Source organism: Paludibacterium sp., assembly GCF_019232825.1.
Lineage (GTDB): Bacteria > Pseudomonadota > Gammaproteobacteria > Burkholderiales > Chromobacteriaceae > Paludibacterium.
In genome coordinates, this window is sequence record NZ_JAFAND010000068.1 from 1 (window position 1) to 45249 (window position 45249).

Annotated in this window: 51 protein-coding genes and 2 tRNA genes; 13 read left to right on the forward strand and 40 right to left on the reverse strand. The window is 62.4% G+C overall.

All coding sequences use genetic code 11. The features are described from left to right. From JOZ06_RS08665 to JOZ06_RS08775, 23 genes are all read right to left on the reverse strand, one after another. Positions 1-287: hypothetical protein (locus JOZ06_RS08665; RefSeq protein ID WP_293231413.1), on the reverse strand; the 287-nt coding region annotated here is incomplete at its 3' end. Between the two features lie 5 nt (positions 288-292). Beyond that, positions 293-1147 carry a hypothetical protein gene (locus tag JOZ06_RS08670; protein ID WP_293231415.1) on the reverse strand — a complete coding sequence of 285 codons (855 nt, stop codon included), beginning with the start codon at positions 1145-1147 and terminating at the stop codon, positions 293-295. Positions 1148-1149: 2 nt separating this feature from the next. Further along, positions 1150-1620: a hypothetical protein gene (locus tag JOZ06_RS08675; RefSeq protein ID WP_293231418.1), complete on the reverse strand. Its 471-nt coding sequence runs from the start codon at positions 1618-1620 to the stop codon at positions 1150-1152. Continuing rightward, positions 1620-2123 (reverse strand): hypothetical protein, encoded by a 504-nt coding sequence (locus tag JOZ06_RS08680; RefSeq protein WP_293231421.1) that lies wholly within the window; start codon positions 2121-2123, stop codon positions 1620-1622. Before JOZ06_RS08680 ends, JOZ06_RS08675 begins: the two co-directional genes overlap by 1 nt. After that, positions 2124-3101 (reverse strand): hypothetical protein, encoded by a 978-nt coding sequence (locus tag JOZ06_RS08685; RefSeq protein ID WP_293231424.1) that lies wholly within the window; start codon positions 3099-3101, stop codon positions 2124-2126. A gap of 58 nt (positions 3102-3159) precedes the next feature. After that, a complete protein-coding gene (locus JOZ06_RS08690; protein ID WP_293231427.1) occupies positions 3160-3534 on the reverse strand; it encodes a hypothetical protein in 375 nt (124 codons plus the stop codon). Positions 3535-3547: 13 nt separating this feature from the next. Continuing rightward, a complete protein-coding gene (locus tag JOZ06_RS08695; RefSeq protein ID WP_293231430.1) occupies positions 3548-5989 on the reverse strand; it encodes a LamG-like jellyroll fold domain-containing protein in 2442 nt (813 codons plus the stop codon). Between the two features lie 43 nt (positions 5990-6032). Further along, positions 6033-6686, reverse strand: coding sequence for a hypothetical protein (locus JOZ06_RS08700; RefSeq protein ID WP_293231432.1), 654 nt, complete (start codon positions 6684-6686; stop codon positions 6033-6035). Then, positions 6687-7814 carry a baseplate J/gp47 family protein gene (locus JOZ06_RS08705; RefSeq protein ID WP_293231435.1) on the reverse strand — a complete coding sequence of 376 codons (1128 nt, stop codon included), beginning with the start codon at positions 7812-7814 and terminating at the stop codon, positions 6687-6689. It lies immediately after the preceding gene. Positions 7815-7817: 3 nt separating this feature from the next. After that, a complete protein-coding gene (locus tag JOZ06_RS08710) occupies positions 7818-8180 on the reverse strand; it encodes a hypothetical protein (protein WP_293231438.1) in 363 nt (120 codons plus the stop codon). Positions 8181-8182: 2 nt separating this feature from the next. After that, positions 8183-8827 (reverse strand): phage baseplate assembly protein V, encoded by a 645-nt coding sequence (locus JOZ06_RS08715; protein WP_293231441.1) that lies wholly within the window; start codon positions 8825-8827, stop codon positions 8183-8185. Then, positions 8824-9903, reverse strand: coding sequence for a hypothetical protein (locus JOZ06_RS08720; RefSeq protein ID WP_293231444.1), 1080 nt, complete (start codon positions 9901-9903; stop codon positions 8824-8826). Before JOZ06_RS08720 ends, JOZ06_RS08715 begins: the two co-directional genes overlap by 4 nt. After that, positions 9900-10871: a hypothetical protein gene (locus tag JOZ06_RS08725; protein WP_293231447.1), complete on the reverse strand. Its 972-nt coding sequence runs from the start codon at positions 10869-10871 to the stop codon at positions 9900-9902. The genes JOZ06_RS08720 and JOZ06_RS08725 overlap by 4 nt, the downstream gene beginning before the upstream one ends. Positions 10872-10874: 3 nt before the next feature. Then, a complete protein-coding gene (locus tag JOZ06_RS08730) occupies positions 10875-12383 on the reverse strand; it encodes a hypothetical protein (RefSeq protein WP_293231450.1) in 1509 nt (502 codons plus the stop codon). A 14-nt stretch (positions 12384-12397) separates the two neighbouring features. Next, positions 12398-12628, reverse strand: a complete 231-nt coding sequence (locus JOZ06_RS08735) for a hypothetical protein (RefSeq protein WP_293231453.1) — start codon at positions 12626-12628, stop codon at positions 12398-12400. Next, positions 12615-12770, reverse strand: a complete 156-nt coding sequence (locus tag JOZ06_RS08740) for a hypothetical protein (RefSeq protein ID WP_293231455.1) — start codon at positions 12768-12770, stop codon at positions 12615-12617. The genes JOZ06_RS08735 and JOZ06_RS08740 overlap by 14 nt, the downstream gene beginning before the upstream one ends. Before the next feature lie 35 nt (positions 12771-12805). Further along, positions 12806-13189, reverse strand: a complete 384-nt coding sequence (locus tag JOZ06_RS08745) for a hypothetical protein (RefSeq protein WP_293231458.1) — start codon at positions 13187-13189, stop codon at positions 12806-12808. A 126-nt stretch (positions 13190-13315) separates the two neighbouring features. Then, positions 13316-13741, reverse strand: coding sequence for a hypothetical protein (locus tag JOZ06_RS08750; RefSeq protein ID WP_293231461.1), 426 nt, complete (start codon positions 13739-13741; stop codon positions 13316-13318). A 57-nt stretch (positions 13742-13798) separates the two neighbouring features. After that, complete coding sequence (locus tag JOZ06_RS08755; RefSeq protein WP_293231464.1) at positions 13799-15358, reverse strand: hypothetical protein; 1560 nt, start codon at positions 15356-15358, stop codon at positions 13799-13801. Positions 15359-15407: 49 nt separating this feature from the next. Beyond that, positions 15408-15554: a hypothetical protein gene (locus JOZ06_RS08760; RefSeq protein WP_293231465.1), complete on the reverse strand. Its 147-nt coding sequence runs from the start codon at positions 15552-15554 to the stop codon at positions 15408-15410. An 8-nt stretch (positions 15555-15562) separates the two neighbouring features. Next, positions 15563-16384, reverse strand: coding sequence for a hypothetical protein (locus tag JOZ06_RS08765; RefSeq protein WP_293231467.1), 822 nt, complete (start codon positions 16382-16384; stop codon positions 15563-15565). Next, a complete protein-coding gene (locus JOZ06_RS08770) occupies positions 16272-16601 on the reverse strand; it encodes a hypothetical protein (RefSeq protein ID WP_293231469.1) in 330 nt (109 codons plus the stop codon). Before JOZ06_RS08770 ends, JOZ06_RS08765 begins: the two co-directional genes overlap by 113 nt. 218 nt (positions 16602-16819) lie before the next feature. Then, entirely contained in the window at positions 16820-17329 is a 510-nt protein-coding gene (locus JOZ06_RS08775) for a hypothetical protein (RefSeq protein WP_293231472.1), read from the reverse strand. A 162-nt stretch (positions 17330-17491) separates the two neighbouring features. Here JOZ06_RS08775 and JOZ06_RS08780 point away from each other — a divergent pair, with 162 nt between their 5' ends. The 3 genes from JOZ06_RS08780 (at position 17492) to JOZ06_RS08790 (ending at position 18951) form a co-directional block, all read left to right on the forward strand. After that, positions 17492-18196, forward strand: coding sequence for a helix-turn-helix transcriptional regulator (locus tag JOZ06_RS08780; protein WP_293231475.1), 705 nt, complete (start codon positions 17492-17494; stop codon positions 18194-18196). A 120-nt stretch (positions 18197-18316) separates the two neighbouring features. After that, positions 18317-18643 (forward strand): helix-turn-helix transcriptional regulator, encoded by a 327-nt coding sequence (locus tag JOZ06_RS08785; RefSeq protein WP_293231477.1) that lies wholly within the window; start codon positions 18317-18319, stop codon positions 18641-18643. Between the two features lie 92 nt (positions 18644-18735). Further along, positions 18736-18951, forward strand: a complete 216-nt coding sequence (locus JOZ06_RS08790) for a hypothetical protein (protein ID WP_293231479.1) — start codon at positions 18736-18738, stop codon at positions 18949-18951. Positions 18952-19035: 84 nt separating this feature from the next. Here the strand turns inward: JOZ06_RS08790 and JOZ06_RS08795 are convergent, their stop codons facing one another. From JOZ06_RS08795 to JOZ06_RS08860, 14 genes are all read right to left on the reverse strand, one after another. Beyond that, positions 19036-19401: a hypothetical protein gene (locus JOZ06_RS08795; RefSeq protein ID WP_293231481.1), complete on the reverse strand. Its 366-nt coding sequence runs from the start codon at positions 19399-19401 to the stop codon at positions 19036-19038. A 148-nt stretch (positions 19402-19549) separates the two neighbouring features. Continuing rightward, a complete protein-coding gene (locus JOZ06_RS08800) occupies positions 19550-20101 on the reverse strand; it encodes a hypothetical protein (RefSeq protein ID WP_293231483.1) in 552 nt (183 codons plus the stop codon). After that, positions 20088-20582 (reverse strand): hypothetical protein, encoded by a 495-nt coding sequence (locus JOZ06_RS08805; RefSeq protein WP_293231486.1) that lies wholly within the window; start codon positions 20580-20582, stop codon positions 20088-20090. Before JOZ06_RS08805 ends, JOZ06_RS08800 begins: the two co-directional genes overlap by 14 nt. A gap of 538 nt (positions 20583-21120) precedes the next feature. Continuing rightward, positions 21121-21402 carry a helix-turn-helix transcriptional regulator gene (locus tag JOZ06_RS08810; RefSeq protein WP_293231489.1) on the reverse strand — a complete coding sequence of 94 codons (282 nt, stop codon included), beginning with the start codon at positions 21400-21402 and terminating at the stop codon, positions 21121-21123. A 177-nt stretch (positions 21403-21579) separates the two neighbouring features. Further along, positions 21580-21656 (reverse strand) — tRNA-Pro (locus JOZ06_RS08815). Between the two features lie 23 nt (positions 21657-21679). Then, the gene (locus JOZ06_RS08820; RefSeq protein ID WP_293231492.1) at positions 21680-22039 is read right to left on the reverse strand and encodes a MerR family transcriptional regulator; all 360 of its coding nucleotides are present in this window, start codon (positions 22037-22039) and stop codon (positions 21680-21682) included. Beyond that, positions 22020-22322, reverse strand: coding sequence for an integration host factor subunit alpha (locus JOZ06_RS08825; protein ID WP_293231494.1), 303 nt, complete (start codon positions 22320-22322; stop codon positions 22020-22022). The genes JOZ06_RS08820 and JOZ06_RS08825 overlap by 20 nt, the downstream gene beginning before the upstream one ends. Before the next feature lie 66 nt (positions 22323-22388). Further along, positions 22389-24749, reverse strand: coding sequence for a phenylalanine--tRNA ligase subunit beta (gene pheT / locus JOZ06_RS08830; protein ID WP_293231496.1), 2361 nt, complete (start codon positions 24747-24749; stop codon positions 22389-22391). A gap of 18 nt (positions 24750-24767) precedes the next feature. After that, positions 24768-25751 (reverse strand): phenylalanine--tRNA ligase subunit alpha, encoded by a 984-nt coding sequence (gene pheS, locus JOZ06_RS08835; protein ID WP_293231499.1) that lies wholly within the window; start codon positions 25749-25751, stop codon positions 24768-24770. Positions 25752-25880: 129 nt separating this feature from the next. Then, positions 25881-26240 carry a 50S ribosomal protein L20 gene (gene rplT / locus JOZ06_RS08840; protein ID WP_133680318.1) on the reverse strand — a complete coding sequence of 120 codons (360 nt, stop codon included), beginning with the start codon at positions 26238-26240 and terminating at the stop codon, positions 25881-25883. 11 nt (positions 26241-26251) lie between these two features. Further along, positions 26252-26449, reverse strand: a complete 198-nt coding sequence (rpmI, locus tag JOZ06_RS08845) for a 50S ribosomal protein L35 (protein ID WP_215781997.1) — start codon at positions 26447-26449, stop codon at positions 26252-26254. Between the two features lie 156 nt (positions 26450-26605). Continuing rightward, on the reverse strand, positions 26606-27124 hold the full coding sequence (infC, locus tag JOZ06_RS08850) for a translation initiation factor IF-3 (RefSeq protein ID WP_293231545.1): 519 nt from the start codon (positions 27122-27124) through the stop codon (positions 26606-26608). A 42-nt stretch (positions 27125-27166) separates the two neighbouring features. Beyond that, on the reverse strand, positions 27167-29068 hold the full coding sequence (gene thrS / locus JOZ06_RS08855) for a threonine--tRNA ligase (RefSeq protein ID WP_293231512.1): 1902 nt from the start codon (positions 29066-29068) through the stop codon (positions 27167-27169). Positions 29069-29255: 187 nt separating this feature from the next. Beyond that, positions 29256-29332 (reverse strand) — tRNA-Val (locus JOZ06_RS08860). 126 nt (positions 29333-29458) lie between these two features. Between JOZ06_RS08860 and tgt the strand changes: the two genes are divergently transcribed. The 9 genes from tgt to JOZ06_RS08905 all read left to right on the forward strand — a co-directional run bounded on the left by tgt (position 29459) and on the right by JOZ06_RS08905 (position 40475). After that, on the forward strand, positions 29459-30574 hold the full coding sequence (tgt, locus tag JOZ06_RS08865; protein WP_293231514.1) for a tRNA guanosine(34) transglycosylase Tgt: 1116 nt from the start codon (positions 29459-29461) through the stop codon (positions 30572-30574). 110 nt (positions 30575-30684) lie between these two features. Further along, the gene (gene yajC, locus JOZ06_RS08870) at positions 30685-31011 is read left to right on the forward strand and encodes a preprotein translocase subunit YajC (protein ID WP_293231517.1); all 327 of its coding nucleotides are present in this window, start codon (positions 30685-30687) and stop codon (positions 31009-31011) included. 72 nt (positions 31012-31083) lie between these two features. Next, a complete protein-coding gene (gene secD, locus JOZ06_RS08875) occupies positions 31084-32901 on the forward strand; it encodes a protein translocase subunit SecD (protein ID WP_293231519.1) in 1818 nt (605 codons plus the stop codon). Positions 32902-32912: 11 nt separating this feature from the next. Then, positions 32913-33848, forward strand: coding sequence for a protein translocase subunit SecF (gene secF / locus JOZ06_RS08880; protein WP_293231522.1), 936 nt, complete (start codon positions 32913-32915; stop codon positions 33846-33848). 90 nt (positions 33849-33938) lie between these two features. Beyond that, positions 33939-34577 (forward strand): DedA family protein, encoded by a 639-nt coding sequence (locus tag JOZ06_RS08885; protein WP_293231524.1) that lies wholly within the window; start codon positions 33939-33941, stop codon positions 34575-34577. Between the two features lie 2 nt (positions 34578-34579). Next, positions 34580-36418: a DNA mismatch repair endonuclease MutL gene (gene mutL, locus JOZ06_RS08890; RefSeq protein WP_293231526.1), complete on the forward strand. Its 1839-nt coding sequence runs from the start codon at positions 34580-34582 to the stop codon at positions 36416-36418. Continuing rightward, positions 36419-37393 carry a tRNA (adenosine(37)-N6)-dimethylallyltransferase MiaA gene (miaA, locus tag JOZ06_RS08895; protein WP_293231528.1) on the forward strand — a complete coding sequence of 325 codons (975 nt, stop codon included), beginning with the start codon at positions 36419-36421 and terminating at the stop codon, positions 37391-37393. An 85-nt stretch (positions 37394-37478) separates the two neighbouring features. After that, the gene (locus JOZ06_RS08900) at positions 37479-37706 is read left to right on the forward strand and encodes a hypothetical protein (protein WP_293231531.1); all 228 of its coding nucleotides are present in this window, start codon (positions 37479-37481) and stop codon (positions 37704-37706) included. Between the two features lie 150 nt (positions 37707-37856). Beyond that, positions 37857-40475 carry a sulfotransferase gene (locus JOZ06_RS08905; RefSeq protein ID WP_293231533.1) on the forward strand — a complete coding sequence of 873 codons (2619 nt, stop codon included), beginning with the start codon at positions 37857-37859 and terminating at the stop codon, positions 40473-40475. On the opposite strand, the gene JOZ06_RS08910 is transcribed toward JOZ06_RS08905, so the two are convergent. The 3 genes from JOZ06_RS08910 to JOZ06_RS08920 form a co-directional block, all read right to left on the reverse strand. Then, positions 40453-40800, reverse strand: coding sequence for a RidA family protein (locus JOZ06_RS08910; RefSeq protein WP_293231534.1), 348 nt, complete (start codon positions 40798-40800; stop codon positions 40453-40455). The genes JOZ06_RS08905 and JOZ06_RS08910 overlap by 23 nt on opposite strands. A 45-nt stretch (positions 40801-40845) precedes the next feature. Further along, positions 40846-42018, reverse strand: a complete 1173-nt coding sequence (locus tag JOZ06_RS08915) for a PLP-dependent aspartate aminotransferase family protein (RefSeq protein ID WP_293231537.1) — start codon at positions 42016-42018, stop codon at positions 40846-40848. Between the two features lie 123 nt (positions 42019-42141). Continuing rightward, positions 42142-43332 (reverse strand): fatty acid desaturase, encoded by a 1191-nt coding sequence (locus tag JOZ06_RS08920; protein ID WP_293231540.1) that lies wholly within the window; start codon positions 43330-43332, stop codon positions 42142-42144. 193 nt (positions 43333-43525) lie between these two features. Here JOZ06_RS08920 and JOZ06_RS08925 point away from each other — a divergent pair, with 193 nt between their 5' ends. After that, positions 43526-45100 (forward strand): YdgA family protein, encoded by a 1575-nt coding sequence (locus tag JOZ06_RS08925; protein ID WP_293231542.1) that lies wholly within the window; start codon positions 43526-43528, stop codon positions 45098-45100. Positions 45101-45249: the final 149 nt, after the last annotated feature.

Sequence of the window (45249 nt, forward strand, 5' to 3'; positions counted from 1 at the left end):
GACAGCGCCGACAGCAGGTTGTTTTGATCGGTCAGTTGCGAGCCGTAGTTGTATGACGGACCGAGGGCTTTGGAAGTGAAGCCGGTGGTGATGGCGGATTGGCAGGCGGCGGATAGCACGGCGATTTGACCGGTTTGAGTCTGTGCGAGCGTCGGCGCCGGCGGCCAACTGCTCGTCACATCAACCCATTCTTGGTCGATAGCAAGGCTGTTCATCAGGGCGACTTGCGCCGGGTCGGTGTCGTCGAAGCCGTGGACAGCATCGTTTGCGTCTTTGAAATATTGCATGGTCATTATCGTAGCTCCATCCAGTATTGAATACAGCTACCCACATTACTGCTAACCATGTACGACGCACCGGGTGGCACAACCGCAAATGCCGAACCTGACGGACCATAGGATGCTTGATATGGGAACATGGAAACTGCTCCTCCGTTAACGTACAGATATGCGGCAGTGTTAAATCCGGTAGAGCCGGCCATAAGTGACACAACGATTGGTCTGCCGGTCGTGTTGTAGTAGGTGGTGCCTGCTGCTCTGCTCGCCGTCACGTTCTGCCACGTCTGACCCACCCCAAGACCGATCAGGTTTTCCCCTGCAAACCCACCAACGCCAGCACCAACAGCCGGTGCCGTCGCCCATGCCCCCGCCGTTGCCTCGGTGATCGTCGTATAACCTACGATCTTGAACGCCACGTTGGTCAACGCGACGGCGCTATACACCACACCGGCGCTGGTTGCGCTGCTGCTGATCGCCGTGGTGCTGACAAGCAGCGATTCATCCAAGTTGATTGACCCGTTGGTAATGTTGACCACCCCAAGCGATTCACTCGAACCATTCCACAGCGACAACCAAACCAGCGTGCTTGGAATACCGCTCGCACTGCCCAGCGTCGCGCCGTTCGGTACCGTCAACGACAGGTTTGCGGTATTGGTTACTTGGGTGGGCACACCGCCGCTTTGCGTCAAACTCCGGTACACCTTCGAATAGGGAGACAACACACCGGTGAGTGCATTGGCGGCCACGCTGGCGGTAAACGGCGCGATCGATCCGGCCGAGCCGGCGTTGGTGAACTGCATCGCATCGGCACCCGCAACCTGCAGCGCCCCCATGACGCCAGAGGCGTCGCTTCTGATTCCTGCGGACATAATTAGTTCCCCAATGCAATCCAGTTAACGTTGATCCCATTGGAAGCTCCGGAGGATGCGACGTATGAACTAATGGCCACCGAACTCTTTGAGGGTGCCGCAGCGCTTACGGTCGCATTACCTGCCTGATAATTTGCTGCCAATATCTGCAAACATGCATTAGGGAACGGCGCAGGAAACGTAACCGTCCCAGAACCACTGGAGGTGGTTACAGTACCGAACTGCAAAATGTAACCACCCGGCAACTGAATGGCGGTGCCGTTCGCGTTAGAGACAACGCCTGAGCCAGAACCGAGCGAGCCGAGGCCTAGCTGCCCAAGCGCATTGATCATGGCCACCTGGACAGACGGCGTGCCTGGCGCGCCCATGTAGAGGCTGGCCGAGCCGTTATTGGCACTGGTATCGAGCACCAGATTATTGGCGGCCGTGCCGCTGGCGCCGACCTGGACTTGAGAACCGAGGACTTTGGACATTATGCGACCCTCGCCATAGTAAAAAATGTATAGAGCGTACCAGCGGTGCCTGCATCGTGAGCCCGTACCACCGAACCTGCAGCGACGTAGCCGACCCACGATACTGATTGGCTGTTCCCTGGAGTTGTAGCGGCTAAATTCAAGATATTTGCAGCATTTATGTACATGATCGCCGCAGATAACTGATTAGCGTTCAGGGAAAGCCCAATGACAGAGCCGGAAGAAAAATTATCGCTATATGTGATTGCGTAGACTCCACTCGTATTGACCGTAAACGAGGCGCCGTTTACAGCCGAATCCGTATAGGTAATGTCACTCCCTTGATTGACAACCACATTGGAAAAACGACGAATCATGGTATTGGTCGAGCCATAGCCGTTAGCTGTATTCAGCTGCACCATGGATTGCGGCGTCGTTACGTTCGGTGTGCTACCCAGCGTCGTCTGTCCCGACACGCTCAATTGCGGCGTGGCCACGCCGCTACCGGTTATCGAAGTCGCCATTTAGTTCACCACCCATACGGAGCCTGACGGAACAGTTACCGTCACGCCATTGTTGATCGAGACCGGCCCGGCGCTTTGCGCGTTGCTATTGACCGGAATGCTGTAGTTGGTCGTCACGGTCTGGCCGTTCAACTCAAAAATCTGGTCGTTGCCGCCGCCGGTGGCGCCGCCGCCGATATTTCCCCAAGTCGTTGTGTTCGGATAAAAGCCTTCGAACTGATTGGTATCGGTGTTGAAACGTACCGACGGTCCTGCCGGAGAGGCCGTGCGCTGCGCGCTATTGCCGGCGGGAAGTTGCGCAGAGCCGGTGGGCGTATCACGGCTGATGGCGTTCGGCAGCGTGGCAAAGAAAGGCGCGCCAGGATCGGCCGCGATATTTCCCGCAACGATCTGCGTCTGGCCGTAAGCCACTGTCACCACGTAAATGCCGGCACAGCCGCTATCCGGCGGCGGCGTGGTTTGCATACCCGTCGTTGCAGCCGCACCCGCCTTGGTCTGCACCACCGCCACACCCTTGCGCGCGGTGTTTTGCGCTTGGCTGTTGTTGCCTTGGCCTGCAAACTGCTGCGCCGGGTTGGCGCTGTTGTAGTACGGCAGCAGGCTGGCGTTGGTGTCGTTGTCCTGATAGCCGATCTGAATCAGATAATTAATCGACTGACCGCTGGTGGCCGGTGCGGTCAACGTCAGCGTCGCGGGGTCCAACAACAACCCCTGCTTGACGATCTGATGCACGCTGTCGGCGCTGAGCGTGGAGAACGCGGTCGAGTCGACGTTCTGCAGGCTGTAAATCTCGCCCGGCGCCACGTTGACTTGCAACGAGGCCGGTGAGGACGGCGTCACGGCGAAGCCGTTGACCACCGTGTTGATGCCGAGCACGCCGGCGGCCAATTTGCCCAGCGCGATCATGATGTCCCGGCTGCCCTGCAGCAGGGTTGTTTCCGGCAGGATCTGGCCGGGATAGACGATTTGACGGTCCATGGAAACCTCAAATGAAAAAGCCGCCCGAAGGCGGCCAAATTGAATTGTCTTTAGTTACTCAGATGTTGGCGGGGTAAGCTGGCTCAACCGGTAACGTCTCCGGCACAGCCGCGGGTGGTTCCTGCTCAAGGATTGCGCGCAGTGCGCGGCGCCATGTCGCATAGGTCACGACGTCAGCAGCGGAGAAGGAGGTATGCCCCAGAGCAACAGCTTCGACAACACGGAGCATGGTGCAGTCCGAACGGGCGAGCGCCGCTTGGGCCCTCCCCTGATGGGCGGCCCATGCCTGAGCGGTAGTTGGCACGTGAAGCTGCAATGCATGCACTTGCTCCTCAGGTAATAGCACCATGCCATGGGGCCAACTCGGAAGCGTTTGCGCTACGCCGCCCATGTCATCATGCAAGACGCCGTTTTTATCTTTCCAGATCGCCATTGGTCTGCTCTCCTCACCGAAGCTCGTACCATTGCGAGAGACCATTACTGCCTGTGACATTGATCGAATACGAAACCCCAGGAGGGACAATCGCTGTTCCACTCGATGCAGTGTTAAGTGGTGTGCTATTGAAGTTTATCGTCGTGCCGCCCACCACGAAGTACGCGCCGCCGGAGCCGCCATTAATATAGGCAAGAACGGTAATAGGTTTTCCCGTGGTGTTGTAATACGTCATGCCCGCAACACGGATTGGAACAACGTTCTGCCAGGTCTGCCCATAGCCCAAGGCATTAATCAGCCCCGCGCCATTTTTCCCCGTTTGGTTGTATTGATAAGCCGTGGCACTGCTGATGTTCGATGCACCTGCCTGACACTCGCCGACATACAACCGGTTCACAGCGGTCATCGTCGGGTTGTTACCTGCCGACAAGCTCGGCCCAGTGATGCTGTACATCTTGCCTTCGGCGATGCTGTACCAGTCGCTTGAATAGCAGGACGTCGCTAACGACTTTGCATTGATTGGGGGTGTGTAGGTAGCACCGTTCGGATGATCGCAGTACGGTGCGAATTCAAACTCATCCACATGCCCAGCAAAGAAAGTGTTAGCCGTGTTGTAATTGATCGCCCCAATAATTAAACCAGTCGGCGCCGCACAGATTTTTGCCGAAGAAACGATCGCCTGATCCACCATTCCATTCACATACACAAAGTACTTTCCTGCAACAGCATCAAAGGTAATTTCAACAAAATATTGCGAGCCAACAGCGAGTGCCGTAGAGCCCGACGTACCACTGGCAATATCCCAGGTCGAGCCAGTGCTCGATAGATAAAGGAAGGTTTTTGCGTTCGACATCTCCAACGAAATACCGAACCCAGATACGTTCACTACGTTGAAAAACGTTTGTGTCCCAGATACAGATGTCGGATTGAACCATCCTCTAATTGACCAGCTCCCGTTTGGCACCCCGATAATAGAGGGGATCTTGGCATAGTCTGTCGAACCGTTCAGTTTTAGGGACGACGAGCCAAATTTGCTGACTGACGTATCTAGCTGTGCAGAGCCATAGAGGACCACAGGATTGCCAAAGTCATCCACAGTCGAAGTCGATCCGTTAGTCCCCTCGAAATGCAACAACGCCTGCGCACTCTGCTGATAGGTATACCCATACTGAGGCGGCGCCAACGTCGCCCCCAACGTCACGGCGCCATTGCCGGTTCGATTGGCATACAAAAACGACAAATTGTTCGCCGCCACCGCCGGGAAGACCTGGTCGGCGGTCAGATAGCACGGCAGGTCGGATTGCCCGCCTGCGTTGTAACCGGCGGCGAAAGTCATCGCCACCGGTACCGCACTGGCCAGCAGAGTCGGTTGCAAACCATTGCCGGTGCCAACGCAGGCGGCTTGGCCATTGCTCAGCGCGCCGGTCTGCACCGTCTGGCGCACCTGCGGCGAGGCGATCTGCGGCACCGCCACGCCGGTTGCCGGGTTCAGCAAGATCCAGCGCGACAGCGTCGCGTCCCACTGCAACGTGATCCAGTGCCCCGCCCCGGCGATATCTCCCGCGACCAGCGGCAGGCCATTGCCTTTGACGATGACGGCCGGGGTAATCACCGCGGGATTGGGGGTAAAGGTTGGTGTGGTGGTGGCATTAGCCGTGCTCGGCCGCACAGTGAAGGTCGGCGCCCCAGCCGCCAGGGTCGTGGCGGTCACTGCGGGGGTAAAACTCGCGGTCAGCGCGTCGGACGTACCACCAGCAACCGCCGCACTATAGGCATCTTGCTGGCTCTCGATCTGCCCTGCCTTCTGCAACAACGTCTCCGTCAGCAACGGCGCCCCGGCATACACCGAGATATTGCCCGCGGTGATCTGGCTCTGGCCGTAGTTCACCGTCACCACATAGGCGCCGACGAAGCCGGCGTCGGGCGCAGGGGTGGTTTGACTGCCGCTGGCGGCGGCGATGCCGGCCTTGGCTTGCACCAGCGCCACGGCCTTGCGCGCGGTGTTCTGCGGCAGGTTGTTGTTGCTTTGGCCGGACAGCGGCTGCTGCGGGTTGGCGATGTTGAAGTACGGCAGCACCGCGGCGTTGGCGTCTTGCTCCTGAAAGCCGATCTGGATCAGATAGTTGACCGACTGGCCATAGGCGCTTGGCGCGGACAGTGTCAGCGGCACGGCGTCGAGTGACAGCCCCTGCTTCATCACCGGGTGCAAGCTGTCGGCGGCCAGACTGCCGAAGGGGTTGTTGTCGAGGTTTTGCCAGCTGTAGATTTCGCCCGGCGCGGCCACGACTTGCAGCGACGCAGGGTTGCTCGGCGCGACGGCGAAGCCGTTGATCAGCGTGTTGCCGCCGAACAGCGCGGCGGACAGCTTGGCCAGGCCGAGCATGGCGTCCTTGCTCATCTGCAGCAAGGTGGTGTCGGGCAGGATCTGGCCCGGATAGATAAGTTGGCGGTCCATGTTGTTCCCACAAAAAAGGGCCCGCGGGCCCGTTGATTGACGGTTAGTTGGCGATGCTGACCCAGACCGTGGCGCCGATCGGCTTGACGGCCTCCACGGCGGCCAAGAGGTCGGCATCCGACACCGGCGGCGTCAGCTGTACCGAGCCGGCCACGGCGCTGCCGCTATTCATGCCGAACGACCAAGTGGCGACGCCAGGCCAGCCGGCCGGGCCGCTATAGGGCGGCCGGTAGGCGGTGACGAAAGCTTGGTACGGTAGCTTGATCGAGCCGACGCGGCCGGTCGCGCCGAGCGCGAAACTGACGCCGAGGCCGCCGACGTCGGCGGGCCGCGCCGGTTCCACCACCATCGGCGCGCGGCCGGTGAGGTCGAGCAGCACCTTGGCGACGGCGGCGTGGGTGGCGCGCTCGCGAAACAGGTTGACCTGCAGGCGGTTGCGGTAGCTGTCGTCGCTTTGGTTGGCATAGCGCGGCAGCGTGGCACCGAAAAAGTCGAGGCCGATCATGTCGAGCCAGCCGCCGCTGGCGCTGCGCAGCCGGGTTTGGTCGCGCGCGAAGGCATACAGGGTGTAACACCAGCTCAGCATCTGGGCGCAGCCGGTCAGCACCGCGTCGCGCACCGGGTTGCTGTCGCCGAACCAGCCTGGCGGCAACAGGCCGCGCAGGCGCTGCATCATGTCTTGTTGGTCGCCTGTCATTTAGTTCACCGTGATCGTGCCAGGCCGGATGACCTGTTTGGGGGTGGCCGCCAAGTCCGCCGTGGCGCCGTTGAGCGTCACGGCGCTGACGTTGGTCACCAGCGGGCTTGCGCCGTAAGCCAGCGCCGCCAGTTGGGTATACGGCAGCAATTGGCCCAGCTTCAGTCCGGCGATGGTGGTTTGCAGCGCGGCGGACACCTGCTGCACCACGTCGTTGTGATTGCCGCTCGGGTCGGTGGTCAGCGTCATGACGACGTTCGCGCTGACCACCTGCGGCGGAAACACCGCGAAACGGCTGGTGAACGGCCGCACCGCGTCGATGGCGCTCGCCGCCGCGGACAGGAACGACGATGGCGGATTGCCGCTGCCGTCGTCGACCACGGCATAGAAAAAGCCGTACAGCGTGTTGCCGTTGTAATCCTGGTTCTCGGTCAACGTGTAGGTCACGCCTTGCTGCATGCTGGCCAGCGCGTAGCCGATCGCCGATTTGGTGGCTTTCGACAGCGAGGACACCCATTGCACGAAGCGGGCGCGGAAGGCGGCGTCGGTTTCCGGGTCTTGACCATTGGCGAAGGCAGTGGCGTTGCTCACCGTATCGACGCCGGCGATGCTGCCGACGATGATGCCGACGGTGCCGGCCAGCGCATTGCCGGCGGCCCCGGCGGTCGAGGCCAGCACCGGCACGGTCAGCGAGGCGGTGCCGGCCGGCAGCAGGTAGCCGTTCAGCGTGGCGTTGAAGGCCGGATTATTGCTGTCGGCGATCACGTTGTACTGCTGCGAGCCGTCCATGGTGGCGACGATCGCCCCCAAGGGGATCAGCGCGGCGTTGCCGGGCGTGAAGCGGGCGAAGGTCACCTGGCCCGAGGCCTGCACCGCCGACAAGCGGGTAAAGCCGAAGTCGGCCATCCAGCTGTCCAGATCGGCGCCGGAACAGGTGGCGGCCCGGGTCGTCGCCAGCAGGTTGAGAATCAGCTGCTGCAGCCATTGCGCCACGCCGGCGTTGGCCTGCGTGATCGCCAGCATCAGCGAGCCGACAGTAAAGTCGACCAGCGCGGCCGCGCGGCCCTGGATGGCCGTGACCTGGTCGCTCACCAGGGTGGAGAAGTCTTTCAGGTTCAGCGTTGCCATGATTTAACTCACATCGAAGGAAAGCGTGGTGGGTTCGCCGCTGGGCGCGTCGGTGTATTGAATATCCACCGACAGCGTGTCGTTGTCGGCGCGCAGGGTGACGGCGGGCGGCGGGTCGGCCGCCACGCACGCCTCCAGGGCGAGCTGGCCGCGAATGCGCGCGGCGACCTGGGCCGGGTTGCTGACCGCGCCGACCTCGCTGCCCAAGCCAGCGCCATAATCCGGTTCGAACAAATAGTCGCCGGGATTGGTCAACAGCCGCCGCAGCAGGCGCTGCTTGCCGCGCTCGACGCCGCTGGCCAGCGCCAAGTCGCCGGTGGGCGACGTGGTCAGGTCGCCGCCCATGTAGTGATAAAGGTCGCTCATGATCAGTTCGGGCCGCTGGTATTGCTGCCCGCTCCGTTTTCGTGGTGGGTGTGGCTCGCGCCGCTCTTGCCGGCGGCGAGCACGTCGCCGTCGGCGCTGATCTTGCCGCTGGAGTGCATATCGCCGGACACCTGCATGGCGGCGCCCGAGCCGCCGGAGACGGCCATGCCGCCCTGGCCGACGATCTGCTGCGTCACCTGCAGGGTGTTGTCCATCTGCACCGGGCCGACGAAGTGATGCTGCGTGGCGCGATAGGTGGCGCCGGCAGCGGCGGTCAGCTCGACCGAGCCGTCGTTGTGAAACTTGAGCAGCGAGCCGGACTGGTGCAGCAGCCAAAATTCGCCCGAAGGCACCGACGGCGGCGGATTGCTGTCATTGAACAGCCGCGCCAGCACCACGCCGCCGTTCATGTCGCCGTTCTCGAAGCCGACGGCCACCTCGTCGCCGATCTGCGGCCCGGCGAGGATGCCCCAGCCCCGTCCGACCGCCGGCGCGGCGAGGCGAATCCAGCCGGTTTCGAACCCCTCCGGCTGGATCAGCACCTTGACGGCATGGTTGGCGGGGTCGTAGCTGGTCAGGGTGCCGAGGCGCTCGAAGCCGCCTTGCGTCGCCGCCTGCGCGGACAACGCCTGGATCAGTGCTCTCATGTCGTCTCCTTGTTGGCGGGGTCCTGGTTGCGCGCGCTCAACGTCATGACGTAGCCGTTGTCGACGCTGAGCGAGCGCTTGACGCTCTCGACGTAATACAGCTGATCGAAGCCGGAACCGGTGCCCTGCACGCGCACCATGCAGCCCGGTGCGAGCAGGTTGTCGCCGGGCAGGCTGCATTGCAGGCTGAGTTCGCGCACGGCGATTTGCTGGTACAGCTTGGTGGCCAACGCTTTGGCGCGCTGCGAATCGAGGTTGCTGCGCACCACCTGATACAGCTGGGCGCCGGCCGGCGCGCTTTGGGGGTAAACCGCCTCGACGGCCTTGCCGTTGAACCAGCTATGCACGTGCACCTGCACGCCGCGCGCCAGGGTCATGTCGCGCTCGAACACCAGCTCGTCGCCGACGTTGCCCTGCGGATAGGCGGCACTATCCGGCGGGTGATAGCGGATGACGTACTGATCGGCCGCATCGGGGTCCAGCGCCGGTTCGTAGTGCAGCGTCTCGCCGCGCACATACACGCGGAAGCCGTCGATGCCGGCGAAGTAGGTCAATAGCTCCCACTCGCTGCTGTCGCTGGCGAGATGGCTATGGTCGTGCTTGTAGATGCCGCCCACCTGGGTGGTGGTCGCCGTCACCACCGGCTGTAGCCCGCGCCGCTGAGCCAGCAGCGTCGCCACCTCGCTGGTGGTGTGGTTGGCGAATTTCTCGCTGGTCTTGTTATCGATGAACCGGGCGGTCAGGTCGCGCCCGGTGATTTCGATTTCGAAGCGCGCCGGTTGGTAGCGCCAATGATCGACCTGGCCAATCAGCATCGGCGTCCAGGAGAGCCCCGCCGTGCCGCCCACGCCAATATCGATCGACACGTCGATCTGCTGCTGCGCCGACCACCAGTCGGTCACGCCCATGGTCTTAGGCAAGCCGGAGAGCGGCAGCACGGCGCTGAAGCTGTCGGCGCTAAACCCGCCGTTGGCGTCGATGTCGAGCGAGGCAAACGGCACCGCCGTCCCGTTGAGACGCAAACGCCCGGCTACGGGCCGGGCGTCGGTGGTCTGTTGTGGGTTGTTGAGGATCATGCCTGCTCCCAGGGAATGCGGATCTGCTGGATGCCGATCACCAGCGGATCGCTCAGGCTGTTGGCCGCGGCGATTTGCGGCCACATCGACTGGTCGCCGTAAGCGTCGGCCGCCAGCCGCTGCAAGCTGGTGTTGCCGGTGGTGACGGTTTGCACGCCGTTGGCCACCGGCCCAGCCGCCAAGTTCTTCTGCAGCCGGCCCAGCACGCTTTGCAGCTGATGGACGGTCGGCTGGCGCGCCGCGTCGTTCAGTTGTGCAACCACGCGTTCCACCGCCGAGGCCACCGGGTTGCCGGGCAACAAGCCGCCCAAGGTGGCGTAACGGTCCAGCGGCTGAATTTCCGTCGCCAACTTGCCCAGGGCGTTCTGCGCCGACTCGACCTTCTGCAGCAATTGCTGCGCTTGATCGATCGCCCTGCCGGCCTGCGCCTTGATGTTGTCGACGGTTTGACGGATGTCGGTGACGATGCCGGTGACCGTCGGGTCGTTGAGCACCTGGCTCAAGCCGAGCGCCGAGCCGATATCGCCGTCGATCAAATCGTCCGGCGACGCGGCCGCGGGGGCATTGCTCGGCAATGGCGCCGGCCCCAGCACCAGCAAATCGATGCTGTAACCAAGCCGGTACGCGTGCTCGAACCGTGTGGTCAATCCGCCGATCAACACGGTCAGCGCATAGTGATCCAGGCTGAACAACAGCGGCTTGCCCGTGTCGCGCAACGCTTCCAGCTGCTTGGCGCGCGTCTGGGCCTCGGTGCCGACAAGCCAGCCTGACCAGGTCAGGTTGTCGTACTCGACGCCGAGCACGTCGACGATACGGCCGCCGCCCACCAGCTTGTGCACAGCGGTCTGTTGATGCGCGCCGACGGCAATGGCCTCGGGCACCTCCAACCCTTGAAACTCGAAGCTGCCCAACGTCAGCCGGGTCTGGTTGCTCGGACCGTCGGCGGGCAATAGGTCTAACAATCGCATGGATCAACCTCGCGCATAGATGTGGTTCGCCATGGATGAGCGCACGGTCATCGCGGTCGGGTCGGCCTGGCGGCCGCCGGTCGCCGGCCGGTTCGCCGCCTTGGTTTGGCCGGCGGTGACGGTGGCCACCAACACCGACTTGCCCTCGTGCGTCATGTACAGATTGGCCGGCGCGGCGGGGGTGAAACGCCCGCGTGGCGGCACCGGCGGCACCATCGCCGCGGCCGGCGGCGCTTTGCCCGCCATGGGCACGGCGCCCGTGGCGGCGCTCTTGGCCGGCGTGTCGCCGCCGAGATGGAACACGTCCTTGAGCTTTTTCCAGGCGCCGATGATCGTGTCGCCGATGCCGGACAGCGAATCGCGGAAGTACCACAGCGCGCCCACGATCACGGCGATGGCCAGCGCGATGCCTGCCACCACCGGGTTGGCCATCAACACCATGCCCGCCGCGGACAAGGCCTCGCCGAACACGCCGACCAGCTTGATGCCGAGGTTGAGCGCGCTGCCGATCGGGCCGCTGATCAAGCCGCCGATCACGCGGAACGCGTTGCCGGCCTGCCCAAGCGCGCCGATGCCGCGTTGAATGGCCGGGTCGATGCCGCTGTCGAGCAAGCCGCGCATCTGGGTGAAGGCCATGCCCAGGCTCTGGAACTTGGCCGGCAAGCCGCTGGCGGTAAAAATCTGCGACATGGCGCCAAAGGTTTGCGACAAGACCGACAACAGCGCCGGGTCCTTGCTGACCGCCACGGCCGCCTTGGTCATGCCATCGGCCAGCGGCCCCAGATTGGCCGGCAGCGGCTTGCCGGTCAGCTTCGGTATCTCCTGGATCAGTTTGTTGACTTGCACCAGGGTTGCAACCGGCCCTTCGAGCTTGTCCTCGCCGCCCTGGCTGTTTTTGCCCTTCTTACCCTGACCGCCCTTCCCTGCCTGGGCCAGATAGAAGTCGGAAAGCCGCTTGGCGGCGGCGAACGGATCGAAGCCGCCATTGGCCTTGCCGGCGGTAATCTGCTGGGTAGCGGCGAGCATGTCGGCGCCGCCACGATCGCCGCCGGCGGAGCGGCTGGCTTTGCCGCCTGCCGCGCGCTGCCGTGAACGCGCGCCGCTCCGCCCGGCCGTTGTCGAACCGGATTGGCCGCCAAACAGGCCATCGACGACCGGCTTGGCGGTTTTGTAAAGTTCGGCGGCTTGCTTGGCGGCGGCGACGAAATCGAAGCCGCCGCGCTCGCCGCCGCTATTCTGTTTGCCTGGGCGCGGCGCCGCGCGTCCCGCATCCGGCGTTTTGCCGCCGCCGGTTGCGCCCGCGGGCTGAAACAGCCCATACAGTTTCTTGCCGCTGGCGGCAATGTCGTTGACCAGGCGAATGGCCTGCTGGATCTTGACCAGCCGGGCCGCGAAGGAATCGGCAGACCGGTCGGCCTCCTTCACCTGTTGAATCACGGCGGCGAGCCCCGACTTCAGTCCGTCGTCGAGCGACAGGGCCACCGCCACCGAAAGCGTCGTTTTGTTTGTCATGACCGTTCGCCCCGTTATGCGCCGAACTCGGCCAGGGTCGCTTCGCGCAGTTCCTGCAGCAGATCGCCGGTGCTCGCGGTCAGAGACGGTTCATAGGTCGCGTCCGGCGCCTCGGCCAAAAACCCGCCGTAGCGCTGGTCCAGCAAATCGATGCCGCGCGACACCGCGTCTTCCAGATGCTGCGTCTGGCCGTCCATGACGGCGCTCAGTTGCGCGGCCAAGGTGCTGAAACTATCCGTTGGCATGTGTTTGCTCCTTGAATTTCATCGCACTCCAGTCCCATTCGTTGCCTTCGATCTCGCTGAAGACAATCGACATCGCCACGCGCTCATGCGCGGCCAGACGCTCGCACTCGAAGACCTGATCGAAAGGAACCCCGTTTTTCATCAGCCAGCAGCGGCCACGAAAATCGGGGTTCTGCGTCAGTTTTTTGCCGCGGCCACCTCGGCGTCGGCGCGCGCCGCCTCCAACCGTCCCAGCAGATGTTCGTTGACGGCGGCCATGCCCTCGTTGCCGAGCAGTTTCAGCATGTCCTCGATCTGGCTGATGCTGGCCGGGAAGCCGAAGAAGTCGTCGTCGATGTGCGCCACCATGGCGGCGGGCAGCGCGAAGCCGTTCATGTAGACCGCATTGGTCGACAGCTCGCTGCCGACGGCCATGACCAGGCGCGCCTGTTGCAGCGGATCGAGTTCCCGCAGCTGAATGACGCGGCCGCGGCTATCGGTGAGGGATTGGTATTGCGGCTGGCGCGCTTGGCGCACTTCGGTGTTGACGTCGGCTTGTTCGCGCAGGGTGATGGTGTTCATGTCGTGCTCCTCTCGTCGTGAGTCGTCGCGGATGCGCGGCGGCGGGGTGACGAATCCCCGCGCCCTGCCGGGCTGCCGCGCCTAAAAAAAACCGGCCCGGGATGGGCCGGCAACGTCAACGGACGGCTACACCAGCAGCCGGCGGCGGGCGGTGAAGGTCACCGATTGACGGATGGTCTTGTCGCCCTCCTTCTTGCCCGCGCCTTCCAACTTCAAAATCACGTTGGTGTAGCGGAAGGTCGACGTGCTGCCGTCGACTTCCTGGATGGTTTCGGTGATGGTGGCGGCCGGTTGGGAAACGCCGTTGTAGTAGTCGGTTTCGAACTGTGCCCACCATTTATCCAGCGTGGCGTCGGTGCGCTCGACCTCGAAAGTGCCGCTCCAGCCCTTGGGCACCAGCAGCTCGTCGGTTTGGCCGTTGAGCGGGGTGAGTTCGGTGCTGGTCGTTTTCGGCTTGGAATCGAAGGACATGATCTTGCTGATACGCATCGGACCGTTCGGGGTGTTGATGTCCAGCGAAACGTCCTTGCCGGTGTTGAATCCACCTAGCATTGCTTTCTCCTCGGAAAAGAAAATCGCCCCGCAAAGGCGGGGCGACGAGTTGGTTCATTAGCTGCGCGGGTTGTTGGCCACGGTGATGCTGACCGACTGGCCGCCTTCCAGATTGATCAGGAAGTAGCGCACCACGGATAGGTATTTGACCTGCACGTCGGCCTGCATATAGCCCAGCGCCACGCGGCTGTCCGGGTTGTTGCTCTTGTCGATCTGCACCGAGAAGGCCGGGCCGCCGTTCGGGTCGCCGATCATCCCCTGGTCGACCAGGTTCTGCAGGAAGCTTTCGATGGTCGACTTCACTTGACGGCGCAGATCGGCGGTCTGCAGCTGGCCGACCACCCAGCCGAACGACGCGGCCAGCGTCAGGCTCAAGTAGTTGGTCATGCGTGTGTAGTTGTCGCCGTTCTGCGCCGGGTTGCTCGCGCAGTTCAGGCCGGAACGATGGCCGAAATAGCTGCCGCCCGGGCACGGATTGGTAATGACGTCCAGCCGCGCGGTGTTGATGGCGCCGATTTCGCCATTGCTGTACGGCTGCATCGCCAGGCTGCGCTGGGTGCCGGTCACGTTCGACAGCGATTTGTTCAATACCGACAGATGCGGCGCCAAGCCGGCGATGCGCGCGGCCGAGAAGGTGGCCGGCGCCAGCATGCGGCTTTGGCCGTTGACGGTGTCGAACCAATACACCCAGTCGCCCACCAGCACCTTGAGGCCGTAGCCATCGACGCCGACGGTATTCAGCGAGGTCGACACGGTGGCGTACGACGCGCCGGCCGGCCCTTGGGTGACGACGTAAGCGCCCTCGCTCTGGCCGTAGGTCAGCATGGCCGGCCACTGGGTCGAATCGGTCAGATCCACCAAGTTGACCACCTGCGCATTGGCGCCGCGCAGCGCGTACATGCCCTTGCGCGCCAAAGCGGTGGCGCCGTCGACCCCAACCAGGGTTGCGTCGAGCACGCCGGACGCGCCGTCGCTGCCGCCGGCGAAGCTCGCCGTTTGCGCGGCCTGCGGCGCCGCGGTCGACGCGCCGATCGAGGCCACCACCAGTTGCGACGGTCCGCGCAGGCCGTTGACGCCGTTGTTGACGGCGTTGACCAAAGCGGTCCACAGCGCCGCGCCGCTGCCGGTGAGATTGTCGTAGACCTCCGGCTGTACGCCCGGCATCGCCACGGTCAGCTTGTAGCTGTTGACCGCGGTGCCGGCGGTCAAGCTGGCGGTCAGCGTATTGCCGAGCGCGCCGGTGTAGATCGCCGTCAGAGTGGCGCCCGTGGCCGGCGTGGCCGCCGCGTCTTTCAACGCCGCGCTGGCTGCCGTATCGGTGCCGTCCGTCACCCGCACCGCGCGGAGGTTCGACGCGCCAAGCTGGATCGATACGGCGATGGCCGTGGCCAAGTCGTACTTGCGTACCTGTTGCGCGCCCACCTTCAAGGCGGCGTCCGCCGGCGAGCCGATCAGCATCGGGCTATTGACCGCGCCCCACGAAGCCACGCCGACGATGCCGAGAATATCGGTCGGCACCCCGTTGATGTAGCGGGTTTTGGGCGGCACTTGCTGCACGTAAAGATCGGGCGCCGACAACGCGGCGGTGTTCAAACTGCCTGCCGGATAAATGGGCATGGCTTCCTCCAAAAAAATGCCGCCAGAACGTGGCGGCGGTCGGTTGGCATCAGTTCAGGACTTTGAGCACCTGGCCGGCGTTTTCGCCGGCCAGAATGGCGGCGACCCGCTCCGGATCGGCGATCCTGTCGCCGACCTGGTAGTCGGCGAAGGCCTGTTTGACGATAAGCACGAACGATGCTTGCTGGTTTTCCATGGGGATCCTCAGTCGTTGTGGGTAAACAAGGGTTGCCCGGTCAGGGCGTTGCCGCCGTTCAGTTGCGGGGCGATGACTTGCGTTGCCGCGGCCGAGACGGTCGTGGCGTAATCGATGTTGTAAGCCAGGTCCCGGCGGTACTGGTTGGCGACGGCGGGCGGCTCGGACTGGATGGTATAGGCGTACTGCAACATGCCGGCCGAACCGTCCGGAAAAGCGATGTTGTTGATGCCGGCGAACGCGGTGTCGAGCGCCTTGGCGACCTGATCGCGCAGCGCCGTGGTCGACGCCCACACCGAAAGCATGAAGCGCTTTTCCTGGCGGCGTAGCTCGCACTGCACGACGCCGGCGGCGCCGACCCGCACCAAGGGATTCGCCAGCGGCGGCAACGTGACGGTGGCGCCGCTACTGCTCGCCCCCGGAATCATCGCGGCCAAAGCGCTGGCGATACTCGTCAGCGTGTCCGCCGGCTGCACCGCATAGACGTAGTCGATGCCGGCAAGCTGAACCAACACGTTGTGCGGGCCGGTGCCGCCGCCGAAAGTCACGACGGAACCTTGCAAACTGGCGGTCAAGATGGGGGCCGCCGCCTGCAGCACACTCCAGGATTGCCCCAGGAAGCGGGTCGACGGGCGTTCGCGCGGCAACGACGATGCGGTGACGTGGACGATGCCGGCCGGCAGATCGTTGGTCAGGTCGGCGGATGCCGGCCAACCGCTATAGATTTTGATGGCGGCGCCGGTCAAGCTCGGCTGACCACTGCCGTTCGGGTACAGCACCGTACTGGCCTGCGTCACCAGAAACGAAAGCACATCCGATAAATCGGCCAAGGGAATCTCCTTTGCGAGGTTGCGCCGCGCCGGCCAGCAGCCTTGCCAACAGGGCGCGGTCCAGCACCAGGGCGGCGCCGTTGTCGGCGTAGCGCAGCGCGATGTCGTGCCGCGCCAGCGCCTCGACCACCGCCGAACGGCCGGAAGGCAAGCGCAGGCGCTGTCCAAGCCGCAACGGCAAGGCCTCCAGCCGGGGAACACCAAATTGGTAATGCATGAGGGCTCTCGCTTTGCCCCGTGGCAACGGCCAAGCGCTCGCCGGTGGAATGGGCATAAAAAAAGCCCCGCGAGACGCGGGGCAGACAGGGGAATAAAAAAACCCGGCCATGTGCCGGGTTCATCTGGACGCAAAAAACCAGCCGTTAGGCTGGTTGTTCACTCGCCACGGGGGCGGAATCAAATTGTGAGTCTATTATACATCATCTTCGGCGATTGTCAAGACATTTTCGTTGAAATACGACGTTTAGCACGATTCCACACAGAGAGGGTCGCACGTGCCACCTGTGCGTCGTAATCCTGAAACGGCAATCCGAGCTGACGGCAAATCACGCGTGGATGACTATCGTGATAGCGGCCGTCTTGGCCACGAAAGCCACGGTAATGCGCCAGCAGCAGCGCCTGCTCCCGAGCATTGCACCCATCGGTGATGCGCTGCCGCCCGCCGCCCAGCGATACCTTCATGGCCCCGTAAGTCATGGCCGCCTCGACCGCCAGCACCAAGCGTTCGTCCAACGGCGTCGCGCTCGCGCCACTGACGCGGCAAGCCGAACAAGGCTCCTCAGCTTCATAACACAATTCGCAGCGCTGGCTGCGAAAGCGCCCTTCGATGCCTTGCGCGCGGCCGCGCGACACGCCCTGGCGCTGCCAGCGCCCCCACATTTCCAAGGCTTCCACTGCTTCGATGCCCGCCATCCGAACCACCGTGAGATCCGCCAGATTCATCATGCCCCTTTCGATTTCGTGCAATACGTGGACGATGATGCAGTTAGGCACAGCCAAAAAAGGCAAACTATGGTTTAATGCATAACTGCACAGCAAGTTATAAACGTTACACATATCTTAGCTGTGGCTAAGTTTTTATGCAAATATTTTCTTATGGCTAATTTTATGCAGACGCTTTCCGAACGCATCTCGTGGCGGCTCGAACAGACCGGCAAGAAAAAAGCGGGGCTCGCCCGCTACGTCGGCATCGCCGCGCCATCCGTCACCAAATGGATCAACGGCGAAACCAAGCGGCTGGAAGGGTCGAATTTGCTCAAAGCGGCCGAGTACCTGGAGTGCGACCCCGCCTGGCTCTCCACCGGCGACGGCGATTGGCAGGTGAAGGCGCTGCTGCGGCCGATCCAGCTTTGGGAACAAGAAGAGGAGCTGCCGGAAGACCTGTACGTGTTCATCCCCTCGCTGGAGGTGAAATTGTCCGCGGGACCGGGCAACGCCGTTTGGCACCTGGACGAGGCCGGCCAACGCCAGGCCTACACACGCAAATGGGCGTCACGTGTCGGCATCGACCCCACTTGCGCCGCCACCATGGTGGTCAGCGGCAGCAGCATGGAGCCGCGCTATCAGGATGGCGACAGCATCGTGGTCGATTACTGCCAGCGCGACACCATCATCGACGGCAAGGTCTACGCGATCGCGCTCAATGCGGAAGTGTTCATCAAGCGGCTGTTCAAAGAGGTGGACGGCTCGATCCGCATCGTCAGCGACAATCCGGACAAAATTCGTTACCCGGATAAGATCGTCACGCCACAGTTTTTGGACCGCCTGCAGATCATCGGCCGCGTGGTCGCGCTCGCGGGTAGCGCCACCTAGCAAAACCAGTCAACCGTCATAACGTACAGGCAGCACGGGCACTCGGCAAAAACCATGGGAAAAGCCGAGTGTTTTCATCCCTGCCTGTGCGAAACGGGCTCACCGCCTCATCGTCACGCCATGAAGGGCTTCCAAAACCGTTTTCGCATCGAGAAAGCAAGACACAGGCTCTCCGCCAAAGACATCGCCACACACGTCGGTGTCTGCCAGCAGACCGTCTACGACTGGCTGGCCGCGCGGCAGCACCCGAGAATGCATCATCTCAGCGCCTTGGCCACCATGCTCAACGTCTCGGCCGACTACCTGCTCTACGGCACCCGCGACGCGCATCGCCAACAGCTGCTGCAGGATCTGTCCGCCACCCTTCCCCAGCTGTCGACCTATCAAATCACCATTCTGCTGCATGCAGCCTTGGAGTTTCGCCGTCAGGAATGGCAAAACCCATGAAAGCTAAGTAGAGCCAGCGATATCGAACGCGACCTGCTTCGGCCTACGCTTGGCGTCCTCCGGCAGGCGCCCCGGCCGCCGGATAGGCACTCATGCAGAAAGAAAAACAAACAATGAACGGCATTAGACAAACACATCCGCAGCCAGCCATTGGCCAAGAATTGGAAACGGTGCTCATGAATTTGAGCATCATGGAAAGGCGCATCGCCCACACGGTGGAAACCATGCGCTCCGACTTGATTGTTTTGCGGGAAAGAATCAGACGGGAAACGGACAACAAAAAACCCGGCGCGATCGCGACCGGGTAATGTGTTTTTGGGTATAACCCAGCCGTACAACAACATCAAAGACCCGCCCGAGGGCGGGTTCTGTTATTGAAGGGGAGGGTGAGATCACGCGCTACGCTGCGCGTCGGTCCCCGCCGGGCCCAACGTATCCTCTTGCCCGTTAATCGCCTTCGAAGCCACCGCAGCCTCTTGCAAAATGCGCTTTTTTTCAGAGTCGGCAAACCGGGTCAGGATTTGGCGGATCAGCGGCTGGTAGCCGATGCCGTTCAATACCGCTATGTTCTTCAAATCCTCAATAAGCGACTTCTGCAGACGGATCGAAATGGCCTGAAGGCACAACGCCTCATGCAACTCACGATCGTTGACTTGGCTAGACACGCGAACGTGCGCTTCATCGCGCCCCATGGCGCCCTCTTCCCATTGCTCATCGCGGTCGGTCACGCTGGGTTGTGTTGACATGATCTGCTCCAAGTTACTTTCTCGACAAAAAGGGCATTAACACACCGAGCAGTCTGCTCTGCGTGTTAACTTGGAATAAACGCACTTTTCGTCAGCGTTAGGCGCACAGGCAGCATGGCAAGTGGCACCATAGCCATCGAGCCTATCGGGCACACTCCATCTATGCACTAGCGGCCAGTGGGGACGGGGCATGTGTTGTTCGTATCTGTTCTATCAGATCTGACAACACATCGAAGGTGACTTCAGGGGTTGCTTTCGGAGGGAGGGCCTTTTGCGGGTTACGGTGAGCAATCCAGTCCCTATATTTTTTGATCTGCTTTGCCTGCATGATCAGTTGCTGGTCAACTTCCACTTTGAACAGGTCGAGAACTTCCTCTACACGCCACCTCTCGACCGCTTTCTCAAATTTGTTTGCGAGGCTAGCGGAATAATCGACCGGATAACCACCAGCAATCAATCCTGACGCCCCCTGAAGGTGCTCGATGACCCAGCGCTCAAAAGTGGCAAACAGCGCCAAAATCACCAGGTCTGAAGCCTGATTCGACGCATCCAGCACGGCGGTCTCAGCTTCGGTCGAGGTTGCACCAAAAAACTGGGTCCGACCGAGTAGATGTGTCTCCTGCCCCTTGGCTGCACGCACAGCGACTTTGAAGCAGTCGTTTGCCACGACAAAGGCATCGTATATTGGCTGGAGGGGGTTACCGAAGATCATAATCTGACACATCCCTCAGCAGATCACCAAACAGAGTTTCATCAACATGCTTCGCCCGCCTTGCCGGCGGTTCGAGCCAATACCACCCATCCCCATTTATCCCGGGGATCATGGGGCGCTCCGGCCCTCCATCAGTTGTTTTGCCATCAACGACAGTACGTTTTGAGATCGTTGGTCCCTTACCGATCTGGAACAAGAGTGCTTGTCGTGCAATACGTCCGACAAGGTCAACGCGCCCTTGCGCACCAATAACACTAGCGCCGGCCGGCACCAGATCGGCTATGTGGGCCCCATCTCGTGCGATATGAAGGCATGGCGCATCATAGCGGGGCAGCCCTTCTTCGTTGAGTTCAACCGTTCCCTGAGTAACGATGAGTCCAAGTGTCGTGCACCATTGCTGTACATCACGATACAGGGCCTCCACACGGTCGAGGTACGTGCAGACCATTGCAGATCGCTGTTCCACTTTTTGCTCCGTCATTACCTATCCTTTTCGCCAACACGGTCACCAAAACATGGTGAGTAGAGCATTACTTCAGGTTCAACACTGATATGCCGCGGTATGCGGAACCTGACTCCCCTTATTTTCGCCGATCAGCTCGCGAATGACACCCTGCTCATAGCTCGACTCCACTTCACATCACCGTCACCTGAACCGCGAAGAGATGATTGGTGATCGTTGCGATTGGTGATTGGTTTGGCATGGTAACCGTGCCAGGAATGCTAGCATCGCCAAGAACATGCCGTACAGCGAGCGCGGCAAGGGCCGTCAGTCAAGCAGCACCCTCCTCAGGAGTATGCATATGCCGCACCGATGATCGGCTGGCGCCGTGCGTTGGCTCAGCGGATGTACGCTATGGCGGTAGGTGTAAGCAGGAGATGCACAGAAATGCAGAGACTTGTTACAGACACAAACCCGCAGCAAGCCATGCCTTACAAGCAGATTTATTTCTTAAAATCGAAAGTGATACGCAAAGTTATACACTTTTCGAAATCCACCCCCGCTTGCTACGAGGTTATCATGCAGCCTCAAGTGCAAAATGCACTCGGCGACCCAGCGCGGTCGCGATATTGACCAGCGCATCCAGCGAGAACTGCGACACGCGCCCGCGCAGCAGATCGCTGATGCGTGGCTGAGTGACACCGCAACGCGTGGCGGCTTCCGCTTGCGTCCAGCCGTTTTCCTTCACGATCGCGACGATCTGCCGCATCAGCTCGGTGCGCACTTGCAGATTGGCAGCCTGCTCCGGCGTATCGGCCAGGGCATCCCATACGTTATCGAAAGATTGAACGTCGCTCATTTCCTGCCCTTCATCAATATGGAAACACCACCATTTTGCGCCGGTCCGTTGGACAGGCAACGCAAGCCCTTCACGTCGGCAAGGATGTAAGCGTTACCTGCCCAGGCGACAGACAACAAAAAACCCTGAGGGCGCTAGGCTCCATCAGGGTTCTGCGGGTAATGCTAGATGTATTGTTGGTCGGAGTGAAAGGATTCGAACCTTCGACCCCTTGCACCCCATGCAAGTGCGCTACCAGACTGCGCCACACTCCGACTCAAGAGGACGCATTATAGAGTCAGGACGCGGTTTTGCCAATCCCCGCGTCCAAAAAATCTAGGATGGATTGCAGCTCGGCGCGCACGCCTTGCGCGGTGATCGGCTCGCGCGCTTCGCCATCCTGGCCCAGGCGCTGGCGCGCCCCCTGGATGGTGAAGCCGTCGTCGTACAAGAGCTCGCGGATGCGCCGCACCAGCAGCACTTCGTGGTGCTGGTAGTAGCGGCGGTTGCCGCGGCGCTTGACCTGGCGCAGTTGGGAAAACTCCTGCTCCCAGTAGCGCAGCACATGGGTTTTGACGCCGGCCAATTCGCTGACCTCACCGATGGTGAAGTAGCGTTTGGCCGGAATCGGCGGTAGTTCAGCCTTGCTTGTCGGCATGGTGCTTCTCAACCATTCCCTTGAGTTTCTGGCTTGCATGGAACGTTACCACACGGCGGGCGGTGATAGGAATTTCCTCACCCGTCTTGGGGTTGCGTCCAGGACGCTGCGGCTTGTCGCGCAGCTGAAAATTACCGAAACCGGACAGTTTAACGCTGTCCCCGGACTCAAGCGCGGTGCGAATCTCTTCGAAAAACGCCTCGACCATGTCCTTAGCCTCTCGCTTGTTCAAGCCCACCTTATCGAACAGCAGGTCGGCCAGCTCGGCTTTGGTTAAAGTCATGACTACCCCTCATAAACAACAACGTGAAAATATTACATATCGCTTGATACGCTGCAAGCACCAAGATCAAAGTCGCAGTTGCGCGCCGTGCCGTTCACTGACCGCGATCAACAGCTGTCCCACCGCGTTTTCGATCTCTTCATCGGTCAAGGTCTTGGCCGGATCTTGCAGTTGGATGCCGAACGCCAGGCTCTTCTTGCCCGCTTCCACACCGGCGCCGCGATAAACGTCGAACAGCGCCACTTGCTGAACGATCGGCGACGAAGCATCGGCGAAGGTCTGCAGCAAGGCGCCGACCTCGACGCTATCGTCGACCAGCAGCGCCAAATCGCGGCGCACCGCCTGGAACTTGCTCACCGTGCGCGCGGTGATGCGCTCGGTGCGGGTCAATACGGCCAAGTCGATTTCCGCCAGCACCGGGGCGTTGGGCAGATCGTAGGCTTGCACCCACTGCGGGTGCAGTTCGCCGATCACGCCGACAGCCTGGCCGTCGACGACGATCTCGGCGCAGCGGCCCGGATGCAGCGCCGGGTGCGTCGCCTTGCGGAAGCTGGCTTGATGCGGATGCAGCAGCGCCTCGACGTCGCCCTTGAGGTCGAAGAAGTCGACGCGCTCGGTCTTGGCGCCCCACTGTTCCGGCTGGCGGGTACCCCAGGCCAACATGGCCAGCTTCTCCGGCTGCGCGACGTCATCGCCCTGCTTCTTGAACACACGGGCAATTTCGAACAGGCGCACGCGCGGCTGTTTGCGGTTAAGGTTACCGGCCAGGGTATTGATCAGGCCGCCGAACAGCGTCGAGCGCATCACGCTCATCTGCGCGGCGATCGGGTTGATCAGGCGCACCGGATCGGCGTTGCCGGCCAGGTCCCGCTCCCATGCTTCGTCGACGAAGGCGTAGGAGATGATTTCTTGATAGTCGCGCGCGGCGACGCGCAGGCGCAGGTCTTCGCGCGGGCGGCGCTCTTCCGGCAGCGGCAGCATGCGTTGGCCGGACCGCGGCACGTCGGCGCCGATGGCGTCGTAGCCATGCACGCGGGCGATTTCCTCGATCAGGTCTTCCTCGATCGCCAGGTCGAAGCGGAACGACGGCACGTCGACGGCAAAGCCGTCCGGCAGCGCGGTGAAATCGAGCCCCAGGCGGCGCAGGATGGTGGCGATGCCTTCGGCGTGCAGTTGGATGCCCAGCACGCGGTTGACGCGCTCGGTGCGCACGCGCACGCCGTGCGCGGCCGGCAGTTTGCCGGTAGTTTCCTTGACCGGGCCGGCACTGCCGCCGCAGATGTCCAGCACCAGGCGCGTGGCGCGCTCGATGGCGGCGTGCTGCAGCTGGTAGTCGACGCCGCGTTCATAGCGGTAGGACGAATCGGAGCCGAAGCCCAGCTTGCGCGCGCGGCCGGCGATGGCCTCGGGCGCGAAGAAGGCGCTTTCCAGGAAAATGTTTTGCGTGGCGGTATCGACGCTGCTCGGCTGGCCGCCCATGATGCCGGCGATCGCCAGCGCGCCGCTATCGTCGGCGATGACCATGAAATCGGCGTCGAGCGTCACGGTCTTGTCGTTCAGGCACAGCAGCTGCTCGCCCGCGCGCGCCTGGCGCACGTGGATGCCGCCCTGGATGGCGTCGGCATTGAAGGCGTGCATCGGCTGCCCCTGTTCGAGCAGGATGTAGTTGGTGATGTCGACCACGGCAGAGATCGCGCGCAAGCCGGCGCGCTCCAGGCGCTGCTTCATCCAATCCGGGGTCTTGGCGGCGGCGTTGATGCCGGTGATCTTGCGGCCGACGTAACGGCCACAGCCGTCTTGCGCGTCGATGCGCACCGCCACGGTTTCGTCGTGCGCCGGCTTGACCGGGGAGATGGCCACCGGCTTGAGCGCTTCGCCGGTCAGCGCGGCCACTTCGCGCGCAATACCGCGCATCGACAGGCAGTCGGCGCGGTTGGGGGTGATCTTCAGCGTGAACAGCGTGTCGTCCAGCGACAGATAGTCGCGGATGCTGGTTCCCACCGGGGCGTCCGCCGGCAGCACCAGCAGGCCGTCGACGTCGTCGGGCACGCCCAGCTCGCGGCCGGAGCACAGCATGCCGTTGGAGGCTTCGCCGCGCATCTTGGTCGGCTTGATCTTGAAGTCGCCCGGCAATTCGGCGCCCGGCAGCGCACACGGCACCTTGAGGCCGACGGCGACGTTGGGCGCGCCACAGACGATCTGGATCAGTTCGCCGGTGCCGGCATCGACCTTGGTCACGCGCAGGCGATCGGCGTTGGGGTGCGGGGCCACTTCCTTGACCTCGGCCACCACCACGCCGCTGAAGGCCGGCGCGGCCGGCACGGTGTCTTCCACCTCCAGCCCGGCCATGGTCAGCAAATAAGACAGTTGTTCGCTGGAGAGGGACGGATTGACCCAGCTACGCAGCCATTGTTCCGAAAATTGCATAGTGATTCTCCGCCGCGCTCAGTTGAATTGTTTGAGGAAGTTGAGATCGTTCTCGAAGAACAGCCGCAAATCGTTGACGCCGTAGCGCAGCATGGCGAAGCGGTCGATGCCGATGCCGAAGGCGAAGCCGGTGTATTTCTCCGGATCGATGCCGACGTTCTTCAGCACATTCGGATGCACCATGCCGCAGCCGCCTACTTCCAGCCAGCCGCGCTCGCCCAGCACGTCGACTTCGGCCGACGGTTCGGTAAACGGGAAGAACGACGGACGGAAGCGCACTTGCAGGTCGTCGCGTTCGAAGAAGCGGCGCAGGAAGTCGATCATCACCGCCTTCAAGTCGGCGAAGCTGACGCCCTCGTCCACCCACAGGCCTTCCATCTGGTGGAACATCGGCGAGTGCGTCGCGTCGGAGTCGACGCGGAATACCCGGCCCGGGGCCACGATCTTGATCGGCGGCTGGTTGTTCAGCATGTAGCGCACTTGGATCGGCGAGGTGTGCGTGCGCAGCACGTCGCCGCCCTCGACGTAGAAGGTGTCCTGCATCGCGCGCGCCGGGTGGTTCTCCGGAATGTTCAACGCTTGAAAATTGTGGAAATCGTTTTCGATTTCCGGGCCGTCGGCCACGGCAAAACCGATGCTGGCGAAGAGTTCGGTGATGCGTTGCAGGGTCAGGGTCACCGGGTGCAAGCCGCCGGTGGCGCCGCCGCGGCCCGGCAGGGTAACGTCGAGCGCGTCGGCCTGTAGCTGGCGCGCCAGCTTTTCGGCGTTGAGCGCGTCGCGGCGCTCGTTGTGGCGGGCTTCGAAAGTTTGCTTGGCGGCGTTGATGGTAGCGCCGGCCGCTTTGCGCTCTTCCGCCGGCAGTTGGCCCAGCTGCTTGAGGAGTTCGGTCAGCTCGCCGCTCTTGCCGAGAAAGCGCGCCTTGACCTGTTCCAGTTCGATCAGGTCGGCCGTGGCGGCAACCGCCGCCAGGCCGGATTCGAGAATATCGTTCACATTTTTCATGGATCTCACACCGTATGCGTAAGAAGGCTGGCCACACGCGCCATCACGCGGCGGGTCGGGTCAAACTTCTCGGCGGGCTGGGTAAAAAAAAGGGAGGCATCGTATGCCTCCCTTTTAACCGTCTGGGGCTTAAGCAGCGAGGCTTGCTTTAGCCTTTTCAACGATCTGGGCAAAAGCCGGCTTGTCGAACACGGCCAGGTCAGCCAGGACCTTACGGTCGATTTCGATCGAAGCCTTCTTCAGACCGTTCATGAACTTGCTGTAGCTCAGGCCCGACAGACGCGCAGCGGCGTTGATACGGGTGATCCACAGTTGGCGGAACTGACGCTTTTTCTGACGACGGTCGCGATAAGCGTACTGGCCGGCCTTCATCACCGCCTGTTTGGCGATGCGATAGACGTTCTTGCGACGGCCGCGATAGCCCTTGGCAAGGGCGAGAATCTTTTTGTGACGAGCGCGAGCGGTAACACCGCGTTTAACACGAGGCATGTTTCAACTCCTTAAGCGTAGGGCAGCATAGCGCGAACAGAAGCCATATTGGTGGCATCAACCATGGTCGTGCCGCGCAATTGGCGCTTGTTCTTGGTGGTTTTCTTAGTCAGGATGTGACGCTTGAAAGCCATGGAACGCTTTACACCGCCGCCGCCCAAAACGTTGAGACGCTTTTTGGCGCTCGACTTGGTCTTCATTTTCGGCATGGAAAAAAACTCCTGCGATATTGTATAAATCCGGCGCAGGGTGGCCCTCTCAGGCACTTGAAACCGCTACGCCACGCTTTTTTTATGCGGCACTTGCATGCCGCAAAATAACCCGGCGGAGAGACTCCGCCGCGTCAAACCGATGATTATACCCGATTATTTCTTTTTCGGGGAGATCATCATAACCATTTGCCGGCCTTCCAGGCGGGGGAACTGCTCGACCACCCCGACTTCGGCCAGATCGGCCTCGACGCGCTTCAACAACGCCAAACCGATATCCTGGTGCGCCATTTCGCGTCCACGGAACCGCAAGGTGATTTTTGCCTTGTCACCTTCGGTCAGAAAGCGGATCAGGTTACGCAGCTTGACCTGGTAGTCACCATCATCGGTCCCGGGGCGGAACTTGATTTCCTTAACCTGAATCTGCTTTTGCTTCTGCTTGGCTTCGTGACGTTTCTTCGACTGTTCGTACTTGAACTTGCCGTAGTCCATCAGCTTGCACACCGGCGGCTGCGCGGTCGGCGAGATTTCCACCAGATCGATGTCATTCTCTTCCGCCATCGCCATCGCCTCACGCAAACTCACGATGCCGATTGCTTCGCCCTCAATACCTACCAGGCGGATTTCACGGGCGGTAATTTCGCCGTTGATCCGCGCTTCACGTTCCTGAGCTATGTCCGCTCTCCTTCAAAAGTTTCATGACGCTTGCCGCGGCGCTTAATCCGCAGGCATCTCAGCCCGCAGGCGGGCAACGAAATCATCGACGGTCAACTGACCGAGATCCTCGCCCCGCGCGCGCACGGCAACCAAACCGCCAGCCTTCTCCTTGTCGCCGACAATCACCTGATACGGCAACTTTTGCAGGCTGTGCTCGCGGATTTTATAGCTGATCTTCTCGTTTCTCAAGTCGAGTTCTACGCGGAACCCTTGTTTCTTCAGCGTTTCCGCAACCTGCGACGCGTAGTCGCTTTGCGCTTCGGTGATATTCATGATCACGATCTGCACCGGCGCAAGCCACAGCGGGAAAGCGCCGGCGTGGTTTTCGATCAGGATGCCGAGGAAGCGCTCGAGCGAGCCCAGCGCCGCGCGGTGCAACATCACCGGACGCTTACGGCTATTGTCGTCAGCCACATATTCGGCGTCCAAGCGCTCCGGCAGCATGAAGTCGAGCTGCAGCGTGCCGCACTGCCACGAACGGCCGAGCGCGTCCTTGATGTGGTATTCGATCTTCGGGCCATAGAAGGCGCCCTCGCCCGGCAGCTCTTCCCACTCGACGCCGCAGGCGCGCAGCGCTTCGCGCATACCGTGCTCGGCACGGTCCCACACCTCTTCGGCGCCGATGCGCTTATCGGGACGCAGCGCCAGCTTGATCGCCACCTTGTCGAAGCCGAAGCGTTCGTACACTTCCATCACCAGGCGGTGGAAATCCTTGGCCTCCTGGTTGATTTGCTCTTCAGTGCAGAAGATATGGCCATCGTCCTGCACGAAGCCGCGCACGCGCATGATGCCGTGCAGCGCGCCCGACGGCTCGTTGCGGTGGCAGGAGCCGAATTCGGCGTAGCGCAGCGGCAGATCGCGGTACGAGCGCAAAGCGCTGTTGAAGATCTGGATGTGGCCCGGGCAATTCATCGGCTTGACCGCGTAGTCACGCTTTTCCGACTCGGTGACGAACATGTTCTCGCGGTAGTTGGCGGCATGGCCGGAACGCTCCCACAGGCTCACGTCCATCATCATCGGCGTGCGCACTTCGCGGTAGTTTTCCTTCAACAGCTTAGCCCGCATGTATTGCTCGACGTTCTGCCACAACTGCCAGCCCTTCGGGTGCCAGAACACCATGCCCGGCGCCTCGTCCTGCAAATGGAACAGGTCGAGCTGGGTGCCGAGTTTGCGGTGGTCGCGCTTTTCCGCCTCTTCCAGCATGAACAGGTAGGCGTCGAGGTCTTCCTTCTTGGCCCAGGCGGTGCCGTACACGCGCTGCAGCATCTCGTTCTTGCTGTCGCCGCGCCAGTAGGCGCCGGCCACCTTCATCAGCTTGAATACCTTGAGCTTACCGGTGGACGGCACGTGCGGGCCGCGGCACAGGTCGGTAAAGCCGCCCTCGCGGTACAGCGACACTTCCTCGCCCTGCGGAATCGAGGCGATGATCTCGGCCTTGTAGTGCTCGCCGATCGACTTGAAGTAGGCGACGGCCTCGTCGCGCGGCAGCGTGTAACGCTCTACCGGGATATCCTTCTTGGCCAGTTCGCCCATCTTCTTCTCGATGGTGACCAGGTCTTCCGGGGTAAACGGGCGCTTGTAGCTGAAGTCGTAGTAAAAGCCGTTTTCAATCGCCGGCCCGATGGTCACCTGCGCCTCGGGGAACAGTTCCTTGACCGCGTAGGCCAGCAAGTGGGCGGTCGAGTGACGGATGATCTCCAAGCCATCTGCGTCGCGGTCGGTGATGATCGCCAAGTCGGCGTCGCCCTCGATCAGATAGGAGGTATCGACCATACGACCATCGACGCGGCCGGCAAGCGCAGCGCGCGCGAGACCGGCGCCGATATCGGCGGCCACGTCACGAACCGTCACCGGTTGCGCAAATGAGCGAATGGAACCGTCAGGCAGGCGAATGTCAGGCATGATTAACTCCAGTAGTCGGGTTTTATTTGCCCCGGATGCCGCGGGTAAAAAAAAAGTGCGGCATTCGAGCCGCACTTCTTGTTTCGATCGGGAACAACCAGTGGCTCGACTAGTGCGAGAAACCGGTTGTGGTAGTTCGTGCCACCCACATCATCTTCATGATGAAACTTCCCTCGGAATTCTGTCTTGGTAGGCACGATTGGATTCGAACCAACGACCCCCACCATGTCAAGGTGGTGCTCTAACCAACTGAGCTACGTGCCTAACGCTGAGGTGGCAATAGTAACGACAGTTGACCCATCGTGCAAGCCTCTTGACGTGAATAAAACGCGAATTCGACCATCATCGGGTATACTGGCGGCCTATTTTTTGAATCACTGAAGTTCGCCAATGCTCAAGTTCACCGTTCACAAAACCTCCGGCGGCGCGCGCCGCGGCACGCTGGAACTCAATCACGGCACCGTCGAGACGCCCGTGTTCCAGCCGGTCGGCACCTATGGCTCGGTCAAGGCCATGAGTCCGCTGGAACTCAACGAGATCGGCGCCCAGATCATTCTCGGCAATACGTTCCATCTATGGCTGCGTCCCGGCCTGGAGGTGATCGAGCAATTCGGCGGACTGCACAGCTTCATCGGTTGGGACAAGCCGATCCTTACCGACTCGGGCGGCTTCCAGGTATTCAGCCTGGGCGACCTGCGCAAATTGACCGAGGAAGGCTGCACCTTCCAAAGCCCGGTCAACGGCGACCGCTGCTTCCTGTCGCCGGAAGTATCGATGAAGATTCAGCGCGTGCTCAACTCCGACATCGTCATGATCTTCGACGAGTGCACGCCCTTCCCGGCCGACTACGACACCGCCGCCGCATCGATGCGCATGAGCCTGCGCTGGGCCGAGCGCTCGCGCCGCGCCTTCGACGACCTGAAGAACCCCAACGCGCTCTTCGGCATCATCCAAGGCTCGATGTACAACGACTTGCGCGAGGAATCGCTGCGCGAACTGATGAACATCGGCTTCGACGGCATCGCCATCGGCGGCCTGTCGGTGGGCGAGCCCAAGGAAGAGATGGAGCGCATGCTCAAGGTGATGCAGCCGATGCTGCCCGCCGACAAGCCGCACTACCTGATGGGCGTGGGCACCCCGGAAGATCTGGTCTACGGCGTGGCGCACGGCGTCGACATGTTCGACTGCGTGATGCCGACGCGCAATGCGCGCAACGGCTGGCTGTTCACCCAGTGGGGCGACATCAAGATCAAGAACGCGAGCCACAAGCAAGACACCCGTCCGCTGGACGAGGCGTGCGAGTGCTATACCTGCCGCCATTTCAGCCGCGCCTACCTGCACCATCTGCACCGTGTGGGCGAAATTCTGGGCGCGCGGCTCAACACGATTCACAACCTGCATTACTACCAGCAGCTGATGCGCGAAATCCGCGCGTCGATCGAAGCCGACCGCTTCGAGGACTTCCGCGCCGAGTTCGCTGCCAAGCGCGCCCGCGGCACTAAATGAGGATAGGCCGGTCAAAGCGCGCTCGCCCCGTAGCATAACGGTTGGAAAAGCCGCGCGTGCTGGCTACAATGACCGGTTTGCGAATACACCCTTTACCAGGAGTTTCAACAATGTTTCTGATTTCTTCCGCGTTTGCTGCTGGCGGCGCGACTGGCGCCGAGTCGCCGATCATGCAGTTCCTGCCGATGATCGTCATCTTCGCGCTGTTCTATCTGCTCTTGATCCGCCCGCAGCAAAAGAAGGCCAAGGAAACCAAGCAAATGTTGGCCGCCCTGAGCAAGGGGGATGAAGTGATGACCCAAGGCGGTTTCGCCGGCCGCGTCACCAAGCTGTCCGACCAATACGCCACGCTGGAAATCGCCGAAGGCGTCGAAATTCAAGTCGCCCGCGCCGCCATCACCGGCAAGCTGGAAAAAGGCACGATCAAGTCCCTGTAAGCATCGAGAGGGACTACGGCCCCTGCCCGCCTCGCGGGCAGGGCCTGTTCACATTTCCGCCGAACCACGCACATGAATCGCTACCCACTCTGGAAGTACATCATCATCGCGGTGGCACTCGTCATTGCGACGATCTACACCCTGCCCAATTTCTATGGTGAAACGCCGGCCGTTCAAGTCTCCAGCTCGCGTGAATCGATCCCGGTCGACGCCGCGCTGATGGGCCGCGTCGAAGGCGCGCTGCGCGCCCAGGGCATCGCCCCGGACGGCATGCTGCTCGACAACAACAGCCTGAAGGTGCGTTTCCACGATCCGGACACCCAAATCAAGGCGCGCGACGCCATCGAGCACGAGCTGGGCGAAAGCTACATCATCGCGCTCAACCTGCTGCCGGCCTCGCCGGACTGGCTCGCGCGACTGAAGGCCTACCCGATGTTCCTCGGCCTCGACTTGCGCGGCGGCGTGCACTTCATGCTCGAAGTCGACATGAAGGCCGCGGTCGACAAGACCATGGAACGCTACGCCGGCGACATCCGCCGCGCGTTGAAGAAGAAGGACGTGCGCTACGGCGGCGTCAAGCACATCGGCAACACCATCGAGATCCAGCTACGCGACCAAGACACGCTGGCGGCCGCTTCCGATGTGGTGTCGCGCAACCTGACCTCGCTGACCCAAACCCGCGACAATACGAGCTTCAAGCTGATTCTGAGCCTGTCGCCGGATGAAATGACCCGCATCCAAAGCGACGCGGTCAAGCAAAACATCACCACGCTGCACAACCGTGTCAACGAGCTGGGCGTGGCCGAGCCGATCATCCAGCAATCCGGTCCGAACCGCATCGTGGTCGAGCTGCCGGGCGTGCAGGACACCGCCAAGGCCAAGGACATTCTCGGCCGTACCGACACGCTGGAAGTGCGCATGGTCGAGGACGACCAAGCCAAGGTCAGCGCCGCCATGGCAGGCAACGTGCCGGCCGGCTACGACCTGATGGACGAAACCTCCGCCAACGGCACCGACAAGATCCTGGTCAAGAAAGACGTCGAACTGACCGGCGACAACATCAACGACGCCCAACCGGGCTTCGACGAGAACGGCGCGCCGTCGGTCAACATCAATCTCGACTCGACCGGCGCCGAGATCTTCCGCCAAGTGACCGCCGAAAACGTCGGCAAGCGCATGGCGATGATCCTGGTGGAAAAGAACCGCTCCGAAGTGGTGACCGCGCCGGTGATCCGCACCGAAATCGGCGGCGGCCGCGTGCAGATCTCGGGCAGCATGAGCCCGGCTGAAGCGCGCGACGTGGCGCTGCTGCTGCGCGCGGGCTCGCTGGCCGCGCCGATGAACATCATCGAGGAACGCACCATCGGCCCGAGCCTGGGCAAGGAAAACATCGACAAGGGCTTCCACTCCACCATGTGGGGCTTTGCCGCCATCGCGGTGTTCATGCTGATCTACTACCGCGTGTTCGGTCTGATCTCGGCGATCTCGCTCGGGGTCAACCTGTTCATGCTGGTGGCGCTGCTGTCGATGATCCAGGCCACGCTGACCCTGCCGGGTATCGCCGCCATCGCGCTGGCGCTCGGCATGGCGATCGACTCCAACGTGCTGATCAACGAACGCGTGCGTGAAGAGCTGCGCAACGGCATGCCGCCGCATTCGGCGATCCAGGCAGGCTACGAGCACGCCTGGGCGACGATTCTCGACTCCAACATCACCACGCTGATCGCCGGCCTCGCGCTGTTGATCTTCGGCTCCGGCCCGATACGCGGCTTCGCCGTCGTGCACTGCCTCGGCATCATGACCTCGATGTTCTCGGCGGTGCTGGTGTCGCGCGGTCTCGTCAACCTGTGGTACGGCCGCCGTCGCCGCATCAACTCGCTTTCGGTGTAAGGGGCCCGGACATGGAAATTTTACATTTCAAAAAAGATATTCCGTTCATGAGCTACGGCCGGATCACCACCGCGATTTCGCTGGTGACCTTCATCCTGGCCGTGTTTTTCCTGATCACCCGCGGGCTGAACTACAGCGTCGAATTCACCGGCGGCACGGTGATGGAGGTGCAGTACCAGCAAGCCGCCGACCTCGCCGACGTGCGTACCCGCGTCGACGGGCTCAAGCTAGGCGAATCGACGATCCAGACGCTCGGCAGCTCGCGCGACGTGATGATCCGTCTGCCCAACCTGAAATCCAAGTCGTCGGCACAGCTGTCGAACGAAGTGCTGACCGCGCTGAAACAAAGCGGTCAGCCGGTCGAACTGCGCCGGGTCGATTTCGTCGGCCCGCAGGTGGGCGAGGAACTGGTCCAGCACGGTCTGACCGCGGTGGGCATCGTCTGCCTCGGCATCATGCTCTACCTGGCGCTGCGTTTCGAATGGCGCTTCGCCGTGTCGGCCATCATCGCCAACATGCACGACGTGGTGATCATTCTCGGCTGCTTCGCGCTGTTCCGTTGGGAGTTCTCGCTGACGGTGCTGGCCGGCGTGCTGGCGGTGCTGGGCTACTCGGTGAACGAGTCGGTGGTGGTGTTCGACCGGATCCGTGAAAACTTCCGCAAGGCCGGCATGCGCAACCACACGGTTGCCGAGATCATCGACAACGCCATTACCGCGACGATGAGCCGGACCATCATCACCCACGGTTCGACCGAAACCATGGTGCTGGCGATGCTGCTGTTCGGCGGCCCGGCGCTGCACGGCTTCGCCACCGCGCTGACCATCGGCATTCTGTTCGGTATCTACTCGTCGGTTCTGGTGGCGAGTCCGATCGTGCTGTGGCTGGGCGTATCGCGCGAAAACCTGGTCAAGCCGCCGAAGCAAAAACAGGAAGCGGTGGTCTAACCGCTTCCGCGATACTGGCCGGTGCCTCCGCACCGGCCAGTTTTTCTTTTACACTATCGATTCCTCGGTCCGAGTGGAGCTCTGCCCTTCATGCATTACGTCACCTTTCTGATCGACTTCATTCTGCACATCGACCAGCATTTGCCGCCGCTTGTCGCCGCCTACGGCCAGCTGATCTACCTGATCCTGTTCGCCATCATCTTCAGCGAAACCGGCCTGGTGGTCGCGCCGTTCCTGCCCGGCGACTCGCTGTTGTTCGTGGCCGGCACCTTGGCCGCCACCGGCAACATGAGCCTGGCCACGCTGATGGGCGCGCTGGCCGTGGCCGCCATTCTCGGCAACCAGGTCAATTACCTGATCGGCCGTTTCTTCGGCCATAAGCTGTTCGCCAACCCGAATTCGAAAATCTTCCGTCGCGCCTATCTGGACCGCACACACGCGTTCTATCAGAAGCACGGCGGCAAGACGCTGATCTTCGCCCGCTTCATGCCGATCATCCGCACCTTCGCGCCGTTCGTGGCCGGCATCGGCGAAATGCCGCTCATCCGCTTCACCGCGTTCAACGTCATCGGCAGCGCGCTGTGGGTCGGTCTGTTCTGCCTGGCGGGCTACCTGTTCGGTAACATCCCGATCATCCGCCACAACCTGGAACTGCTGGTGCTCGGCATCATCGTGGTGTCGTTTCTGCCGGCCGTTATCGCCGCTTGGCGTCATCGCAAGGGGGCGTGATCATGCGGCCGATCCGCAGGCTGCCCGATCATCTGGTCAACCAGATCGCCGCCGGCGAGGTGGTGGAGCGTCCGGCCTCGGCGCTGAAGGAGTTGCTGGAAAATAGCCTGGATGCCGGCGCCGACAAGATCGCCGTCGATCTGGCCCAAGGCGGCATCAAGCTGATCCGCGTCACCGACAACGGCGGCGGCATCGCCGCCGACGACCTGCCGCTGGCGCTCGACCGCCACGCCACCAGCAAGATCGCCTCGCTCGACGACTTGGAGCAGGTCGACACCCTGGGGTTTCGCGGCGAAGGATTGGCCAGTATCGCCTCCGTGTCGCGTCTGACGCTGATCAGCCGACCACGCGACGCCGCGCACGCACACCAGATTCTGGCCATCGACGGCCGTCTGCACCCGGTCGAGCCGGCGGCGCACGCCCCCGGCACCAGCGTCGAGGCGGTCGATCTGTATTTCAACACCCCGGCGCGGCGCAAGTTTCTCAAGTCCGACAATACCGAGTACGCCCACTGCGCCGCGGTATTCGAGCGCATCGCCCTGGCCCGTCCGGACGTGGAGTTCATCCTGCGTCACAACGGCAAGGTCGTCTGGCGCCTGCCGCAGCAAAGCCGCGCCGAGCGCGTGGCGGCGCTGTTGGGGCAAGACTTCATCCAGGCGTCGCTGCCGGTCGACAACGTGGCGGGCCCGCTGCAGCTCGCCGGGTTCATCGCCGACCCGACGTTTTCCAAAGCCAGCCGCGACGACCAGTACTTCTACGTCAACGGCCGCTTCGTGCGCGAGAAAACCGCGCAGCACGCGCTGCGCCAGGCCTACCGCGACGTGTTGCACCACGAGCGCTTTCCGGCCTACGTGCTGTTTTTGACCATCGATCCGGCCGCGGTCGACGTCAACGTGCATCCGACCAAGATCGAGGTGCGTTTCCGCGAATCGCAGGCGATCCACCAGTTTTTGTTCCACAGTCTGAACAAGACCTTGTCCGGCAGCGCCGGCAACCGCGCCGAGGCGCTGGCCGACGCCCCCGGGCAGACCGTTTCGGCGGCGGCGCCCGCCTTCGCCGCGCGGGCCGCCATGCCGCCGGCGCGCGGCCAAGTATACGTACAGCAGAGCATGCCGCTCTCGGTCGGCGCCGAGGCGCAAACGGTCTACCACAAACTGTTTGCCGGCGTGCGCGAGGAAGAGCGCGCGCTCGCGCCCGCCATCGACCTGGGTTCAACCGGCCTATCGCAGCCGGCGTTGCCGCCGAGCGACGACGGCATTCCGCCGCTGGGCTTCGCGCTGGCGCAGCTGCACGGCGTCTACATCCTGTCGCAATGCCAGGATGGCTTGATCGTGGTCGACATGCACGCCGCGCACGAGCGCATCGTCTACGAGCAGCTGAAGAGCGCACTCGACCAGGAGGGCATCCCCACCCAGCCGCTGCTGCTGCCGGTTTCGTTCGGCGCCAGCGCGCAGGAAGTCGCCACGGTGGAAGAGCATAAGGAAGGCTTGATGCGTCTCGGCCTGGAGCTCGCCGCGCTGTCGCCGACGCAGATCGCCATTCGCGCCGTGCCGCTGTGGTTGAAGGACGGCAACGCGGTCGACCTGGCGCGCGCGGTGCTGGCCGACGTGCGCGAATTCGGCCTGACGCGCGTCATGACCGAACGGCGCAACGAGCTGCTGGCCACCATGGCCTGTCATGGCGCGGTCCGCGCCAACCGCCAGTTGACGCTGACCGAGATGAACGCGCTGTTGCGCGACATGGAAGCCACCGAGCGCTCCGGCCAATGCAACCATGGCCGCCCGACCTGGTCGCGCCTGACGATGAAGCAACTCGACGAACTGTTCATGCGGGGCCAATAAGTGAAGCCCATTGACGTGCTGTTGTTGATGGGACCGACCGCCAGCGGCAAGACCGCGCTGGCGCTTGAGCTCGCGCGCCATTTCCCGATCGAGATCGTCAGCGTCGACTCGGCGCTGGTGTATCGCGGCATGGATATCGGCACCGCCAAACCGAGCGCGGCGGAGCAGGCCGCCTGCCCGCACCATCTGATCGACATCATCGACCCGCTCGACAGCTACTCCGCCGCGCAATTTCGCGCCGACGCCGAACGGCTGATCGACGAGATTCATGCCCGCGGCAACATTCCGCTGTTGGCCGGCGGCACCATGTTGTACTACAAGGCACTGCTGGAAGGCTTGTCCGAACTGCCGCAAGCCGACCCGGCCCTGCGCGCCCAATTGGATCAGGAGGCCGCCCTTCAGGGCTGGCCGGCGCTGCATGCCCGCCTGGCACGACTCGATCCGGTAACCGCCGCGCGGCTACAGCCGAACGATGCGCAGCGTATTCAACGCGCGCTGGAGGTCTGCCTCATCGCCGGACGGCCGATGTCCGAGCTGTTCCAGGACAAGGCGGTGCCCGAGCGCCGCTGGCGCTCGCTCAACCTGGCCCTGGCGCCGGCCGAGCGGCGCTGGCTGCACGAGCGCATCGCGCTGCGCTTCCGCCAGATGCTGGATGCCGGTTTTCTCGACGAGGTCACGGCGCTGCGCCGCCAATACCCCGCGCTCACGCCAGGACTGCCGTCGATGCGCTGCGTCGGCTACCGCCAAGCCTGGGAATACCTCGACGGCGGCTGCGGCTACGACGAGATGATCGAACGCGGCATCGCCGCCACGCGCCAGCTATGCAAGCGCCAGCTCACGTGGATGCGCTCGCTCGACGTACTGCCGCTCAACGCGCAGGAGCCGGACGCCGGTCGGCGCGCGCGCGCGCTGTGCGAGGCGTTTCTTACCGACCAGACGCTCCCCGCCGGCCTGCTCTACGACGGCCAATACTGACCCAACTGCCGCGCGGCCTTGCCGCGACCGCCGAACCCTCCTTATGCTCCCTCGCTACTTTGAGCGTAAGGAGGGTGCCATCACGATGTTAACTTTCGATACAAAACGGTTCGTCAATCGGCTGAAGTCCGGCGGCGTGCCCACCAAACAAGCCCAGGCCGAGGCAAGCGCCCTGGCGGAGGTCCTTGGGCGGGTCGAGTACGAGATGAGAGGACTGAGGCGTCAGATGCGCGTCTTGCGCGGAATCATCGGCGTGCTGGCGGCGGGATTCGCCGCGCTGCTTCTCAAGGTGTTTGCCCTGCCCCTCTTCTAGCCGGCCATGACGACGGCAACTCCCTTCAACGCGCTAACGAAATACTTGTTCATTAATTGATGCAAATCGCCCATGGTTTGCCATCACATGCCCAGGGACAATGCGGAGCCGAGATGGCGCTGTCCCCCAAGCAATGGAGTTGTGCGTTATATGTCTGAGCCAGAAAACCAAGCGGAAACCCCCTTTGCACGCGGCATACTGAGACTGCGGCAGGGTCTGCCCGAACTGGCACTGCATGATCTGGCGACGGCAAGCGCGGCAGCGCCCAACGAAGAGTGCTGCCGGCTGGCCTGGATCGAAGCGCTGGCACAATCGGGGGCTCAAGCAACGGCCCTTGACTGGCTGTCGGCCAATCCAGGGCATGGCATGCGCGCGCTCTTGACCGACCATTTCCGCCGAGCCGGCCAATTCAATCCACCTCGTACGCGGCCCACGCGCGCCGCGCCGCCTAGCGCGGCATTGCTGCGCCGATGCGACCAACTTCTGGCCCGATACAACGCCAACGGCGACCACACGCTGCTGCCGGACACCCTCGCTTTATGCCAGGCGCACCCGCGCGACGTGTTCGGTTGGAAGTTGCTCGGCGCGCTATGCTTGCGCCTAGGCCTGCGTCACTGTGCCCAAGTAGCCATGCAGCAAGCATTGGCCACGCAGGAGAACGACCCGGAACCCTGGAACAACCTCGGCAACCTGTTCCGCCAGACCGACCGGCTAGCGGAAGCGCGGCAATGCCTGACGCGGGCGCTGCAGTTGCGGCCGGAGGCGGCAAGCATCCATTTGAATCTCGGCAGCGTGCTCAACAGCATGGATTCACTGGACGATGCCGAGGCATGTTTTCGGCAGGCACTACGCCTGCGGCCTCAGTCGCCGGAGGCACAGAATAATCTAAGCAATACCCTGCGCCGCCAGGAACGGCACGAAGAGGCCGCCCTGCTGCTGGAGCAATTGCTGGCAAGCCATCCCCACTTCGCGCTGGGATGGAACAATCTAGGCTGCGTGCTGCGCGATCAAGGCCGGCTCCCCGAGGCAGTGGCGGCATTGCAACGCGCGCGCGCCCTGGCGCCGGAAGAAGCCAGCATCGCCCTCAACCTGGTCGCCACTCAACTCAACCTGGGCGAGTTCGAACAGGCGGAACCGGTCCTGACGGAGACTCTGTCGCGCTGGCCGCTCGATGTGCAGGCCTGCCGGTTGCATGCCTGGCTGATGTGCCAAACCGCACGAGAACAGCACGCGTTCGTATCCTATGCGCGCGCGTTGGCGCTGGCGCCTGGCCGGTATCCGCTCCTACTGGATCTGGGCTCGCAACTCCTGGATCTGGCCCGGCCGGCCGAGGCGGAAAACATCCTGCGCCAAGCGTTGGCGCAGCGGCCGGACGATGTCGTGGCGCTCAATTTGCTGTCGAGGGCGCTGCGCATGCAGGAACGCACCGAGGAGGCCGAGGCCCCGCTACGGCAAGCGCTGGCGTTGCAACCGCAGGATGGCGAAACGCTGGCCAACCTCGGCATCGTACGGGCCGATTTGAACGACCCCGCACAGGCGGAGAGCTACTTGCGTCAGGCGATCTCGACGAGCCCTGCGGCGGCCCACTATCACGTGTATCTCGCGGATTTTCAGATGATGCAGGGGCAGCGCGCGCAGGCGGAAGCGAGCGTCGATCGCGCCTTGGCGCTGGCGCCCGACTCGCCGCAAATACTGTCCTCTATCATGATCATGCTGTCGCTCAGCGCGAACGACCCCCGTTTGGCCAGCGTCGAGACACTGTACGCGCAACGGGCCCGCTGGGCGTTGCCGGTACGGGCCAGATTCAGTTTGGCGTTGGGAAAAGCGCGGGAAATCGGCGGCGACGCGGCGGCGGCTTTCGCCGCCTATGCCGAGGGTAATGCCCTCTTGGCGCGGCTGCAGCCATTCGATGCGCAACAGGATCAGCAGTTGTTCGACACCATCGCCCGCTTTTACGACGAAGCGCTGTTCGCCAAATGGGCGAGCGCGTTGGCGGCGCAAGCGGATAGCAAACGGGTGCCGGTATTCATCGTCGGCATGCCGCGCTCCGGCTCCACCTTGGTCGAGCAGATCCTGGCCGCCCACCCCGGCATGTATGGCGCGGGCGAGAGCCTGCTGATGAACCCGATCGCGGCGCAGGCATCCGAGTTATTGCACGCCTCGCCCACCGACTCTGCCTGCCTCGAATCGCTGCACACCTTAAGCCAGGACTATCTGCGGCGTTTGTGGCGCCTAGCGCCGGACGCACCGCTGATCAGCGACAAGATGCCGGAGAATTTTTTCCACCTCGGTCTGATTGCCTTGCTGTGGCCGCAGGCACGCATCATCCATTGCGAGCGCTCGCCGCTGGATACCTGCTTCTCCTGCTTTACGACGCCGTTCCGCGTCGGCCATGGCTACAGCACCGATCAAACGGCGCTGGCCGGCCGCTATCTACGCTACCGGCAATTGATGCGTCACTGGGAACACGTGCTGCCACCGGGGCGAATGTTGACGGTGCGCTATGAAACGCTACTGGAAGCCCCCCAAGCCGAGATCGGCCGCATGCTGGATTTCCTCGGGCTGCCCTGGCACGACGACTGCCTACGTTTTCATCAGGTGCCGCGCCTGGTGCTCACCGCGAGTCAGAACCAGGTGCGGCGGCCGTTGTATCGCAGCTCGGTGGGCCGCTGGCGGCCATTCGCGCCTTGGCTTGAGCCCATGCGGACGCTCTTGGCCGAGCAGGAAGCGGCTTGGACCACAAGCGTCAGCGCGCCGCCACCAGCTTGATTTCCACTTTCCACGCCGGATCGGCCAGCTTGGCCTGCACGGTGGCGCGCGACGGCGTTTGGCCGGCGAGCACCCAGGCATCCCAAGCGGCATTCATGGCGCCGTAATCGGCCAGGTCGGCCAAAAAGATCGTGGCATCGACGATCTTGCTCTTGTCGCTGCCAAGCTCCGCCAATAGCGCATCGATCTGCGCCAGCACGTCGGCGGTCTGCGCCGTGGCGTCGACGCTGGTGTCGCGCGGCACTTGCCCGGCCAGAAAAATCAGCCCATTGGTCACAACAGCCTCGGACAGGCGGGGACCCGGTTGATGGCGGTAAATCGTCACGCTTCGCTCCTAAGTCAAAGAGATTGCCGGTTCATTCTAACGTCATTACGCCGACGCGGTACTCGCCAAACCCGCCGCCAAATCGCGGCGCAGATCCTCCAACCCTTCGACGCCGACCGACAACCGCAACAGGTTATCGGTCAAACCGATCTTTTGCCGATGTTCGACCGGCACCGCCGCGTGCGTCATGGTCGCCGGATGGCACACCAAGCTCTCCACACCCCCCAGGCTTTCAGCCAGCGTGAACAACTTGAGCGGTTGCAGAAAACGGCGCACCGCCGCCTCGCCGCCCTTGAGGTAGAACGACACCACGCCGCCGAAGCCCTGCATCTGACGGCGCGCCAGTTCATACTGCGGATGGCTTTCCAGCCCGGCGTACAGCACGCCCTCCACCATCGGCTGCGTTTCCAGCCAGCGCGCCAAGGCCAGCGCGTTGGCGTTGTGCCGCTCCATGCGCATGGCCAGCGTGCGCAAGCCGCGCGTCACCAGGAAGCTGGGGAACGGATCGAGCACCGCCCCGGCGGCGTTGTGCAGAAACGCCAGTTTTTCCGCGAGTTCGGGCCGGTCCTTGCCGACCACCGCGACGCCGGCCACCACGTCGGAGTGGCCGTTCAAATATTTGGTGGCCGAATGCACGACGATGTCGAAGCCATGATCCAGCGGCCGCTGCACCACCGGCGAGGCGAAGGTGTTGTCGACCACCGATAGGATGCCGCGCTCGCGCGCGAGCTTGCCCACCGCGGCCAGATCGACCAGCTTATTGAGCGGATTGGAGGGCGTTTCCACCCAAAGCAGCCGCGTCTCGGGCTTGATCGCCGCGGCCAAGGCAGCCAAGTCATCGGCCGGCACATAGCTGACCGACAGATTGGCGCTGACGCCACGCACCCGCTCGAATAGGCGGAAGGTACCGCCGTACAAGTCGTCGACGGCGACGATGTGGCTGCCGGCCGGCAGCAGGTCGAGCACCGTGGCGATCGCCGCGAGTCCAGAGGCAAAGGCGTAACCCTGCGCGCCGCCTTCCAGCTCGGCCACCGCGCGTTCCAGCAGTTGGCGCGTCGGGTTTTGCGAGCGGGAGTATTCGTAGCCGGTATGCTCGCCCGGTCCATATTGGCGATATGTCGAGGTGGCGTAGATGGGCGGCACCACCGCGCCGTACGGATCGGCGAACGGGTCGGCCAGCAGCCCGGCGGTCACGGACAGCGTATGAAAGTCGGTCATGGCATTTCCTTTGTGCGATTTTCTTCGAATGGAAACAATATAACCGACAGGAATGTAACCTGTAAAACTAAGAACAAAAAGGCCAGTGCAAGCACTGGCCCGGGAGCGGATTGACAGCCGCGCTTAGGCGACGGCCACGCGGCGCAGATCGATGGCGAAACGCTCCAACGCGGCAATACCGCTCGACTCGGCGCGAACGCACCAGTCATGCAGCTCCTGCAGCAGCTGTTCGCGCGTCAAATTGGAACGCAGCCAAACGCGGCTCAGCTCCTGGCGCATCGCATACACCTTGGCCACCAGCGGGCTGTTTGCCAGCAATTGCTCCAATTCGACACGCTCGGCCGCCGAGGTCTGCTGCGACTCCTGCTTCAGCCAGCGCTTGAACTTGGCCGGCAAATCCGGCGCGTGGACCTCCGGCAAGGCGCCGCGCACGCGCGCCAATTCATCTTGGCAGGCATGGGCCAGGTCGCGGGCAAAGCGCGCGGCCAGCGCATAACGGTTGGCCACGATCGCTTGCAAGCGCTCGGCATCGATGTTGAGCGTCGCGCCGGCGCATTGCAGCTTCGGCGCCACTTTGCGCACGCGCGCGAGACCCAGCATCGACAGGATGCGGATGTACATCCAGCCGATGTCGAACTCGAACCACTTATAGGACAGCTTGGCCGAGGCGCCGAAGGTATGGTGGTTGTTGTGCAGTTCCTCGCCGCCGATCAGGATGCCCCACGGCACGATATTGGTCGACGCGTCGTCGCACTCGAAATTGCGATAGCCCCAGTAATGGCCAACGCCATTGATCACCCCGGCGGCGAAGAGCGGAATCCAGATCATCTGCACGCCCCAGATCAACAGGCCGGGCAGACCGAACAGCACCAGGTCGATGGCCAGCATCAGCAGGATGCCCTTGCCGTTGTGCGCGGCGTAGAGCTTGCGCTCGATCCAATCGTCCGGCGTGGCGTGGCCGAATTTTTCGATATCATCGCGGTTGGCGCAGGCGTCGCGGTACAGCCAGGTGCCTTTGAACAGCACGGTCCAGATGCCGCGCACCTGCGGGCTATGCGGGTCGTCGCCGCTCTCGCAGCGCGCGTGGTGCTTGCGGTGCACGGCGGCCCATTCCTTGGTGACCATGCCGGTGGTCAGCCACAGCCAGAAACGGAAAAAATGGCTGATAAGCGGATGCAAATCGAGCGCGCGGTGCGCCTGATGGCGATGCAGGAAAATCGTCACCGAAGCGATGGTGACATGCGTCAAAGCCAGGGCGGCGAGCACGTAGCCCCACCATGGCAGGTCGGTTAGACCATGAAAGAATACGGCCATGCTTGTCTGGTTCCTCGGACTGGAGTGAAATGGACAAATTGAAGTTAGCAGCGAATGATTTTTATTTAGCGTTATCGGCGCAGTATAAAAGAAACCTCGTGTTTTGTCAGAAGCTTGAACAAGCGGGTTCATTGCAGCGGCGCACATGGTGTACCATTAGCCCCTGGTTCCCATTTACTTCAGAAAAGATCCTGTGTTGCAAAAACAACGCCTGACTTTCGCCGCGGCCATTCTGGGCGGCTTGTTCGTGCTTTATGGCGGCGCCGCTTACTGGGCCGGCATCAAGGCCGAGGAAACCCTGGAAGAACAGCACCGCATGCTGGCGACCCTGCCGCTGTTCAAGGTCAAATCGCACACTTATGACCGTGGCTGGTTCTCGTCGCAGGAAACCACCGAACTGGTGTTCAACCGCCGGCTGACCGGCCCGTACGAAGGCATGCTGCCGGATAACGTGCGCGCCCTGCTCGGCTCGACCATCCGTTTCACCAACACGGTCAAGCACGGTCCCTTGCCGGGACTCGGCAGCTTCGACCTGCGCCCGGCGCGCGCGCTGGTGACCACGCAGTTCGACATGAGCGAAAGCACCAAGAAGACGCTGGCGCTCTTCTTCGGCGACAAAGAGCCGATCACCGTGATCAATCGCCTGGGTTTCGGCGGCGGCGGCGAGCTCAAGGTCAACGTGCCGAACTTCGACTATGAAGAAGCGCTGTCGGGCGTGAAGGTCAAATGGCAAGGCTTCAACCTGACCGTCGACTATCAGCAAGGCTTCAAGCAGTACCAGACCGAGGCGGTTTCGCCGTCGTTCTCGCTGGAAGCCGCCAGCAAGGGCACCGTGCACTTCGACGGCGTGCGCTACGTCTCCGACATCCGCCCCGGCGTCACCGGCGTCAAACTCGGCACCAGCGAGCTGACCGTCAACAACGTCCAGCTCAACTGGAAGGACAGCATCCCGTACAGCATCAAGCTCAACGACTTGGTCTATCTGCTCACGCGCATGCACGTGGGCGAATTCATCAATCCGTCGGGCGAATTCAAGCCGTCGAGCGTCACGCTCAAGGGGCTGCATTATCAGATCGTCACCTCGGAGGAAGACCCGTTCGTCAACTCGCGCGGCAAGCTGGGCTTCGACACCTTCAGCTATAACGATCAGGTCTACGGCCCGATGCGGCTCGACGTGTCGGCCAACCACCTGCACGGTCCCACGCTCGTCAAACTCGACCAGGCCATCGCCCAGCTGCCGATCGAGGGCATGGACGCCGCCACGCTGCGCAAGAGCTACATCGGCACCATCAAGAAGTACGGCATTCCGCTGTTGGAAAACGATCCCCGTCTGGTGGTCAACGAGTTCTATCTGAAGATGCCGAGCGGCGAGGCCACCCTCAAGGGGCAGCTGGCGCTCAAGGGCTTCCACGAGGCGGACTTGAAAGACCCGATCACCGTGCTCAAACGTTTCCAGGTCAATGCCGACGTTTCGCTGCCGCGTCAAACACTGGAAAACCTGGTCGTCACCCAGGCGCGCAACCTGTTCACCGTCGATCAGAGCGCCGAGGATCAGCCGAACCTGAACGAAATCGACGATTTGGCCAAGAACCTGCTCGACAACCAATTGGCGCAGTGGACCGACCAGGGCTACATTCGCGTCGACGGCGGCCAGTTGAGCACCCGCATCGACTATCACGACGGCGAGCTGCGCGTGAGAGACAAGCGCGTGCCGCTGCCTTGGGAAGAAAAGGACGATCCGGCCGGTCCGGCTGGAAACGGCCAATAATCAAGGGGGCGCGAGCCCCCTTTTTGCATGTTGAGGAACACCGCGATGGAACGCTGGACACCGCACGTGACAGTGGCGGCGCTGATCGAGCGCGACGGCCGTTTTCTGTTGGTGCGAGAACAAACCGCCGCCGGCATCCGCTTCAACCA

Excerpts from the sequence above, each read along its gene's own strand:
- JOZ06_RS08700 (WP_293231432.1), bottom strand. The coding sequence starts at position 6,686 with ATGACAGGCGACCAACAAGACATGATGCAGCGCCTGCGCGGCCTGTTG.
- JOZ06_RS08710 (WP_293231438.1), bottom strand. The coding sequence starts at position 8,180 with ATGAGCGACCTTTATCACTACATGGGCGGCGACCTGACCACGTCGCCC.
- JOZ06_RS08905 (WP_293231533.1), top strand. The coding sequence starts at position 37,857 with ATGTCTGAGCCAGAAAACCAAGCGGAAACCCCCTTTGCACGCGGCATA.
- JOZ06_RS08800 (WP_293231483.1), bottom strand. The coding sequence starts at position 20,101 with ATGATCTTCGGTAACCCCCTCCAGCCAATATACGATGCCTTTGTCGTG.
- secF (WP_293231522.1), top strand. The coding sequence starts at position 32,913 with ATGGAAATTTTACATTTCAAAAAAGATATTCCGTTCATGAGCTACGGC.
- JOZ06_RS08670 (WP_293231415.1), bottom strand. The coding sequence starts at position 1,147 with ATGTCCGCAGGAATCAGAAGCGACGCCTCTGGCGTCATGGGGGCGCTG.
- JOZ06_RS08695 (WP_293231430.1), bottom strand. The coding sequence starts at position 5,989 with ATGGACCGCCAACTTATCTATCCGGGCCAGATCCTGCCCGACACCACC.
- pheT (WP_293231496.1), bottom strand. The coding sequence starts at position 24,749 with ATGCAATTTTCGGAACAATGGCTGCGTAGCTGGGTCAATCCGTCCCTC.
- JOZ06_RS08820 (WP_293231492.1), bottom strand. The coding sequence starts at position 22,039 with ATGCCGACAAGCAAGGCTGAACTACCGCCGATTCCGGCCAAACGCTAC.
- JOZ06_RS08900 (WP_293231531.1), top strand. The coding sequence starts at position 37,479 with ATGTTAACTTTCGATACAAAACGGTTCGTCAATCGGCTGAAGTCCGGC.
- JOZ06_RS08685 (WP_293231424.1), bottom strand. The coding sequence starts at position 3,101 with ATGGACCGTCAAATCGTCTATCCCGGCCAGATCCTGCCGGAAACAACC.
- JOZ06_RS08785 (WP_293231477.1), top strand. The coding sequence starts at position 18,317 with ATGAAGGGCTTCCAAAACCGTTTTCGCATCGAGAAAGCAAGACACAGG.
- JOZ06_RS08725 (WP_293231447.1), bottom strand. The coding sequence starts at position 10,871 with ATGCGATTGTTAGACCTATTGCCCGCCGACGGTCCGAGCAACCAGACC.
- JOZ06_RS08680 (WP_293231421.1), bottom strand. The coding sequence starts at position 2,123 with ATGGCGACTTCGATAACCGGTAGCGGCGTGGCCACGCCGCAATTGAGC.
- yajC (WP_293231517.1), top strand. The coding sequence starts at position 30,685 with ATGTTTCTGATTTCTTCCGCGTTTGCTGCTGGCGGCGCGACTGGCGCC.
- JOZ06_RS08885 (WP_293231524.1), top strand. The coding sequence starts at position 33,939 with ATGCATTACGTCACCTTTCTGATCGACTTCATTCTGCACATCGACCAG.
- JOZ06_RS08730 (WP_293231450.1), bottom strand. The coding sequence starts at position 12,383 with ATGACAAACAAAACGACGCTTTCGGTGGCGGTGGCCCTGTCGCTCGAC.
- JOZ06_RS08745 (WP_293231458.1), bottom strand. The coding sequence starts at position 13,189 with ATGAACACCATCACCCTGCGCGAACAAGCCGACGTCAACACCGAAGTG.
- rpmI (WP_215781997.1), bottom strand. The coding sequence starts at position 26,449 with ATGCCGAAAATGAAGACCAAGTCGAGCGCCAAAAAGCGTCTCAACGTT.
- thrS (WP_293231512.1), bottom strand. The coding sequence starts at position 29,068 with ATGCCTGACATTCGCCTGCCTGACGGTTCCATTCGCTCATTTGCGCAA.
- pheS (WP_293231499.1), bottom strand. The coding sequence starts at position 25,751 with ATGAAAAATGTGAACGATATTCTCGAATCCGGCCTGGCGGCGGTTGCC.
- JOZ06_RS08735 (WP_293231453.1), bottom strand. The coding sequence starts at position 12,628 with ATGCCAACGGATAGTTTCAGCACCTTGGCCGCGCAACTGAGCGCCGTC.
- JOZ06_RS08790 (WP_293231479.1), top strand. The coding sequence starts at position 18,736 with ATGCAGAAAGAAAAACAAACAATGAACGGCATTAGACAAACACATCCG.
- JOZ06_RS08920 (WP_293231540.1), bottom strand. The coding sequence starts at position 43,332 with ATGGCCGTATTCTTTCATGGTCTAACCGACCTGCCATGGTGGGGCTAC.
- JOZ06_RS08825 (WP_293231494.1), bottom strand. The coding sequence starts at position 22,322 with ATGACTTTAACCAAAGCCGAGCTGGCCGACCTGCTGTTCGATAAGGTG.
- JOZ06_RS08740 (WP_293231455.1), bottom strand. The coding sequence starts at position 12,770 with ATGAAAAACGGGGTTCCTTTCGATCAGGTCTTCGAGTGCGAGCGTCTG.
- JOZ06_RS08750 (WP_293231461.1), bottom strand. The coding sequence starts at position 13,741 with ATGCTAGGTGGATTCAACACCGGCAAGGACGTTTCGCTGGACATCAAC.
- JOZ06_RS08705 (WP_293231435.1), bottom strand. The coding sequence starts at position 7,814 with ATGGCAACGCTGAACCTGAAAGACTTCTCCACCCTGGTGAGCGACCAG.
- JOZ06_RS08755 (WP_293231464.1), bottom strand. The coding sequence starts at position 15,358 with ATGCCCATTTATCCGGCAGGCAGTTTGAACACCGCCGCGTTGTCGGCG.
- JOZ06_RS08780 (WP_293231475.1), top strand. The coding sequence starts at position 17,492 with ATGCAGACGCTTTCCGAACGCATCTCGTGGCGGCTCGAACAGACCGGC.
- JOZ06_RS08675 (WP_293231418.1), bottom strand. The coding sequence starts at position 1,620 with ATGTCCAAAGTCCTCGGTTCTCAAGTCCAGGTCGGCGCCAGCGGCACG.
- JOZ06_RS08720 (WP_293231444.1), bottom strand. The coding sequence starts at position 9,903 with ATGATCCTCAACAACCCACAACAGACCACCGACGCCCGGCCCGTAGCC.
- JOZ06_RS08760 (WP_293231465.1), bottom strand. The coding sequence starts at position 15,554 with ATGGAAAACCAGCAAGCATCGTTCGTGCTTATCGTCAAACAGGCCTTC.
- rplT (WP_133680318.1), bottom strand. The coding sequence starts at position 26,240 with ATGCCTCGTGTTAAACGCGGTGTTACCGCTCGCGCTCGTCACAAAAAG.
- mutL (WP_293231526.1), top strand. The coding sequence starts at position 34,580 with ATGCGGCCGATCCGCAGGCTGCCCGATCATCTGGTCAACCAGATCGCC.
- JOZ06_RS08715 (WP_293231441.1), bottom strand. The coding sequence starts at position 8,827 with ATGAGAGCACTGATCCAGGCGTTGTCCGCGCAGGCGGCGACGCAAGGC.
- JOZ06_RS08775 (WP_293231472.1), bottom strand. The coding sequence starts at position 17,329 with ATGATGAATCTGGCGGATCTCACGGTGGTTCGGATGGCGGGCATCGAA.
- secD (WP_293231519.1), top strand. The coding sequence starts at position 31,084 with ATGAATCGCTACCCACTCTGGAAGTACATCATCATCGCGGTGGCACTC.
- JOZ06_RS08915 (WP_293231537.1), bottom strand. The coding sequence starts at position 42,018 with ATGACCGACTTTCATACGCTGTCCGTGACCGCCGGGCTGCTGGCCGAC.
- JOZ06_RS08770 (WP_293231469.1), bottom strand. The coding sequence starts at position 16,601 with ATGCATTACCAATTTGGTGTTCCCCGGCTGGAGGCCTTGCCGTTGCGG.
- JOZ06_RS08805 (WP_293231486.1), bottom strand. The coding sequence starts at position 20,582 with ATGACGGAGCAAAAAGTGGAACAGCGATCTGCAATGGTCTGCACGTAC.
- JOZ06_RS08690 (WP_293231427.1), bottom strand. The coding sequence starts at position 3,534 with ATGGCGATCTGGAAAGATAAAAACGGCGTCTTGCATGATGACATGGGC.
- JOZ06_RS08810 (WP_293231489.1), bottom strand. The coding sequence starts at position 21,402 with ATGAGCGACGTTCAATCTTTCGATAACGTATGGGATGCCCTGGCCGAT.
- tgt (WP_293231514.1), top strand. The coding sequence starts at position 29,459 with ATGCTCAAGTTCACCGTTCACAAAACCTCCGGCGGCGCGCGCCGCGGC.